Annotated in this window: 43 protein-coding genes and 1 tRNA gene (2 of these 44 only partly in view); 29 read left to right on the forward strand and 15 right to left on the reverse strand. The window is 61.6% G+C overall.

The window, feature by feature from the left end; all coding sequences use genetic code 11:
- Both R3F07_06155 and R3F07_06160 read left to right on the forward strand, forming a co-directional pair.
- Positions 1-1,710 carry the 3' portion of a hypothetical protein gene (locus R3F07_06155; GenBank protein ID MEZ5275942.1) on the forward strand. The gene continues 114 nt to the left of window position 1, outside the view, so only the last 1,710 of its 1,824 coding nucleotides appear in the window; its start codon lies off the left edge, out of view; it ends in the stop codon at positions 1,708-1,710.
- Positions 1,711-1,895: 185 nt separating this feature from the next.
- The gene (locus tag R3F07_06160) at positions 1,896-2,447 is read left to right on the forward strand and encodes a hypothetical protein (GenBank protein MEZ5275943.1); all 552 of its coding nucleotides are present in this window, start codon (positions 1,896-1,898) and stop codon (positions 2,445-2,447) included.
- A gap of 57 nt (positions 2,448-2,504) precedes the next feature.
- On the opposite strand, the gene R3F07_06165 is transcribed toward R3F07_06160, so the two are convergent.
- On the reverse strand, positions 2,505-3,176 hold the full coding sequence (locus tag R3F07_06165; GenBank protein ID MEZ5275944.1) for a class I SAM-dependent methyltransferase: 672 nt from the start codon (positions 3,174-3,176) through the stop codon (positions 2,505-2,507).
- 102 nt (positions 3,177-3,278) lie between these two features.
- Between R3F07_06165 and R3F07_06170 the strand changes: the two genes are divergently transcribed.
- Positions 3,279-4,301: a hypothetical protein gene (locus R3F07_06170; protein MEZ5275945.1), complete on the forward strand. Its 1,023-nt coding sequence runs from the start codon at positions 3,279-3,281 to the stop codon at positions 4,299-4,301.
- 73 nt (positions 4,302-4,374) lie between these two features.
- Here the strand turns inward: R3F07_06170 and R3F07_06175 are convergent, their stop codons facing one another.
- A complete protein-coding gene (locus R3F07_06175) occupies positions 4,375-5,040 on the reverse strand; it encodes a hypothetical protein (GenBank protein MEZ5275946.1) in 666 nt (221 codons plus the stop codon).
- 32 nt (positions 5,041-5,072) lie between these two features.
- On the opposite strand from R3F07_06175, the gene R3F07_06180 reads away from it, so the two are divergent.
- Positions 5,073-5,816, forward strand: a complete 744-nt coding sequence (locus R3F07_06180; protein ID MEZ5275947.1) for a DUF374 domain-containing protein — start codon at positions 5,073-5,075, stop codon at positions 5,814-5,816.
- A gap of 18 nt (positions 5,817-5,834) precedes the next feature.
- Here R3F07_06180 and R3F07_06185 read toward each other — a convergent pair whose 3' ends face one another.
- Positions 5,835-6,254 (reverse strand): hypothetical protein, encoded by a 420-nt coding sequence (locus tag R3F07_06185; GenBank protein MEZ5275948.1) that lies wholly within the window; start codon positions 6,252-6,254, stop codon positions 5,835-5,837.
- A gap of 219 nt (positions 6,255-6,473) precedes the next feature.
- Here R3F07_06185 and R3F07_06190 point away from each other — a divergent pair.
- The 6 genes from R3F07_06190 (at position 6,474) to R3F07_06215 (ending at position 20,208) form a co-directional block, all read left to right on the forward strand.
- A tRNA-Ala gene (locus tag R3F07_06190) sits at positions 6,474-6,546 on the forward strand.
- An 87-nt stretch (positions 6,547-6,633) separates the two neighbouring features.
- Complete coding sequence (locus R3F07_06195) at positions 6,634-7,407, forward strand: class I SAM-dependent methyltransferase (GenBank protein ID MEZ5275949.1); 774 nt, start codon at positions 6,634-6,636, stop codon at positions 7,405-7,407.
- 495 nt (positions 7,408-7,902) lie between these two features.
- Complete coding sequence (locus tag R3F07_06200) at positions 7,903-11,451, forward strand: chitobiase/beta-hexosaminidase C-terminal domain-containing protein (protein ID MEZ5275950.1); 3,549 nt, start codon at positions 7,903-7,905, stop codon at positions 11,449-11,451.
- A gap of 512 nt (positions 11,452-11,963) precedes the next feature.
- Positions 11,964-16,271, forward strand: coding sequence for an Ig domain-containing protein (locus tag R3F07_06205; GenBank protein MEZ5275951.1), 4,308 nt, complete (start codon positions 11,964-11,966; stop codon positions 16,269-16,271).
- Positions 16,272-16,442: 171 nt separating this feature from the next.
- Positions 16,443-18,038: a solute:sodium symporter family transporter gene (locus tag R3F07_06210; GenBank protein MEZ5275952.1), complete on the forward strand. Its 1,596-nt coding sequence runs from the start codon at positions 16,443-16,445 to the stop codon at positions 18,036-18,038.
- A 166-nt stretch (positions 18,039-18,204) separates the two neighbouring features.
- A complete protein-coding gene (locus R3F07_06215; GenBank protein ID MEZ5275953.1) occupies positions 18,205-20,208 on the forward strand; it encodes a peptidylprolyl isomerase in 2,004 nt (667 codons plus the stop codon).
- Between the two features lie 146 nt (positions 20,209-20,354).
- Here R3F07_06215 and R3F07_06220 read toward each other — a convergent pair whose 3' ends face one another.
- Positions 20,355-21,227, reverse strand: a complete 873-nt coding sequence (locus tag R3F07_06220; GenBank protein ID MEZ5275954.1) for a PocR ligand-binding domain-containing protein — start codon at positions 21,225-21,227, stop codon at positions 20,355-20,357.
- Positions 21,228-21,301: 74 nt separating this feature from the next.
- Positions 21,302-21,736, reverse strand: coding sequence for a hypothetical protein (locus R3F07_06225; GenBank protein ID MEZ5275955.1), 435 nt, complete (start codon positions 21,734-21,736; stop codon positions 21,302-21,304).
- Positions 21,737-21,947: 211 nt separating this feature from the next.
- Here R3F07_06225 and R3F07_06230 point away from each other — a divergent pair, with 211 nt between their 5' ends.
- The 7 genes from R3F07_06230 to R3F07_06260 all read left to right on the forward strand — a co-directional run bounded on the left by R3F07_06230 (position 21,948) and on the right by R3F07_06260 (position 31,379).
- Positions 21,948-23,432, forward strand: a complete 1,485-nt coding sequence (locus R3F07_06230; protein ID MEZ5275956.1) for a serine hydrolase — start codon at positions 21,948-21,950, stop codon at positions 23,430-23,432.
- Between the two features lie 94 nt (positions 23,433-23,526).
- Positions 23,527-24,726, forward strand: coding sequence for a DUF455 family protein (locus R3F07_06235; GenBank protein MEZ5275957.1), 1,200 nt, complete (start codon positions 23,527-23,529; stop codon positions 24,724-24,726).
- Positions 24,727-24,880: 154 nt separating this feature from the next.
- Positions 24,881-25,567 carry a hypothetical protein gene (locus R3F07_06240; protein MEZ5275958.1) on the forward strand — a complete coding sequence of 229 codons (687 nt, stop codon included), beginning with the start codon at positions 24,881-24,883 and terminating at the stop codon, positions 25,565-25,567.
- 70 nt (positions 25,568-25,637) lie between these two features.
- Positions 25,638-27,413, forward strand: coding sequence for a uroporphyrinogen decarboxylase family protein (locus R3F07_06245; protein MEZ5275959.1), 1,776 nt, complete (start codon positions 25,638-25,640; stop codon positions 27,411-27,413).
- A 10-nt stretch (positions 27,414-27,423) separates the two neighbouring features.
- Positions 27,424-28,704: a methylenetetrahydrofolate reductase C-terminal domain-containing protein gene (locus R3F07_06250; protein MEZ5275960.1), complete on the forward strand. Its 1,281-nt coding sequence runs from the start codon at positions 27,424-27,426 to the stop codon at positions 28,702-28,704.
- 5 nt (positions 28,705-28,709) lie between these two features.
- Positions 28,710-29,627 carry a dihydropteroate synthase gene (locus R3F07_06255; GenBank protein ID MEZ5275961.1) on the forward strand — a complete coding sequence of 306 codons (918 nt, stop codon included), beginning with the start codon at positions 28,710-28,712 and terminating at the stop codon, positions 29,625-29,627.
- A 36-nt stretch (positions 29,628-29,663) separates the two neighbouring features.
- On the forward strand, positions 29,664-31,379 hold the full coding sequence (locus tag R3F07_06260) for an ASKHA domain-containing protein (protein MEZ5275962.1): 1,716 nt from the start codon (positions 29,664-29,666) through the stop codon (positions 31,377-31,379).
- A gap of 215 nt (positions 31,380-31,594) precedes the next feature.
- Here the strand turns inward: R3F07_06260 and R3F07_06265 are convergent, their stop codons facing one another.
- From R3F07_06265 to R3F07_06285, 5 genes are read right to left on the reverse strand one after another with little or no spacing between them, the layout of a single operon-like run.
- Positions 31,595-34,864, reverse strand: a complete 3,270-nt coding sequence (locus R3F07_06265; GenBank protein MEZ5275963.1) for an efflux RND transporter permease subunit — start codon at positions 34,862-34,864, stop codon at positions 31,595-31,597.
- Positions 34,864-35,889, reverse strand: coding sequence for an efflux RND transporter periplasmic adaptor subunit (locus R3F07_06270; GenBank protein ID MEZ5275964.1), 1,026 nt, complete (start codon positions 35,887-35,889; stop codon positions 34,864-34,866). Before R3F07_06270 ends, R3F07_06265 begins: the two co-directional genes overlap by 1 nt.
- Positions 35,886-37,223 (reverse strand): TolC family protein, encoded by a 1,338-nt coding sequence (locus R3F07_06275; protein ID MEZ5275965.1) that lies wholly within the window; start codon positions 37,221-37,223, stop codon positions 35,886-35,888. The genes R3F07_06270 and R3F07_06275 overlap by 4 nt, the downstream gene beginning before the upstream one ends.
- 32 nt (positions 37,224-37,255) lie before the next feature.
- Positions 37,256-37,411 (reverse strand): DUF6132 family protein, encoded by a 156-nt coding sequence (locus tag R3F07_06280; protein MEZ5275966.1) that lies wholly within the window; start codon positions 37,409-37,411, stop codon positions 37,256-37,258.
- Positions 37,408-37,611, reverse strand: a complete 204-nt coding sequence (locus R3F07_06285) for a DUF2892 domain-containing protein (protein ID MEZ5275967.1) — start codon at positions 37,609-37,611, stop codon at positions 37,408-37,410. Before R3F07_06285 ends, R3F07_06280 begins: the two co-directional genes overlap by 4 nt.
- Positions 37,612-37,697: 86 nt before the next feature.
- Between R3F07_06285 and R3F07_06290 the strand changes: the two genes are divergently transcribed.
- The 4 genes from R3F07_06290 to R3F07_06305 all read left to right on the forward strand — a co-directional run bounded on the left by R3F07_06290 (position 37,698) and on the right by R3F07_06305 (position 41,569).
- Positions 37,698-38,084, forward strand: coding sequence for a metalloregulator ArsR/SmtB family transcription factor (locus tag R3F07_06290; GenBank protein ID MEZ5275968.1), 387 nt, complete (start codon positions 37,698-37,700; stop codon positions 38,082-38,084).
- Positions 38,081-39,778, forward strand: coding sequence for a Na/Pi symporter (locus R3F07_06295; protein ID MEZ5275969.1), 1,698 nt, complete (start codon positions 38,081-38,083; stop codon positions 39,776-39,778). The genes R3F07_06290 and R3F07_06295 overlap by 4 nt, the downstream gene beginning before the upstream one ends.
- 52 nt (positions 39,779-39,830) lie before the next feature.
- The gene (locus R3F07_06300) at positions 39,831-40,319 is read left to right on the forward strand and encodes a hypothetical protein (GenBank protein ID MEZ5275970.1); all 489 of its coding nucleotides are present in this window, start codon (positions 39,831-39,833) and stop codon (positions 40,317-40,319) included.
- Positions 40,320-40,609: 290 nt separating this feature from the next.
- Positions 40,610-41,569 (forward strand): acetylxylan esterase, encoded by a 960-nt coding sequence (locus R3F07_06305; protein ID MEZ5275971.1) that lies wholly within the window; start codon positions 40,610-40,612, stop codon positions 41,567-41,569.
- A gap of 208 nt (positions 41,570-41,777) precedes the next feature.
- On the opposite strand, the gene R3F07_06310 is transcribed toward R3F07_06305, so the two are convergent.
- The gene (locus tag R3F07_06310) at positions 41,778-44,069 is read right to left on the reverse strand and encodes a patatin-like phospholipase family protein (GenBank protein ID MEZ5275972.1); all 2,292 of its coding nucleotides are present in this window, start codon (positions 44,067-44,069) and stop codon (positions 41,778-41,780) included.
- Positions 44,070-44,338: 269 nt separating this feature from the next.
- Between R3F07_06310 and R3F07_06315 the strand changes: the two genes are divergently transcribed.
- Positions 44,339-45,178: a hypothetical protein gene (locus R3F07_06315; protein MEZ5275973.1), complete on the forward strand. Its 840-nt coding sequence runs from the start codon at positions 44,339-44,341 to the stop codon at positions 45,176-45,178.
- A gap of 401 nt (positions 45,179-45,579) precedes the next feature.
- Here the strand turns inward: R3F07_06315 and R3F07_06320 are convergent, their stop codons facing one another.
- Entirely contained in the window at positions 45,580-46,146 is a 567-nt protein-coding gene (locus tag R3F07_06320) for a dihydrofolate reductase (GenBank protein ID MEZ5275974.1), read from the reverse strand.
- 326 nt (positions 46,147-46,472) lie between these two features.
- Here R3F07_06320 and R3F07_06325 point away from each other — a divergent pair, with 326 nt between their 5' ends.
- The 3 genes from R3F07_06325 to R3F07_06335 all read left to right on the forward strand — a co-directional run bounded on the left by R3F07_06325 (position 46,473) and on the right by R3F07_06335 (position 50,160).
- Entirely contained in the window at positions 46,473-47,423 is a 951-nt protein-coding gene (locus tag R3F07_06325; GenBank protein MEZ5275975.1) for a GDP-L-fucose synthase, read from the forward strand.
- 193 nt (positions 47,424-47,616) lie between these two features.
- Positions 47,617-48,760, forward strand: a protein-coding gene (gene prfB / locus R3F07_06330) for a peptide chain release factor 2 (GenBank protein MEZ5275976.1) whose coding sequence is annotated in 2 segments (ribosomal slippage) — positions 47,617-47,688 and positions 47,690-48,760 — 1,143 coding nt in all. Because the reading frame shifts where the segments join, the coding sequence is not laid out codon by codon here.
- 5 nt (positions 48,761-48,765) lie between these two features.
- Positions 48,766-50,160 (forward strand): hypothetical protein, encoded by a 1,395-nt coding sequence (locus R3F07_06335; protein ID MEZ5275977.1) that lies wholly within the window; start codon positions 48,766-48,768, stop codon positions 50,158-50,160.
- Between the two features lie 80 nt (positions 50,161-50,240).
- Here R3F07_06335 and R3F07_06340 read toward each other — a convergent pair whose 3' ends face one another.
- The 3 genes from R3F07_06340 to R3F07_06350 form a co-directional block, all read right to left on the reverse strand.
- On the reverse strand, positions 50,241-50,675 hold the full coding sequence (locus tag R3F07_06340; GenBank protein MEZ5275978.1) for a GNAT family N-acetyltransferase: 435 nt from the start codon (positions 50,673-50,675) through the stop codon (positions 50,241-50,243).
- 234 nt (positions 50,676-50,909) lie between these two features.
- Entirely contained in the window at positions 50,910-51,404 is a 495-nt protein-coding gene (locus R3F07_06345; protein ID MEZ5275979.1) for a response regulator, read from the reverse strand.
- Positions 51,405-51,610: 206 nt separating this feature from the next.
- Positions 51,611-52,051: a CBS domain-containing protein gene (locus R3F07_06350; GenBank protein ID MEZ5275980.1), complete on the reverse strand. Its 441-nt coding sequence runs from the start codon at positions 52,049-52,051 to the stop codon at positions 51,611-51,613.
- A gap of 180 nt (positions 52,052-52,231) precedes the next feature.
- On the opposite strand from R3F07_06350, the gene smc reads away from it, so the two are divergent.
- The 4 genes from smc to zwf all read left to right on the forward strand — a co-directional run.
- Positions 52,232-56,020: a chromosome segregation protein SMC gene (smc, locus tag R3F07_06355; protein MEZ5275981.1), complete on the forward strand. Its 3,789-nt coding sequence runs from the start codon at positions 52,232-52,234 to the stop codon at positions 56,018-56,020.
- Positions 56,021-56,098: 78 nt separating this feature from the next.
- On the forward strand, positions 56,099-56,371 hold the full coding sequence (locus tag R3F07_06360) for a hypothetical protein (protein ID MEZ5275982.1): 273 nt from the start codon (positions 56,099-56,101) through the stop codon (positions 56,369-56,371).
- Positions 56,372-56,400: 29 nt separating this feature from the next.
- Positions 56,401-56,856: a YraN family protein gene (locus tag R3F07_06365; protein ID MEZ5275983.1), complete on the forward strand. Its 456-nt coding sequence runs from the start codon at positions 56,401-56,403 to the stop codon at positions 56,854-56,856.
- 54 nt (positions 56,857-56,910) lie between these two features.
- Positions 56,911-57,671 carry the beginning of a glucose-6-phosphate dehydrogenase gene (zwf, locus tag R3F07_06370; GenBank protein ID MEZ5275984.1) on the forward strand. The gene runs 787 nt beyond the window's last position, so the window shows 761 of its 1,548 coding nt (coding positions 1-761); its start codon is at positions 56,911-56,913; the stop codon falls past the right edge of the window.

Below are 57,671 nucleotides of genomic sequence, written 5' to 3' on the forward strand. Positions count from 1 at the left end.
TGGACGGCCGATAATGTGTATTTCCTGGATGGGTACACATTTGTCCGCACCCCGGAAGGTGCGAGTGAAAAGAGCGTCCTGAACATCGAGGCCGGCACGGTGATCAAGGCCCGTGAGACGGTGAGCGGCGGCGAGGCCTCCGCACTTGTGGTGACCCGGGGGGCCATGATTAATGCGACCGGCACCTCCTCCGCGCCCATCATCTTCACCTCCGAGCTGGATGATCTGGACGGCAGCCTCGGCATTGACGACATCAGCCTGTGGGGTGGCGTGATCATCCTGGGTTCGGCGTCGACCAATTCCCGCGCCGACGGCACGGTGGTGGCTGCGCCGGTCGAGGATCAGATCGAAGGCTTTGCGGTGGAAACCGCGGAGATTCCCCTGATTACTTTCGGCGGAACCGACGATGATGACAATTCCGGCGTCTTCCGCTATGTCAGCATCCGTCACGGTGGTGCCGTTCTCGGGACGGCCAACGAGATCAACGGGCTGTCGATGGGTGGTGTCGGTCGTGGGACCACCATTGAGTACGTCGAGGTTTTCGCCAACAAGGACGACGGCTATGAATGGTTCGGCGGCACGGTCAATGCACGCTACCTGGTGGCCGCATTCGGCAACGACGATTGCTTCGACTTCGACCAGGGGTGGCGGGGCAACGGTCAGTTCTGGTTTGGCATCCAGACCGAGTCCGCTTCGGACAAGGGTGACAAGGGCGGCGAGCACGACGGGGCCACCGCTCCGCTGGACGCCATTCCCCTCGGTTCCACCATGGTCGCCAATGCCACCTACATCGGCATCGGTCCCGGTGGGGCGGAGAACGTCGCGCTGAACATTCGCGACAATGCCGGGGTGAATTACTACAACTCGATCTTCGTCGATTACGCGAAGATGATCGACATCGAGGATGACAACAAGGACCGCTTCGACGCGGGCGAAGTCATGCTGTCCAACAGCGTCTGGTGGAGCCATATCCCGGCCAACAATACCGCGGCCGATTTCAACAACCGGCCGACCGGTGCGGTCGACCCGACGGTTTTCTGGACCGATTCGAACTTCGCCAACCAGATCGCCGACCCAATGCTGGAAGGCATTTCGCGGACCAACGACGGCAACCTCGATCCCCGCCCGAAGGCTGGAAGTCCGGCCCTGACCGGCACGGTCGCCACCCTGCCGGACGACGGGTGGTTTGTGCAGACCAGCTATGCGGGCGCCTTCGCCCCCGGCGGCCCGACCTGGATCCAGGGCTGGACGAAGCTTTCGACCGAAGGCTACCTCAAACAGGCCGCAGCAGCCTCGCCGATCGGCGCGGTCAGCAATATCTCGAACCGGGGCCAGGTCGGCACCGGCGAATCGGTCCAGATCGGCGGTTTTGCGATTCCGGGATCGGCGGGCAAGACCCGGGTCATGGTCCGTGCCGTTGGCCCGGGACTAGAGGATTTCAGCATTGTCGACTTCGTTTCGGACGTGAGCGTCGATCTCTTTGTGGCGGGCGGGGCCAAGATCGCCAGCAACGACAATTGGGATGAGACTCCGGCCAGCAAGGCGGCGGTTGAGGAGGCAGTCCGGAGCTCGGGTGCCTTCCCGCTGGCCCCGGGTGGCCTGGATGCGGCCCTTGTCATCGAACTGGACCCCGGAGTCTACACGGCCATCGCCCGTGGAGTCGGTGGCGAGACCGGTATTGCTCTGGTTGAACTCTACGTACTTCCCTGATCCTCTTTCAGGGTTTAGGACAATAGACAGCCGACGGTCGGGGAAACCCGGCCGTCGGTCTTTTTTTTGGCACTTTTTGTTGATTGGGCCTATCTTTGGAGCTGTCCGGAAGTTATTCTGATGGTCCGGCCACGACAAACTCGAGTTGATCAAAGGTCCCTCACCGCCGTATAATGCCAACAGACATGGGTTTTCGTTCACAGATCAAGGCAATCCTCGCGACCGTCTGGGTGCTGGCCGTTTCCTGGTCCGTGACCGCTCAGGATCTCGGTGCGGATTCTCCGTTCCTTCCGCCAGACGCCGGCCAGCCCGCGCCCGCGCCGGTGGTTCCGGTGACCACCCTGGCCAACCTTGAGTTTTCGGGTGTCATGAGTTTTGGCCGGCAGACCCTGATCAGCGTGCACGATCTGCAATCGGATAAGAGCGTGTGGATTACGGTCGGTGGGGAAGAAGAAGGCATCCGGGTGGTCAACTACGATTCGGAAACCAAGGAAATCACGGTTTTGTCAAGAGGGGTGACGACGCGGCTCAAGTTGCGCGAGTCCCAGCTTGCGAACGGCAAGTGGATCAAACCGCTGCCGACGCTCGAACAGGAGTATGGTCGTCCTCTGACCGTAGAAGAGGAAGAAACCGAGGCCCGCATGCTGGTCAGCGATCTGCTTGAGATTGGGATGAAGGAGCGGGAACGCCAACGGGAACTCCGCAAGCAGGCCGCCGCTGGAAAACGCCCGAACTGATGTGAGCGTTGCGCCGCTCTCGCCAGGAAGAGCCGCCCAACCGCTTCCACCGGTTCGTCAGGCCGGCTTCCGGCCGGTCAGAGTGACCCAGGCACCGCCCCATCGGCGGATCCGGATATCTTCGAATCCCGCCCGTCGGCCGTAGGTCTCCAGTTCGTCGCCGCTTGAGGTCATGCTGATCTGGGCCGGACGTTTGTCGCGCGGAAATCCGGCGCTCTGCTGAAAGACTTCCCACCCGTGGTCGCTCGTGATGTCCACGTTGTCGAAATAGCAGCGGCCGCCCGGCTTGAGGACCCGCATGGCTTCCTCCACGTAGCGGAAACGATCCCATTCGTAGAGGTGCATGAAGACGACGGTGCAGTAGACGAGATCCACGGAGGCATCCGGGATGATCCCCAGGCTGACGTCGTCGAGTTCGCGCAGTTCCACATTGTCGAGGCCCTGCAGGTGATGGCGGGCACAACTGAGCATGCCGGATGAGATGTCGGTGCCAATCCATCGGTGGCAGAGCGGGGAAAGCACCTTGCCGACCCGGCCCATGCCGCATCCGATTTCGAGGATGGTATCGGTCGGTTTCAGACCGACGTACTCCCTCAGAATGTCGCGGGTGACGAGCGCGGACCGATCCCATTCGGAATTGTCGGTATGTCCGGCCACGAAGAAGCGGGCATGCTCCTCATCCGGTGCGAGTGCCTCCCATGTGCCCTTGTAGTCGGAGCGATCCTTCATTCCGCCAATCTCCCGAGGACGGGGGCGGAGGCAATGCAGAAATGGTCGGCGGCGGTTTCCAGGCTTCACATTGCGCGCCGGTTTTCCATGGTTTCAGGCAGGATGAGCGGAACGAAGGCAGTGGTTTCGGCAGGTTCGCCCGGACGATCGGCCGGAAGGCGGGTGCGTGCCGACACCCTGCTTTATGCCGTCATCGTTCAGATCGGTCTCCTGTTGGTGACTGTTTTCATTGTCGTTCTCCGCCCGTCCGCCGCGGTGGATCCCGCTTTTGAGGGGAAACCAACCATTCGAATGCCCCAGCGGGAACTTGAGCATCGGGTCGCCTTGGCTGAGTTCCAGCAGATGGCAGCCAGTCCGATGCAGATCGAGAGATTGTCGACTTCCGCTCTGACTCCGGACGGATTGCCGCCGATGCCGGCGGTTCCCCGCGGGGAGTTTAGTCCCCTTGAGAATGCTTCATTTCTCAACACCGATACGCAGGCTTTGCTGGCCCAGGCGGGCCTGAGCGGGGCGCTTGACGGAATCAAGTCGGCCGCATCGGCGGCGGCCTTTTTCGGGGTGGAGGATCTGGGAGAGCGCATCGTCATCGTGGTCAACACGTCGGCCTCGGTCATGAGAAAAGCCCGCAACAAGGGCTACACGGTCGAGCGGATCCAGCAGGAAGTGATTCGGCTGATCGAGGGGCTGGATCCCGGAACCCGATTCGGATTGATACAGTTCAGCCAGGGGGTTCGGTCGTTTGCCTCCTTTCTGGTTCCGGCCACGGCGGCGAATCGTTCGGCGGCGGCCGGTTGGATCCCGGAGAATTTGCGGGGCAATCCGCCGATAGGGCCGGACCAGGCCTGGTTTGGCCATGAGGCGGCTTTTCAGGCAGCGCTGGCCCTCCAGCCCGATATCCTCTTTTTGGTGACAGACGGGGTGCTCAATCGCCGGACCGGATCGCCGGGGCACTGGTCCTATCCGGAGATTCCTTTTCCGGTCTTTCAGTCGACCCTGGACCGGTTTGAAGGCGAGCTTCCGGAGCCTCCCCGCATCCATGTGATCGGCTTCGAGATGAAGCCGGAAGATGCCGCCCATATGCGAAGTCTGGCCCGCTCCCACGGGGGACAGGTCCGGGAGTTCTAGTGTGGTGTTGCCTTGAACTCTTCCAGATGGAGGTCCGTGCTCCAGCGCGACCGCCCATGCGTCGAGCAACCGTTTACTTTTGTCCGTAGCGCCTCACTGGAAGGTCGCGCAGCGATGGTCCCTGTGGTCCGGTCACCCGGGGCCTCGCCGGTTCCCGGGCTGCATCGGCGAGGGCCTTCTTCCAGACGGCCACTTCGCCCGGAATACCGAAATCGTTGAGTCCGGCGGCGACGGCGCTGACGGCGGGAACGATCACCCGGTGGCGCGGGTCGCCTTCGAAGTCGGGACGGATCGCGCGGACGAGGTGCCAGCAGGCCCAGGATCTCCATCGCTTTATTTCGGAGCCGCGCACCCGATCAGCCAGATGCTGGTAGTGGACCCTGGGGTTTCCGAGAAACCGGTCAGGATCCGCGTGGTGGAGGATCCAGGCGACGGCGGCATAGGGGAGGGGCCAGCTTCTGACTTCGGGTTCGTCGCCGTTGACGGAAGCGAAGAGGGCGCGATCGACCGCGAGGAGGCATCGGGCCGGAGTCGAATACTGCCAGAGATATTGGGCGTATTCGAGGCAGCGGTGATAGAAGACGGAGCCGCGGTCGGATCCGCACTCGTGCAGGTGTTTCCAGTCGAGGGTCCGGTCGGTCAGGGGGAGGCAAGGGCAGGGAGGAGGAGTCATGGCACCGGCCGAGGCATGAAGAGAAGGTCTCCCGGGCAGCGCAATGGTTTTGTGCTTGGTTTCCATCCGCGGTTGACCGAGTCTCCCGGGCAGGACTCATGGCAGACTCTCCTGAACAGGGTGTGGACACTACGGTCTACCAGCCCAAGGGGCTGAGGCGGGCGCTGCTCTGGTGTGTGAGCGTCCTTTATCGCGTCTGGGCGGCGACCATCCGAGTCGAGATCGACGCCCGATCGCTGGCCTGTGCGACCTACCACGAAGAACCCGTGGTCATCATCATGTGGCACAGCACACTCTTCATGGCTCCGATCGCCTACAAGCGATTCAGGACGAAGCGTCCGGTCTTTGCCCTGATCAGTGCCAGTCGCGACGGAGGCGAATTGGCTTATTTTTTCGGCAAGATCGGGATCGGGGCGGTGCGCGGGTCCAGCAGTCGATTTGGACGGGAAGCCTTCGGCAATCTCGTCCGCTGCAGTCTGGAAGGCAACGACATCACGGTGACGCCGGACGGCCCGCGCGGGCCGGCCTACGTCATGAAAGGCGGGGTTGTTCTGGCTGCGCGACGCACGCGTCACCGGGTGCTCCTGAGCGGCATGACTTTCGGGCGGAGCTTCAGGCTGAAAAGCTGGGATCGATTCGTGGTTCCGCTGCCTTTCTCCAAGGTCAAGATGGAAACCGAACTGATCGATCTGGACTCGGTTCCGGCCGGGGCTGAAGGCGTTGCCTACCTCCAGGAGCGGCTCAACCGTCTGACCGGGGAGCGAATCGACCGGGCGTCGGCGGATCACGCCTCCGGCCCGGAGGCGACTCGGGAACATGCCCGATCATCCGGATCGGGATGACCGGGCAGTCCGGGTCAATCAGAAGGACGGTTCGATTTCCGTAATCTGACCGGCATGGGCCGTGTAGTCTTCACCAACGGACCAACTGAGGTCGTTGACGAGGACTTTGAAGGTGAACGGCTTGACCGCCTCCTTCGTGGTCCACGACCACAGCGTATCCTTGACGCAGGCCATGGGCATGCCCTTCTCCCAGCTGAGCCCGGGGCCGTCGCCACGGAGAAAGAGCAGGTTGCCGAAGCCGATGTCGATATGAGCCCGTATGGTGGACACCAGGACGGGCGTTGTGGACGGAGCCAGGCTGGTCGCAGCCGGCGCTTTCTTGGCGGCTGTTGTTTTCCTGGCGGCTGTCTTCTTGACTGTCTTTTTCACCGTCGGTTTGGCGGCTGCCGTTCCCGTTGCCGGTTTGGCGGTCGCTGCGGTGTTGTTCGCTTTTTTCATGGTTTGTTTTCTGTTTTGGTCTGCTTAAGGACGGGTGATGCCGCCTGCGCAGACGCGCCGGCGGACCTCCCGTCGTGTCCGCGTGTGAGCCGGACAGTATGGTCCTATCGGGAACCCGGTCGGGTGACAACAGCAATTTGGGGGCCATTCCCTATTTCATTTTGAGGTTTACTCGGAAGGAGAATCCTCCAACGTGGGCGTTCTCGTTTCGGCGATTGTGGGGCCGTAGCTCAGTTGGAAGAGCGCTTGAATCGCACTCAAGAGGTCGCCAGTTCGATCCTGGTCGGCTCCATTTCCGCAATTCCCCGCAGTGGTCGCGTTCGGGATGGGTCTGATATCCCGGGCTTGAGTAGACCTGCTTAAGGTCGATACTGGAGGTATGCAAACCGTGGTCGGAGGGCGCACCGCACTACCCCGCCAAGGTCCGAACTGGATTGACCGGGCGGTCGATCCGGTGGACGGCCTGGTGCGGACGGTATTGAGTATTGGCGGGGGCGAACTCGAGGAGATGACGGCGATTGCCCCCGGTTTTCCGGGTACTTCCTTCACGGTTTTTGAGGAACGCGGGTTTCTTCCCTGGTTCCGGCGAAAGACTCCTGCCGAGGCCCGCAACCTGCGGATTGTCCGCGGGAATCCCACGCGACTCTCATTCCCGGGTGATACCTTTGACCTGGTCGGGTGCCAGTTTCTCCTGAGCCTGCCTCTTGATCCCGAGCCGATAATCCGTGAAGCGGTTCGGGTCTGTGCGCCCGGAGGGCAGATTCTCCTGCAGGACCTCTCGGGTCCGCCTTCAGAAACCTGGTTTGGGCGTTCCCTGTCTGACCCCGTCCTTTCCGAACTGGACACGGTGCTGCGGGAGTTGAGGTCGGTTCTCTTCTTCGGGGACATGCTGAGCCATGCGCTGGAAAGATCCGGTGTGGACGAGATCCGCGTGTCGGTGCAATCGTGTCCGGGAGGACAAGACTGGGTGAATTCGATCGAACATCGGCTCTGGACGCACAAACTTCACAAAGCCGTTCCCATCGCTCTTTCGCGGGTGGACGACGAACGTCCGGTCGAAGAAATCATCGATGCTTTTCTCGAACGGATGGATCCGGCCGAGGCCGGAAACCAGCCGCTCATGTGCTCGGTTATCGGGCACAAGGCGGAGTGACCGCCGCAGGCGGTGGGTTGACGCCGCCGTGATGCTGCGTTGACCGCATACGGCCTCGAAAGAGGTATTCTTCCGCGCGTCTCGCCGCGTTGCGAAAGCATGCCTGATGCCGGAGGATCGTGGCACTTATAGATCACTCCGGGGTTCGAGAAAAGAGCGGTCATTCATAGCTTTTGGTAGGGAGTTCCGCTCGCCAGAAGCGGAGCAAGAGCGGCATGGTCCAGCAGGACAGCGCAGGTTCCAAGAGACTGCGACCTCCGCCGGTTGAGAGCCGTCGGGAACGCTCCCTCCGTGTTCCGGCCATCATGCCCAGCGTGATTGCCGAGTCCGGGCTGCTCTGCGGCGTCGGTTGGTATCTCGGTCAGCCGATCGGTGACCCGGACTCCCGGGCTGCTGAAACGATTCCGGAACCGCGTGTCGGGGACGGAATTCGCCGGACCCACTTTCCTCATACCCCAAACCACAAGCCAACGTCAGCCCCCTGAGTTACCCGCCATGAAGACACACAGAGCACTACAGGCGATATTCCGCCACGTTTTCTCCACACAAGTACCAGCCCTCACGCGGGCTGCGGTGATCACCGCGGCTCTTTCTTTTGGTCTGGCGAACCTCAGGGCCGAGCAGGCGGCGGCGCCGGTAATCACTCCTGTCCCGACGGCGCAGGAAGAGATCGATGGGTTCAGTCCGCAGCCCCCGGGTTCCGGCAATGCACCCGTCACGGTCACGATGACCTCGGCCACCGAAGGGGCGACCATCAAGTACCTCAAGACGACGAACAACACCGGAGATTTCCTGGTGCTGACCTACGATCCGGACAACAAGCCGCAACTCGTGAATCACGGCACCTACTATATCCGCGCACGGGCGGAGAAGGAAGGGATGGAGCCAAGTGAGATCGTCTCTCAGATGTACATCATCCACGCGCCGGAAATCGAACTTTTTGGATTCATCGGTTTCGGGCAGGTGGCGATCAACACGACGCCGGATCCAAAGGTCTTCAGTGTCAAAAACATTGGAGACATGACCTTGAATATCGGATCAATCGTCATGGAGACGGAGGATCCCGACGCCTGGTCCTATGAATTCGTGGGAAACAAAGAGATGGTCCGGAACGCGACCGCACTGGTCAGGGTGACCTTTTCGCCGACGGAGGTGAAGAGTTATTCAGTCGCTTTCACCATTGAGTCCGATGCGACCTCGGGCGCAAACAAGCGCACGGGATCGGGTACGGGATACGACCCGACGAAGGTGGCCACGCCGAGCATCAGCTTGATCGGCGAAGAGATCCACTATGCGCCGCAGGAAATCTGGCTGCAGTGCGGCACGGCCGGGGCAACGCTTTATTATACATTGGATGGCTCCGACCCGACTGAGGCGTCGAACCCCTATGATCCGGTGAACAAACTTACGCTGACCGATGCGGGCGAGTACACGATCAAGGTCAGGGGCTTCAAGGAGGGATTGACCGCAAGCAATCCGGCGACGGAAACGTTCACGGTGGTCGAGCGGGAGCTCACCGCGACCGACGATTTCTTCTTCGATCCGCCAGTCAAGATCGGTGAGTATCAGGATAGGGCGCTCGTTCTGACCAATGTGGGTTCGCGGCCGATAGAGATCAGCCTGATCGAGATCGACCACGAGGGTTTCAGTGTGCCCGGTTGGACCGGTCCGGTGACGATCCCGGTTGGAGAGATTCGGAATTTCACCGTCCGCTTCGCGCCTCAGGAGATGATCAGCTATTTCGGGACCCTGACCATCTCGACCAACGCGACGGGCGGGAATCTCACGCGTGGGTTGAATGGCAATGCGTTGCCTTCCGATTATGGCGTGGATCCGGCTACAAAAACCATTGGGAGTGATGGGGGCGTTTACAGTGTCTACGTGTCGCTGGGTGGCGAATGGACGGCGAGCGAAAGCCTCGACTGGGTATCGATCGTGGCGACACCGATGCTCAATGATGTCACGGTAACGGTTGCAGAGAACACCACTGGTTCAGCCAGGGAAGGGACGATCACCATTGCGGGAAAGATCCATACGGTCACGCAGCTCGCGGCGGCGATGGAGCAGGTGGTCGCTCCGGTTTTCTCACCGGACCCGGAAACTGGACCCTTCTCCGGAACGGTCAACGCGACCCTTTCATCCGCCACAGTCGGGGCGATCGTTTACTATCACTGGAACCCGGAAGTCCCGAAGGAATCCTGGTATCAGTATGGAACGGGTCTGGTCATCAGTATCAGCCAGACCGGTACCTACTACGCCTACGCGAGCAAGGAAGGCTTTCTGGACAGTGAGACTGTCTCGGCAACCTTCACCATCGAGACGGGCACGGGATCGGTGGCGCCACCGACGATGAATCCCGAGGACGCGGAGACCACCTTCATCGGTCCGGTCGAAGTGACCTTCGCCTCGACGACGGATGGTGCCTCCTTCCGGCATACCCGTTTTGAGTCGGCATCGGCAGAGGAATGGACGGTGGGCGGGTCGACCATGCTCTACTACCCGGGACCGCTCTGGGTGCAGGCTTTCAAGGAGGCCCTGGAGGACAGCGCTGTCGTCTCCTCGGTCTACCGGATCCGGGCGTCCTACTCCGGATCGGTTTCGCTTGGAGAGTTCGGCGTCGCGACCTGGAAACTCTTCCTGGAGGCGGATGGATCCGGTCTCCTCATCGTCGAACCACTGGAGGGCGCTCCGCTGGTATTCGATATCCTGATCGGCGCCGATGGCAGCATTTCCGCAACCCAGAAGGAACTCTCCAAGGGCGAAGGGGAAGAAATGAAGGCCGCCGCTTCCGCGGGCTTCTTGCCTTCGGCTCTCAATCCGGGCGAAATTGAGGCGGATATCGGGCCGGATGGAACGATCACCGGCGAGCTCGGCGGTTTGGGGATCATCGCAGGCACGGTTGATCCGGTCACTGACGAAGGGCGTTCGATCTGCGGATTCTACCAGATCGATCAACTCTATGCAGGATCCGGCCAATGTTATGTTATCGTCGGAACCGACGGCAAGGTCACCATGGTCATCCTCATGCCGGATGGGGTGGATACCTGCGAGGGGTCCGTCGATGCCGGCGGCCACCTCGTGATGACGACGGCGATGGGCGGCGAAGCCGATCTGACGATTGGATCCGATCACAGTCTGGCGCTCACCCTGATGCCGCAGGGCGCGTCCGAGCCGGTGGAATTCGCCGGACTGGGCGCCGGGGCGACGGCATCGAACCGGCTGGTCAATCTCTCGACCCGCGGCTGGGTCGGGACGCAGAGCCAGCGGCTGATCGCCGGATTCGTCATCAAGGGAACGGGCAAGAAGCCGGTCCTGATCCGTGCGATGGGACCGGCCATGAGCGGCTATCTGTCGGGAACCATCGAGGATCCGCAGATCGAGGTGATCCCGCTGGGCTCGACGGTTGCGCTGGAGACCAACGACAACTGGGGAGAAGTGGCGAATCTGCAGGCGCTCATCGATGCGATGACGGTGACGGGGGCCTTTGCCGCGGAAAGCGGGAGCAAGGATGCGATGATCCTGACCGAGCTGGATCCGGGCAACTACACGGCGAAGATCTCCGGGGTGGGGGGCTCGACCGGGGTGTCGATTGTCGAGGTTTACACGGTTGAGGATCTGGATACGCCGGAGGCGCGCCAGGTCAACATCTCGACGCGTGCTTTTGTCGGGACGGGTGGCTCGATCATGATCCTGGGGATGAAGGCGGACGGCAATACGCCGCGCCAGTTCCTGATCCGGGCGGTCGGTCCGTCCCTGAGCCTGGCGCCGTTCAACCTGACCGGCGTGCTGGAGGACCCGCTGGTCCGGGTGGTGCGCAGTTCGGACAGCGTGGTGGTGGCGACCAACGATGACTGGGATGAGCCGGGGACCGGTGATGCGATCCACGCGTTGTCCGAGCAACTGGGCGCCTTCGCACTGCCGCGCGGCAGCAAGGACGCGGTGGTGCTGGTCTCCCTGCCCACCACCACCGGCTTCACCGTGAAGGTGTCGGGCAAGGACGGCGCCACCGGCGTGGCCATCGCGGAGGTCTACGAAGTGCCGTAGGGTGGCGGCTTCGGTTGAGAATGAAATGTGCCGGGCAGACGGGAATGTCTTCGGGAAGACTCCCGAAGCGTGCCATCCGTCTTCGGCCAGCCCGGCTGGATCAAACAAAACGTAGTATGCAACGTAGGGTTTTTCATGTCGAAACAAAACGTAGCATGCTACCGTTGGTTTTTCGACCGACTGCCCTTTTGATGAAGGGCACTGATTTGGAATCCCATGACCAATTCCAGCCGATTTCGGGTCATGAGCTGAGATTATGTGGGGCCCCGAGGATATCGTCGAAGCTTATAACCGACCGATCGGAGTCAAGTTTCCTTGGTCGAGCGGGGACCCTGCCGTTCTATAGGCAAACCCACAATCCTCCCCTCGGCCTCCCTGAGTCTGTCGACTCGAGAGCCTTCGACCACGATTCCGTCCGTTCTCGAACTTCGGGCGGTCTGGTTCGGGAAGCCGTCCGACCTCCGCGCGATCACAGCTGGCCGGTGATCCTGCGCCTGTCCCCCATCCCCGTCATGTTGTCATCCAAATCGATTCGAATCCTGACCCTTTCGATTCTTGCCCTGGGAGCCGCCGGTGCCGCGCAGGCGGCGGTGACCATCGCCGTCGTCGGAAAGGAGAGCTATTTCAACCAGTTGGGTCCCGATCCTGAGGACCTGACCGCCGAAGTGCTGGACCCTGACTATGACAACTACCCCTACGCCGCCTACGCGAGTGTTGTTGTGGATAATCAAAGTGACATATCGGGCGCCTGGGTGCAGCCGGACGGCGGGGCCCCCATCGCTCTGGAGTGGTCAGCCGACGAGAATTCCTACGAAGCGTATCAGGGAGTCGAGAGCAAGGCCGCGCTCGACAGCTTGTTTCCGGCCGGGAATTACCTGATCTGGTACACGCCTGCCGGTGGGGCCGGGGATATATCGAAGACCTTGTCTCTGACCCAGACCTTTCCCGATACTCCATTCATCGAAAACTGGTTTGACCTTCAGCATTACCCGGTCGGCGAGGACGTGACGGTTCGCTGGAATGCCATGAGCGGCGGGGCGGCCGACGACATCATCACGGTCGGAATCAGCAGTCTCCTGAATGGGGACACGGTCTTCGAGTCACCCGTTCATTATTTCGAGCCCGGTGGTCTCGACGGGACGGCGCGCTCCGTGACGATTCCGGCCGGGACCCTTTCCGCGGGGGTCGAATATTTGATGCTTCTCAGTTTTGACAAAGTCGAGACGGTCGACAACGGGGTCACGGTGCCGGGTGTCCTCTTCGGGTCGACCCACTATGTCGAGACGAATACCGTTATCCGTCCGGTGGCGCGTCATCCGAGCACGGTCATCAATTGGGGGATGCTGAGCCGCTGGACGACACACCAGCAGGTTGGCCCGGCGACGGTTGAACCCCTGGAGGGGGATGAAGCCGCCTATATCTATACCGCCATCTGGCTGGAAAATCCCGCCGACTTGACGGCCGCGACGGTCAACGGCTTTGTGCTGACGCAGGAAGAGGAGGGCTGGACCAGTTTTCAAGCGGTCGGTGACGACTTGGATCTGCAGAATTGGCTCTCCAACGGCGAGCATGAACTCAACTACAGCTTTGCCGCGGGAGGTTCGCATTCCACCAATCTGAACCTGACCGGGGGTGTCCTGCCGCCGGTCCAACTGGCCAATTGGAGTGAGCTCCAGGCCGCCGACGCCTCGACGGCCACGCCGATCCGCTGGATGGCGCCCGAGGGTGTGAAGGCCCGCGACGCCTACCTCGTCAAGGTCGAAGATTCCGGGGGCAATGTCCTCTGGGAGTCCGATCTGGATTTCAATTCGGACGCTGGCCTAAACGGAATGGATACATTGGTGGATGTCCCGGCAGGAATCCTCGAGGCCGGCCAGGTTTACAGCGGCTCAATCTCCCGTCTGCAGTTCACGGACATCGACCGGGGTTCCCAGGCGGACACCGTCTTTGTCGCCTTCAACGCGGTGGAGACCCGCTTCACCATCAATACCGGTGCGGTGGTGGTCGATCCGATTGAGCTCGGAGCGGTTGTTCGCGAGCTGTACTACTGGCAGGCCGGACCCGGGAGCCCGGTGTTGAGCACCGACAACTCCGACCAGTTCGGAACCCTGGCCGTCCTCTGGGGAGATTCGGCTGATTTGCTCAGCTCGGCCTCGGTCACCCTGCCTGGCGGTGAAGAGAGGGTGATGGCTTATGATGTTGAGGAAGGTGAGTTCTCCGTGAAGAAAACCAATGACGGTTTCGATGCCATGCTCGCGGATTTCCCGGCTGGAAACTACGTCCTGAAGTATCAGGTATCCGGAGGTGCCCAGGTTGAGATCACCCTGGATTTCGATCAGTCCTTTCCCTCGGCTCCCCAGTTCATCAACTGGGCGGAGGCGCAATCGGTCCTCGCATCGGAGCCTTTCACGATCAAGTGGCTGCCCATTGAGGGCATGACCGACGCGGACGCCATCCAGCTCTACGTTGAAAACGAGAACGGCCCTGTGCTTGAGACGCCGTTGATTTTGCTGGACCCCGACGGCATGGACGGCACGGCCACCTCCTACACTATTCCGGCGGGGACCCTTCAGCCGGGCCGGGCCTATGATGTGAGCCTCGATGCCATTCGACTTGCAGACCGCGACCAGACCACTGTGCCGGGCACCCCCTTCGGCGCGGCCAACGTCGTCTCCACGACATTCAACCTGATCACCACAAGCGGGAACCGGCCGCCGGTCATCGCGACGGAGTCGCTCGGCAGTGCCACCGAGGGCCAGCCTTTTGAAGTCGGGATAGCCGGATCGGACCCGGAGGACGGGGTTGGTGTCACTTTCAGTTCCAATTTCCTTCCGGCTTGGCTCGAACTGACTGACCAGGGGAATGGCAGCGCGATCCTGAGCGGGACGCCAACGGGGTCGAATATCGGCACATTCACCGTCAGGGTCACGGTTGCCGACTCCGGAGGCCTGGTCTCCAGCCGCGACTATGAACTGACTGTCGGTCCTGATCTGACGGATCCCGAAGGACGTGCCCTGGATATCGGATCGATTTCCTGGCAGAGGGACGGCACGGCTCCGTTCGTGGCCCAGATCGCGGAGGTACAGAATGGTGAGAGCGCGCTGATCTCGGGTGCGGTCGGCGACGGCGTCGCCAGTTCGTTGCAGGCCAGTTTCACCGGCCCGCTCAAGCTGTCCTTCTTCTGGAAGGTTTCTTCGGAGGCGGGCAAGGATTTCTTCCGGGTCAGGGTCGACGGGGTGGCCGTGGCCGGGATCAGCGGCGAGCAGAACTGGCGCGAGCAGAGCATTGATGTTCCGGCCGGCCTGCATACCGTGCGTTGGGCCTACGAGAAGGATGGGTCGGGTTCGGGAGGGGCGGATCGCGGTTGGCTTGACCATCTGGTCATTCTGCCTCCGGAGGCGGGTGTCTTCGCGGGAACCTACCTCGGAGAGATCAAGTCGAGCACCGGGACGGTTTCACTCTTTGTCCGGCCCAACAATACCGCGGTATTTCTCGGCTATCATCCGGAGTCGGGCAAGGGTCTGTCGAACTTTGCCTTCGTGCTTTCCGATCTCGGAGAATTCTCCTTCGAGGTGGTGAACCCGGAGGACATGAATGCGAATTACACGGTGACCGGAACGATCAGCGGTGGTGTGGCTACCGGTTCTGTATCGGGACTGGGTTTGAACTTCACCGCCAATCTGATCTCGGGTGGCGGCGAAGTGGTCTCCTACGATGGCTACTACCAGAATGCGCTGACCGCAACCACCTCCGGTCTGGTCTATCTGATCGTCGCGACGGACGGCCAGGCCTACTTCTTTGCGCAGGATCGGGATTACGTCGAGGGCTACATCACCACGATCGACGCATTCGGCAACATTGCCCTGCAGACCTCGAAGGGATTCGACTATGCCCTTCAGGTGGATCCGACGACGGATATCGTGGCGGGAACCTACACGCCCCCGGGCGGTGAGACATCGAGCATCCTCGGCATCCGCGAAGGATCACCGGGCGACGAGCTTCTGGCGAATATCTCCACTCGTGGAAAGGTCCTGACCGGCGGCAAGATCATGATTGCGAGTTTCGTCATCACGGGCACCGGATCGAAGGATCTTCTCATCCGGGCCATCGGTCCGAAGCTCAATGACTTCGGATTGCAGGGCGTTCTCCAGGATCCGGTCATCAATCTGGTGAGGCTGGGTGAGCTGATCCCGATGCGAACCAACGATGACTGGGGTGATGACGGGCAGACGAATCGTATCATCGAGGACTCGATCCGTCTCGGGGCTTTCCCGCTCAATGTCGGCGGGCGAGACTCGGTCATGGCGGTTTCGCTGGAACCCGGTGCCTACACGGCAAAGATCCGGGGCAATGGGTCCTTGACCGGGGTGAGCCTGGTCGAGGTCTATGACGCCGACGATCCGACCGAACGGTTGCCAACCGCCGATGTGGTCAATATCGCCACCCGGGGCGAGGTGGGAACCGGTCCTGATGCGCTGATTGCGGGCTTCGTCGTCTCGGGCGACGTGCCGAAGCGTGTCCTCGTTCGGGGGATCGGACCTCAATTGACCGAGTTCGGGGTGGCGGGTGCGCTCGAAGATCCGCGGATTGACCTGACCAATTCCGACAAGGAGTTGGTCGCGACAAATGACAACTGGGGTGACAATCCCGATGTGGCGGCGGTGAGTGCCGCGATGACTGAAGCGGGTGCTTTTGATCTGCTCGAAGGCAGCAAAGACGCCGCGCTTCTCATCTGGCTGCAACCCGGTGCCTACACGGCCAAGGTGACGGGGATCGATGGCGGCACGGGAGTGGCCCTGATCGAAGTATACGACAACTGAGATCGACCTCTGGCGGCACAACGACTCGGCAAGTGCGGGACAGTTGCTGCGGTTGGTTCGGGTTCTTGACCGGCAACACGGTGATTGGGGTTTGACGGAGGATTGGACCGGAGAATTGACTGATGTCGAGCCCTCCGGTCATCTGGTGGGAATTCGACGCCCCCAGACCCCGTGTTTTCCCTGATTTCGTTCGTCTTCTTCACCGCCCTGGTCGGCCTGGTTTCCTGGCTGAAGACCCGGAAGGATGATCATGCCCACGGGGCGGGTTATTTCCTGGCCGGGAACAGTCTGACCGGTTGGGTGGTGGCGGGTTCGCTCATGTTGACCAACCTGTCGACCGAGCAGATCGTCGGATTGAACGGCGGCGCCTATCTGAACGGGGCCATGGTCATGGCCTGGGAGGTGATCGCGGCGATCGCGCTCGTGGTGATGGCCTTGTATTTTCTTCCCCGATACTGGGCGGGTCGAATCACGACGGTTCCCCAGTTCATCGAGAGGCGCTTCGGCCGGGGGATGCGACAGATCCTCAGTGTTCTCTTCCTCTTCTTCATCACCATCCAGTTCCTGCCCTTTGTCCTTTACTCCGGGGCCCTGGTCATCAACAGCCTCTTCGATGTTCCGGGTTGGCTCGGCCTGTCCGAGGAAACGTCCGTCTGGGTGACCGTCTGGGCGGTGGGCACGATCGGGAGCATCTACGCTGTTTTCGGCGGATTGAGGGCCGTTGCCATTTCCGACACGGTCAACGGCATCGGCCTGCTCATAGGTGGCTTTCTGGTTCCGGTCCTGGGTTTGGCGGCCCTGGGTGGGGGCAATCCCGTGGACGGGTGGGCACGGATTCTTGAGAATCAATCAGGCATGCTGGACCCGATCGGAGCCGCCGGTTCGAACATCCCGGTCGCTACGCTGTTCACCGGAATGATCCTGACCAACGTCTATTACTGGTGTACCAACCAGCAGATTGTCCAACGGACCTTTGGCGCGAAATCCCTGGCCGAGGGCCAGAAGGGCGTATTGATCGCGGCGGTACTGAAACTGCTCGGACCGCTCTACCTCGTGCTTCCCGGAATCATCGCCCTGGAAATGTTCGGGAGTGATCTGGCCCTGCCGGATACGGCCTACCCGCTCCTGGTCGAAGCCGTCCTTCCGGCCTACCTGGCTGGATTCTTCGGGGCAGTTCTCTTCGGGGCCATCCTCAGTTCCTTCAACAGTGCCCTTCACAGTGCCTCGACCCTCTTTGGACTCGATGTCTACAAGACGGTATTTCGCCCGCAGGCTTCCGATGAGGAAACGGTCAGGGCCGGAAAGGTGTTCGGTGGTGTCCTCGCGGTGGTGGCCATGTCTCTGGCTCCCCTGATCGTGCATGCGCCCGAGGGGCTATTCACCCTGATGAAGAAAGTCGGTGCGGTCATCAATATCCCGATTCTGGCGGTTGTCGTCATGGGTGTGGGCACCCGTCGCACCCACGCCAGGGCGGCGCGGATCGGGCTCTTCTCCGGCATGCTCTTCTACGTGGTCTTCAGCTGGGTCCTGGGCAATCGGATCGGTGGGTTTGAGATCCACTGGCTGCATTCGGTGGGGTTGAATTTCGTCTTCATGTGCGGGCTGATGGCCCTCCTGAGCCGGCTCATACCGGCCGGGGAAACAAGCGATGAAGGGGTTCTTCGTCCGGCTGTATCAGGATGGTGGCGGCTGGCAAAGCCGATGTCGGCTGCCCTGATTGTGCTGGTCTTCGCGCTTTATGTCCTGCTGCACCAGTTGGGGAATTGATGACCGCCGCTTCGAAGGCGTTCGATGCCGAAAGGGTGCCGGGAACCGGATGCCGCCTCGGGGGTCGATGTAACCGTCCCGGCCGCCGTTCGTCTTCGAAATTGACCATTGGTCGTATTTTTCTCGTCCCGGATCCCCTGAACCTGTTATCGGCTCTTCTCTCTTCATGCGATTACTCTCCATTTTCACCCTCGCCCTTTGGGGCGGTATTTCCCTGGGCGCCGCGACGCTCAAGCCGGTGGTCACGATGGAACCGGCTGATCTTGATACGGTTCCGGATGCTCCGGACACGGTCATTGATCTGAGGACCATCTTCACCATCGACGGGGTCGACGGACCGATTGTCCGGTATGATACGGTCGTCGGTCAGATCAACGTTGAGCTCTTTGACGTCGATGCGCCGCTTTCAGTGGCGAATTTCTTCAAATATGTGGACCAGAGAAGTTACGACAATTCAATCATCCACCGCCTGGAGCCGGACTTTGTCGTGCAGGGTGGCGGGTACAAGGTTCCCAGTCCGATCACCAGCCTTCCCGCCCCGATCACGGCCTTTGATCCGATTGTGAATGAGGCGGGCTTGCCGAATCTCCGGGGCACTCTGGCGATGGCCCGGACCTCGGAGCTGAACAGCGCGACCAGCGAGTGGTATTTCAATCTCAAGGACAACCCCAACCTCGACAATCCTCTCAGCCCCTACGCCGTCTTTGGCCGGGTTATCGGTAGCAGTATCCTCGTGGTCGACGCCATCGGCAGCATTCAGCCCTATACTTTCGGATTCGAACCTTTCCTTTCGATTCCACTGATCGATCCGGGATCAACCCCGGAAGAAGACGATTTCGTGATTGTGAGATCGATCCGGAGAATCCCGCTTTACCCGACCGAAAACGAGCCGCTTTCGGCGCTGACCTTCACGGCGGACAGCAGCAACCCCAGCCTTGTCTCGGCATCAATTGAAAAGGCCAACCTCCGGCTTGCATTCGGCGAGTCAGGGACCGGGGAAGCCACCATTACGTTGAGGGGTCTCGATGGCGACGGAAACCGGGCGACAACCTCCTTTCTGGTGACCGTTCGGTCCCTTGTGCCCTCCATCACGGGCCAACCGCTGGGCCGCGCGGTGGGTATCGGAGGGGCCACGGCTTTCACGGTCGAGGCCGAAAGTGATGCGGCGCTGTCCTACCAGTGGAGGAAGAACGGTCAGAACATCTCGGGAGCCACGGGCAGCACCCTGAACCTCGTCAACGTGAAGGTTTCGGATGCGGGGGTCTATGAGGTGCTGGTTTCCAATGAACGTGGATCGGTCACGAGCAGCCAAGCCTTTCTCACGGTCACTGCGGACTTTGGTTACCTGACCAATCTCTCGACGCGCTCGGTCACCTCGGTGGAAGCGGGAGGAACCCGGACCACCCCTGGATTCGTCACCGAGGGAAGCGGGTCGATCCAGATCCTGGCCCGGGCGGTGGGTCCGGGATTGGCGGGTTTTGGCGTGGAGAATTTCGTGCCGGATCCGAAGATCCGCCTGAGCCCGCTCAATGATCGTCTGAACATCTTGGCCGAGAACAGCGATTGGGAACTGAATCCTGACCAGGAGGGCCTGAGCGCGGCGAGCACCGCCGCGGGTGCCTTTGCCCTCGAGACCGGCAGCAAGGACGGAGCGGTGGTCGCCGCGCTGGCGAGCAATGCTTATACGGCGAATATCCTGAGTGAGGATGGCACAGTCGGGGTGGTTCTCGGGGAGATCTACCTGGTGAATGATCCTGTGCCGGGAGGTTCCACGCTGGTCAATCTGTCAAACCGGGGGCAGGTCGGCTTGGGTGCGGAGGCCATGATAGGAGGGTTTGTGGTCGACGGTGAAGGACCGGTCAATCTGCTGATCCGGGGCATTGGTCCGTCCCTGACGGGATTTGGCGTCACCGGCGTGCTGGCGGATCCGGTGATCAAAGTCCGGGACAGAGACGGCCAACTCATCGGTTCCAACGATGACTGGGGAGATGCCGGTCTCGGGACCGCTTTGGCGGCCGTTTCGGACTCGGTTGGTGCCTTTCCGCTGGACGAAGGCAGTGCGGATGCGGCCATCCTGCTCGTACTCGATCCTGGGAATTACACGGTGGTTCTTTCGGGCGCGGACGACGGGACCGGGACCGGGCTGGTTGAGATATACCTTGTGCCCTAGGCCGGTGGAGTGAGGCGGACGAACCGGGCCGGTGCGGCAGCCCTGTTTGCAGCCGATGGGCAGGCCCGCCTTCCCATCGGTGGGGTCCTCCGAGGCCAGGCGTCGTGATCCGTCCGCCAATCGGGCAGGTCTGCGTCCGTCCGGTCCTACTTCTTGCCCCTGGTCATCTTGACCCGGAACTGAGACGGGGACTGGCCGGTGATTTTCTTGAAGACCCGGTTGAACTGGGAAAGGGACTGGAATCCGACCTCGAAGGCGACCTCACTGATACGGATATGGGGGTTGAGCAGAAGGCTCTTGGCCTTTTCGACCCGAATCCGGCTCAGGTATTCGGTGAAGGTCAGGCCGGTGGCCCGCTTGAACATCTTGCAGAAGTAGAAGGTGCTCGTGTTGACCGCCTTGGCGACCGATTCGAGCGAAAGGTCCTCCGCCTGGTTGCGATCGATGAAATCGCGGGCCCGCGCGATGAGCGGGGACTCGGTATTGTCCTCTTCGACCAGGATCTGGTTGCTGACCATGCTGAGATGGTCGGCGAAGACCTTGAGCAGGCGCACCATCGACTCATACTGCTCCGATCCGAGAATCTTGCTGGAGAAATAGGCTTCCTCGAGCTGCTTGAGATCCACCTTGACCCCCCAGTCGATCAGTTTGCGCGTCGCGTTGTCGAAGGATTCGGCGGTTGGCTCCCGGGTGAAGACCTGTCCGGTCCGGAGGAACCCGAGCAGTTGATCGCCAAGGCGGATCGGGACCACCGTGTCGCAGAGACCGGCAAAGCAGTTCAGGGTGATCGGCTCCCCGTTGTGCTCGCGGTTGGTCAGGGACTCCTGCATCTCAAGGCAGGCCGCGCAGGTCTTGCTCCGTCCGGCCATCAGGGCACAGAAGGGATTCTCATTCTTGTCGCCGTGAAGAGGCAATCCCCAGGACTGGCTCGGGGTGATTGCCAGGGGAAGACCGGTTGCGCCGCGATAGGCCTTCTGGTAATCGCGGAAAATCCGGGATCGAGAGAGTTTCTCGACCAAAATCTTATTAGCATTCTGCAAGATTTGCAGAACGTAGCAGTCCACAGTCTGACCGCAAGATTGATTCTAGCTCTTCAGTAGCTGTGCTGATACCGACGGGAGTAAGATATCATCTCCCTGTGAATGAGAGCCTTAATCGCGATCTCGACCGCCGCGCAGAGTCGATCCCGCTCCTCTTTCGGAAACCATTTGCAGAAAGACGGATCGCTGGAGATGAAATCGACGAGGACCTCCCGACCGGAAAGGAAGAGTTCCATGTACTGGTCGGCGTTCGGGGGATTCTCCTTGTCGAGCTGATCGACGAATGTGGGACGGGCATAGGGATCCGGCTCAAGCTCGTCGTGCTTGAGCAGGAATATCACCTCGTCGAGGCACCGGAAAATCAATCGGAAAGGGAACTCGCCGTGGTTAGGGAGCTGAAACCCGATATGATCCTTCAGGGCGCGTTTCCACTGGGTGACAAGGCGGAATTTCCTTTTTTGAAGGAAGCGGAGCATCTGCCTTCTCATGCGGACCCATGATGCCCGAAGATGCCCGAATCATCTATGCGGGATTTGTTCATCTTTGCGCACCTGTTGAATGCGCCGTCCCCTTGTCAGGGAACTGAAAACGTCCATTTGTGACGATCGTCGGGGATCTCAGGCGGCTATTTCCAGTTCAGTCTTCCGTAAGGGCAGTTGTGCTCTTGGCTCCGCTGCCTTGAGGTGCTAGGGAGAAGAAATGGATGTTCGATGGGCCTTTGTCCTTCCGTTCGTGCTGCCGATGTCCGATTTCGCCCAAACCGATCCGTTGCCACGCAGTTCTCCCGAAGCCCAGGGGATCTCCCCGGCCGCGATTCTGTCCTTCATCGATCGGGCCGAAGCGGATGTCGATGCGATCCATGGCTTCATGTTGCTGCGGCACGGACATGTGGTGGCGGAAGGGTGGTGGGCCCCCTACGGACCCGAGCGGGTGCATGAGCTGCATTCCCTGAGCAAGAGTTTCACCTCGACCGCGATCGGGTTCGCCGTGGACGAGGGTCTGGTCGATCTCGACCGGACCGTGGTCAGCTTCTTCCCGGACAAGGCGCCGGAAGACGCGGGCGAGCATCTCCTGTCTCTCCGGGTGCGGCAGCTGCTCAACATGACGACGGGACAGGAGGAGAGCGTCGATTTCAACGGCGGTGAGGATTGGATCGCGGCGTTTCTGGCGTCTGATTTTCCTCACAAACCGGGAACGCATTGGGTCTACAACTCCAGCGCGTCCTTCATGCTCTCAGCCATTGTCCAGCAGGTCACGGGGCAGACCGTATTCGACTACCTGACACCGAGATTGTTCGAACCGCTGGGGATCGAAGGTGCCCGCTGGGAGGAGAATCCCCAAGGCATCAACGCGGGTGGCTGGGGTCTCTTTGCCCGGACCCGCGATATTGCCGCTCTGGGGCAGTTCTACCTGCAGAGGGGCGCCTGGCAGGGACGACAACTCCTGTCGCGGACCTGGGTCGAGGAAGCGACCCGGAAGCAGGCCTCCAACGGATGTGAGCCGGAAAGCGATTGGGATCAGGGTTACGGCTACCAGTTCTGGATGTGCCGGCATGGGTTGTACCGGGGAGACGGGGCATTCGGCCAGTTCTGCATCGTCTTTCCCGAGCAGGATGCCGTTCTGGCCATCACCAGCGGAACAGGGGACATGGCCGCAGTCATGAACACGGCCTGGGACACCCTCCTGCCGGCCATGGAAGCTGATGTCCCTCTGGCGGAGGACCGCGCGTTGAATGAGGCACTGAAATCCAGGCTTGCCGGCCTGACACTGCCGGTGCAGTCCGGTGCGGCCACGTCTCCCCTGATGGAGCAGGTTGGCGGCAGGATTTACCGGATCGCAGACAACCCGATGGGTATCACCGGGGCGAGCCTGGTCGACGAGGGTGAGAGTCAGGTGCTTGTCCTGGAGACCTCCTCGGGCCGGCACCGTTTTCCGGCCGGCCATGGATCCTGGCTCGAATCGATTTCGACCTTTTCACCACGTGGCCCCGCGCAGGCCGCGGCAAGTTATGGTTGGCTCGATGAGCAGACCTGGGTGATCACGGGTTACCTGGTTGAAACCGCCTATCGCAATACCGCGGTCCTCCGGTTCGACGGAGATGCGATCGAGATCGCGATGGAGCAGAATGTCGGCTTCGGGGACGAAGGCTTTCCCCTGCTGACCGGGAGAATGGCGGCCGAGTGAGGGGAATCCGTCCACGCTGTTTCCCGATTGTGATTCGTTTTTTTCCACTTACGCCAAGACGCCATCCGGACTGAGAGGTAGACTGGTGTCCACCATGACACTGCTCTTCAGCAAAGATGTGACACCCGGGTTTGCCATCCACGCCACGGCGGAACGCTTGCGCAATTACCTCGCGGTCGAAAAGGCCTGCGTGCGGATCAATGCCGGCTGGTTTCTCGAGATCCGTCCCTATGAACAGAAGTACCGACTGGCCTACAGTCTCCACGGCCACTCGGAACACGCCAGCTGGCTGATCGCACGGCTGGAGGAGATGCGGGGAGGAAAGGCCAACGCGTCGGTCCGCCCGGATCTGCGCCGGTTGCTCGACGAGGTGCTGCATGCCCCGGACGGAAATGCTTTTCTGCGGGCGTTCTTCGGGGTCCTGAAGCGGGCATTGCTCAATCAGTATCGCGACGATCTGGAGCGGATGGATCCTTCAGCCAATGCCAACGAGATCCGGATACTGGAGCGTATTGTGGCTGATCTGCAGCGGGAAATGGACTGGTTTGACCGCCTGGAATTGGAGGGTCAGACCTGTCCCTGGGCGGAATATGTCCGATCACTTCTCACTTCGATCGGGGGGATCCATGGAGAGGCGACCGAACGGGACGATCCTCTCGCAAGGCCGCATGCCGGGATCTTCCGGCGGCCCGGGACCATCCTCTTCGACGATCGGATTCGGCACGAAAGGCTGGTTCCCTACGATGAACGGTCCGGTTATTCGCCGCGGGAGGCCACCATCGAGCAGTTCAAGGTCTTCTTCAACGAGATGTATGCGGCGGCCCTGCTCGCCAGCGTTCTGTTCGACGCCGCCGGCGACGATCTCCCGTGGGAGTTTTTCGCGGATTTCAGCCGACACTTCTGGGACGAAGCGCGGCATTCGGAATTCGGTGCCATCCGCCTGAAGGAACTGGGCACGGAGCCCGACCGATGCGATCCGGTTCTTTTTGAGCAGTCGGAAGCGCTGCCGATCCTTCACCGGGTGACCTACCTGACCCGAGGTCTTGAGGCGTATTTCATGCCGCGAAAACCGAAGCGCTTCAAGGAATATGAAGCCAACGGCGACTTCCGCAGCCAGCTCTTTGCGGACCAGGATTGGTCGGACGAGATCAACCACGTCCGGTATGGTTCGAAGTGGACGGATTACCTGCTGGAGGACGACAGCCGTGAAATCGCCGATGTCCTCGACGAGGTGAAGGCGCATCTGTCGAAGATCCGTGGACAAACGGTGGCGGATATCCAGGCGCCGTTCTGAGTCGTCGGCGCCTTGGAGTCCCGGTTCCGGTTGATTTCCCCCGATCGAACGATTCGGCGTTTCCGGATTGTCCAATTCCGATTTCCGGTTTGGCCAAGACGTCATTGTCGGTGAATGCTAGCATGGTGGCGGCTCTCTCTTTCGCCTGCGTCCCATGCCCCTTTATCCAGCTGAAACCGTATTCTTTCCGCCCGACCTCACGGAAGAGCAGATGTTGCGGAGCATGGGTATCGGCAAGCCGGACGGGGTGAAGCCCCGCCTTCTGCGCCATGTTGCCGATACCATCCCCGTGGTGGCCGCTCGAGCCCGACCGGGTTTGCTCTGGCGGAGTGGATCGGTCGATGCTTTCAGGGAGGTTTTTCCTTCGTCCATCCGGCTCAATCGCTACCTGGCGACAGCGGATCACGTGACCGTTCTGGTGGGTTCTGCCGGTCGAGAGATGGAGGCCCTCATCACGGAGGAGCCCGACCCGATGCGCAAGTATGTGTTGGGGGTGGCATCGACGGCCCTGGCGCGTCGCGCCCTCCGGGTGGCGGAGACGCTTCTTGGTGAACGGTTCCCGAATTGCATTGTGGGAAGGCCGCTCTCGCCCGGCAACGACGGACTTCCCCTGGCCCTGCAGGGGCCACTCCTCAAGTGCCTTCCCATTGATCGATTGGGCCTGGTTTATGACGAAGCGGCGATGGTGATGGTGCCGCTGGCCAGTGTCTCGGCCCTGATCGGACTTGGATCCTATATCCGAAACAGTGACGAAGGATGCCCGACCTGTCCGTCAGCGGACTGCGTCGTGCGCCTGGCTCCGCGTCTGCCGGCCGGAGAACCGGTTCCGGCCCTGGCCTGAGAGGCTGTCCTGAAGGTGACGGGATGTTACGGTTGAACAGGTGGTTAGCGATTCTCCCCAGCTTATTGTGATGAACTCCTACGAATTGATGAACAAGGTCCTCGGAATGGAAAAGGGAGACCGCATCCCTTTCTGCCCGGCCATATACGAACACAAGGGTTTTCTCATCGGAAAGACTCCCTCGGAGATCTGCCGCAGCGCCGAACTTCTGGTTGAAGGACTCGAAGCGGAATACCATCGCTATCGACCGGATTTCCTGACTGTCGGAATCGATGTCTACAACGTCGAGGCCGAGGCTCTCGGCTGCAAGATCGTCTATTTTGACGACTCAACGGATGTGCCGGGAGTCGAGGAATACCCGATCAAGCAACCATCGGACATCGACAAACTCGCCCTGCCGGATCCGACCCGGGACGGGCGCATGCCTCTCTACCTTGAGGCGGCCAGGGAGATCCAGAAGAGACTCGGGGACAAAATCCGGATTCGCGGGGCCCTGACCGGACCCTTCTCGCTGGCTTCGGAATTGATCGGGGCGGAGAACTTCATTGTTCTGACCATGCAGAACCCGCAGTACACGGTGCGACTGATGGAGTTCACGGCCCGGGTGGCCGCAGAGTTCGGCAAGGCCTTCATCGCCCTGGGGATCGACCCGATCATCTTCGACTCCCGCGCCATGCCGCCGCTCTGTTCACCGGAAATCTTCCAGGACATCGTCTCGAAGGTCTACAAGCGCATCCTCATCCCCGAATTGAAAAAGGCGGGGGCGCAGCATATCCCGCTGATCATCGGTGGAGACACCACTCCGATCCTCGATGCGATCATCGATACGGGAGCGACCCAGATCCTCTGCGACTTCGAGGGGGATATCGAGCTGTTCAAGGAAAAGGCGATCAAGCACAAGCTGCCCATGCGGGTGAATGTGGATCCGCGGCTGCTTCATCTCGGACCGATAGACAAAATCCAGGATTTCACCATGAATATCCTGAACAAGTGCTGGGATCATCCCGGTTTCATCCTCGGGACGGGAGTGGCGGCCTACGATTGCCCGCCTGAGCACATCGATGCCGTTCGCGAATGCCTGGACAAGGACTATAAGGACTGGACGCCGCCAAGGGCACTTTTTCAGCAGAAAAAGGTGGAGACGGAGGCCATCGTGGCCGAAGTGGAACCCGGCTATCCGGACGATCTTGAACCCGTCCTTCGGGAATTGGCCGAGGCAATCGAGGAAGGCGAGGAGGAGGATGTGCCGGATCTGGTCAATGAGGCATTGGGCGACGGCATCCCACCCGGCGAGATCGTCAATCGCTCGATGATTCCCGCCATGGATGTGATCGGTTACCGGTTCGCCCAGAAGGAACTCTACGTCCCTGAAATGCTGATCGGTGCCCGGGCCATGGCGGAGGGGCTGAAGATTCTCCGCCCGCTCATCGCCAAGACCGGAGCCAAGCCGGTCGGCCGGGTTCTGCTGGGCACGGTTAAGGGCGATATCCACGACATCGGAAAGAACCTCGTCGGCATGATGCTGGAAGGCGCCGGCTTCGAGATCATCGATCTGGGAGTCAACGTCCCGGTCGAGCGCTTCATCGACGCGGTCAGGGAGCACGAGATCAACATCCTGGGAATGTCGGCCCTGCTGACCACCACAATGAACTACATGGGCCGGGTCGTCGAGGGACTGAAGGAGGCCGGCCTGCGCGACCGGGTCAAGGTCCTCGTTGGCGGTGCGCCCATCAATCAACGATTCTGCGATCGGATTGAGGCCGACTACTTCGGCGAATCAGCCGCCGACGGGGTCGTCGTGGCCAAGCAGGCCCAGGCGGATCTGAAGGCGGCGGGCATTCTCTGAGTGAGATGACATGATTTACGAAGCGGAAAAGTGGCTGAAAGAGAAACTCTTCGGGTGTCATACCTGCGGGCAGTGCATCCTCACCCACACCAAGCTGATCTGTCCGATGAATTGCCCGAAGGGGCTGCGGAACGGACCGTGCGGGGGGACGCTTGACGGAAAATGCGAGGTCATTCCCGAGATCGAATGTGTCTGGACCCGGATCGAGGTGAAGAAGGGTGGCCGCAAGCCGCGGATCCACCTGCCTCCCGATCCTGAACTTCTGAATACGGCCAGCTATGTCAATCTGGTCACGGGCCGGGATCGTGAAACCCGGCTGCCCCACGGCTTTGCCGACACCCGGCATCTTGAGCCCGATTCCCGGCTCTCGCGCAAACTGGCGACGGGCGAGTTCGTGGTGACCTTTGAGGTCGCCTCGCCCCGGACAGTCAAGGGTCTCGACCGGGTGGAACGGACCATGGCGCGTTTCGGTTCATTCGTTGATGCGGTCAATACCACCACCAATGCCGGCGGGGTTCCTTCCCTCCATTCCACCGAGACCGGCAAGATCGTCCTGGCCCATGGCGTCGAGTCGATCATCCAATTCTGCGGCCGCGACCACGACAGGGAGGACTTTCTGAGGGAATTGGAAAAGGCGATCGGGATGGGTTATCGCAACTTCCTGCTGCTGACCGGCGATTGGCTTCCGCAGACCGAGCGAAAAGTCTCCCAGCAGACCTGGTTCCCCATGGACAGCTCGCAGATGGTCCATTTCGCCAACCAGCGACTCGAGGATTTCGGCCGGCGCCTCGGGACGATTCCCCTGCTCGGGGTGGCGGCGAATCCGTTTTCCGCTCCGATGAACATCAGCGTGGACCGGCTGGCATTCAAACGGCATGCCGGGGGACGTTTCTGTCAGACCCAGGCCATCACCCATGTGCCAACCTTTGCGGAATGGTATCGCCAGGTCCGTCGCGGGCGGGAAGACGCACTCAGGATGACGATTCCCTCAATTCCGCTGGTTGGGAGCCGCAAGGCGTTTGAGGTGCTCTGCCATCTGCCCGGTGTCTACGTGGACCGGTCGCTCCACCGGATCGTCGAAGAGGAGGACTTCCCGGCGAAAGCCCTGGAATGGGCCTTCGGAATCGCCGACGGAGTCATTGAGTGCGGAGCGGCCGGGGTTCATGTCATGAATTTCGGGATGCCGCCCGATTTGATCGAAGTGTTTCTGAGGGAGATCCGATCGCGCGCGGTCGCCGCCCGCGGCCGGGGAGCGCCATCGACATCTCCGGCGAACCCCCTTTCCCCCTGAACGTCATGAGTGAAGAAAAAGTCCCCACCACCATCGTCTCCTCAAAATCGCACCGCGTGCGGATCGCCCCCAATCGGAAGACGGTGGTCATCGGCGAGCGCTGCAATACGCTCGGGTCGCGCCTGATCCGCAATGCGGTGGCCAAGGGGCAGTGGCAGGTCGTGGTCGACCGGGCGGTTGACCAGTTCGAGGCCGGGGCGGGCGTGATCGACGTGAATATGATGGGAATCGAAGCGATTCCCGAGAAGGTGCTTCTGCCGCTGGCGGTGACGGCGATCCGCTCGAAGATCGATTGCCCGCTCTGCCTCGAATTCGGGGATCCGGAGGCCCTTGATCTTGCCCTGGGCAAGGCGGAAGGTCGCTGCCTGATCAATTCGATTTCCGGCGAGAAGGAGAAGCTCGAACAGGTCCTGCCGATCGCCAGAAAGCACGGCGCGGCCATGATCGCGATGACCGCCGACGACGATGGGATTCCCTACACCCCGGAGGGACGGCTGAAGTGCGCGTTCAAGATTCTGAAGGCGGGGGAGGCCTTTGGCTTCACCATTGACGATTTCGTCTTTGACTGCATCGCGATCGGCCTGGCCACCGATGTGGGCGCGGGTCGTTGCACGATGGATACAATCCGGCTGGTCCGCAGGGAGCTCAACGCGAACATCACACTGGGTGCCTCCAACGTCAGCTTCGGGATGCCCAAGCGCAAGGTGATCGACGCCAATTACCTGGCGGTGGCGATCACCTGCGGGATGAACGCTCCCATCACCGACATCACCCACGACGGGCTGCGCTGGTCGATTTTGACCGCGGACGTGATCAACGGAACCGATCGCCTCGGGATGAAATTCCTGAAGGAAGCTCGCCGTGAGAAGCGGGAAATGCAGGAGGCCGGCAGTGTTGCCGGCGGCGGGGTGGTCGAGGGATGAAGCAACCCTGCTCCGTGCCGGTTTCCTCCCGCTGAAATGCACCAGATCACGATCGAGGAAACGACCGGGCTGGCCACCTGGCTGCGCGGACAGAATATCCCGCTGAAGATGTCCTGCGGCGGGCACGGGTCCTGCAAGACCTGCCGGGTCATCCTCGACGGAAATCCCGTCCTGGCCTGCCAGACCGAGGTGGCGGCGGGATCCTACGATCTGACCGTGCCGGAGTCGGCCGCCTCGAGCGGGAGCATCCAGATCGACCTCGGAACAATCGATGAAGTGCTGCCCTGTCGCCATCCGCGCTGGACGACCTTCGGACTCGAGGTTCCGCGGGCCGAGGATCATCCCCAGCGTTCCAATCGGCAGCGGCTGGAGTCAGTCCTGCCGGCGGGCTTGCGCCTCGATCCGTTCTTTTTCCGGGGGCTGGGCAGCGGCGAAATGGAGGGTCACCTTGAGGTCGGTTGCTTCGACGGACGGATCTGCTATCCCCTGAAGGAAGGTGGTCGCCGGCCGTTCGCCATCGCAGTTGATCTGGGCACAACCACCCTGGCGGCGGCCCTGATTGACCTGACGGAACGGCGGATCGTGGCGAGTCTGGGGCGCCTCAACGGCCAATATGCGTATGCCGAGGATCTGGTGGCACGGATCGCCTTCTGTCGGAGCCGGGAATTGATCGGGGAAATGCAGGACCTGGTTCTTGGAAAGACCATGATTCCCTTGATCCGGGAGCTCCTAAAGGGTTCCGGCGTCTCCGGTGAAGAGGTTCTGACCACCGTGGTCTCGGGCAATGCCCCGATGATTCATCTCCTGCTCGGAGAGGATCCGACCGGGATGGGGGGCTGGCCGTTCAACGGAGTTGATTTCGCGCCGCCGCCGCGGCCGGCGACGGCCTATCGGCTGCCCGGCGGTCAGCTCGAGTTCACGCCTTCCCAGAGTGCTTATCTGGGCGGCGACATCATCAGCGGCCTTCTGTTGACCGACTTTGAGTCGGCTGAGGAAGGAACCCTGTTCATCGACCTCGGAACCAACGCCGAAATGGCGCTGAAGGCCAATGGCCGGCTCTACTGCACGGCGGTTCCGGCCGGGCCGTCCTTTGAAGGCGGGGGCTTTCCCTGCGGGATCAGCGCGATCCCCGGAGCGATTGACGAGGTCAGCGACCGGGACGGGGAACTGACCTTCACCACGATCGGCGGTCAACCGGCGGTCGGCATCTGCGGCTCGGGCATCATTTCCTACGTCGCCTCCGCCTATCGAGCCGGGCTTCTTCGCAAGAAAGGGCGCTACGCGAAACGGGATCCGAGAGTCGAGGTGGTCGAGCTGCTCGGGGAGCAGGAAAAGGTGGTCCGGCTGACGGACGAGATCTATGTCTCCGAAACCGACATCAGCAATTTCCTCCAAGCCAAGGCGGCCGTTTTTGCCGGGCTCTTCACGCTCTGCCGGATGGCCGGGCTCGATGTCTTCGAGTTGAGGAAGATCTGCATCGCCGGGAATTTCGGAAGGCGTATCCGAATTCACGATATTATGGACATCGGAATCATCCCACCCCTTCCGGTCGACCGGGTCGAGGTGGTGGGAAACACTTCGCTCAAGGGCGCGGTCCACACCGCGATCGATGCGACCGCCCAGGACCGGATGGCGGCCCTGGTTTCGCGTCTCAGTTTCGTGGAGCTCAATGCCCAGCCGACCTTTCAGGACGACTTCATCAACGCCCTCTTCATCCCGCACCTGAAGATGGAGTGGGGCGGCGGCCGCTAGAAGGGCTCGTGCAGCTGCCATCTCTGCTGGAGATGCGGTGTGTGTGACGATTCAACTGCAGATCGGACGTGGGGGCGTGGCCCGATGCGCAGACCAGGGGGACGCCTCCACCCAGGATCGGACCGAACGTGCAGGCAAGCCCCGGGCCCGGCATGGACCAGGGTCCAGGCCTTACCGTGATCGAACCGGTTGCCGCAGCGGCGCTGTGTCAGACATCATCCCTCAATCGCGGCCTCCGCCTTTTTGCGGTGGGTCATGTAATAGAGCAGCGGCACGGCCAGTGGACTGATGACGAGGGAAGCGATGGCGCCGAAGAGCAGTGAGATGGCCAGTCCCTGGAAGATGGGATCGGCGAGGATGACCAGGGCGCCGATGGCGACGGCGAGGGCGGTCAGCATCATGGGCCGGAAGCGGACGGCACCCGATTCGACCACAGCCTGCTCGAGCGGGAGGCCGTGGCTCATCCGCAGCTCGATGAAATCGACGAGGATGATGGAGTTTCGCACCACGATCCCGGCGCCGGCCATGAAACCGATCATGGAGGTGGCGGTGAAAAAGGCGCCCATAGCCCAGTGCGCCGGCAGAATGCCGATGAGGGAGAAGGGGATGACCGTCATGACAATGATGGGCGTGGCGTAGTTCTTGAACCAGCCGACCATGAGCATGTAGATCAGGATGAGGACGGCGGCGAAGGCGAGTCCGAGATCCCGGAAGACCTCGATGGTGACCTGCCATTCACCGTCCCATTTCATGGAAGGTTCCAGATCGGAGAACGGCATGGAGGCGTTGTAGATGCGGACCGGGCCGTCGCTGCCTCCGAAATCGGAGGCATTCAGCTTCTTCAACTCCCGGTTCATCGCCAGGATGGCGTAGACCGGACTCTCAATCGCTCCGGCCACATCGGCGGTGACGTAGGTGACCGGCATGAGGTTCTTGTGATAGATGTTCCGCTCGCTCAGGGTCTCCTCGATCCGGACCAGTTCGCCCAATTGGACGAGGGGTGCGCCGGGCATCATCTCGGAGCGGACCTGAAGGGCGAGAAGGTCCTGGGTGCGGGCGCGGAGCGACCGCGGAAGCTCAAAGACGATATTGACGTCCTCTCGGGCCTGCACGTCGTGGAGGAGGTCGACCGACGCGCCGTGCAGGGCGATCTGGACAGTCCGGGTGATGGTGGCCTCGGAGATGCCGTGGAGAGCCGCCTTTTCCTTGTCGATAAGGAGGATGATCTTGCTCTGCTGATCCTCGATGTAGGTGTCGACATCGACGACACCCTCGGTGCCTTCGAAGATCCCGCGGACCCGCTCCGCCAGTTCTTCCCGGGACGCGGTGTCCGGACCATAGATTTCGGCCACCAAGGTCTGAAGGACGGGAGGTCCCGGAGGCACCTCGGCCACCGCGACGGCACCGCCGTGTTCCCTGGCGATGGCGGCCAGGGCCGGGCGTATCCGCTTGGCGAGGTCATGGCTCTTGGCATCACGTTCGTGCTTCGGATGGAAATTGACCTGGATATCGGCCACGTTGGCCCCGCTGCGCATGAAGTAATGGCGGACGAGACCGTTAAAGTTGAAGGGAGAAGCGGTCCCGACATAGATCTGGTAGTCGCGGACCTCCGGCTCCTTCCGGAGGGAGTCGGCCATCAGGCCGGCCACGTGGGCGGTCTGTTCGGTGGTGGTGCCCTCCGGCATGTTGAGGATGACCTGGAACTCCGACTTGTTGTCGAAGGGCAGCATCTTGACCTTGACCCCGCCGATGCCGACCAGGGCCATCGAGCCGACCAGGAGGAACGCAACCGCGGCGAGAAAGCTCCAGCGCAGGACGGTGTTGCGCAGGAGGGGATCCATGAAGCGATGGTAGGTCCGGGTGAAGAGATTGTCGGGAGCGTGGTCGCAATCGTCGATCGCCTCGACGAATTCCGGCATTTCGCAGGCCTCCGGCGGCGTGTGGCCCTTGAGCATCTTGAGGGCGGCCCAGGGGGTTACGGAGAAAGCGATGAGCAGGGAGAAGATCATGGCGGCGCTCGAACCCAGAGGGATCGGGCGCATGTAGGGACCCATCATGCCGCCGACGAAGGCCATCGGGAGGACGGCCGCGATGACCGCCCAGGTGGCCAGGATGGTTGGGTTGCCGACCTCGTCGACCGCCTCGACCGCGATTTCGCGGACGGACTTGCCTCGGCTGGCCGCAAGACCGAGGTGGCGGACGATATTCTCGACCACCACGATGGCGTCGTCGACCAGGATACCGATGGAAAAGATGAGGGCGAAGAGGGTGATCCGGTTCAGCGTGTATCCATAAAGGTAAAACACAAGGAGGGTGAGGGCGAGGGTGGTCGGGATGGCGAGGACCACGACGATCGACTCACGCCAGCCGAGAAAGGCGAGAATGAGCAGGGCCACGCCGAAGATGGCGATGGCCATGTGGAGGAGGAGCTCGTTGGACTTCTCGCTGGCGGTGTTGCCGTAATCGCGGGTCACGGTGATCTCAATCTCATCCGGGATGAACTGCGGACGCAGGCTTTCCACCTTCTCCATGACCTGGGTGACCACATCGACGGCGTTGGCACCGGGTCGCTTGGCCACACTCAAGGTGACGGCGGCCTCCTCGGTGCCGGCCGCACCTTTCCCGAACAGGACATATTGCGAGAGTTCCTCGGGTCCGTCCGTGATGGTGGCGACATCCCGCAGATAGACCGGCTTGCCCTGGGTCACCCCGACCACGACCGATCCGACATCGTGGGCATCGGTCAGGTATGACCCGGTCTGGAGGAGGATCTCATTATTGGCGTAGGATTGCCGGCCGGCAAATGTCTGGGCGTTGGCCTGTTGGAGAACGGGAATGATGCCGCCCGGCGAGAGATTGCGGGAGGCGAGCCGGAGGGGGTCAAGCTGGACCCGGACCTGGCGGCGGGCCCCGCCGATCACGGTGGTCTCGGCCACTTCCTGGATTCCTTTGATCGCATCGTCGACCTGGACGGCGATCCGTCGAAGCATGAAATGGTCGTAGGTCTTGCTGTGGAAGGTCAGGGCGAGGATGGGAACGTCGTCGATTGTCCGGGGCTTGATCAGCGGCATGCTGACCCCGTGCGGAATCCGGTCGAAGTTGGTCTGAAGCTTCTGGTTCAACTTGACCAGACTGGTCTCAAGGTCCTCACCGACCTTGAAGCGAACGATGGTCAGGCTGGCACCGGGCATGGCGGTGGAGTAGAGGTACTCGACCCCGGCCATTTCCCAGAGGAGTTTCTCCATCGGGCGGGTCACCCGGTTTTCGACCTCGGCGGCGGTGGCGCCGGGCATGGCCACCATGACGTCGATCATGGGCACCTTGATCTGGGGTTCTTCCTCACGGGGGAGCAGGAGGACGGCCATCGCCCCGAGGAGGACCGAGGCGATGATCGCGATCGGTGTGAGCTTCGAATCGACAAAGACGGCGGCCATCCGGCCTGCGAATCCGTGGTGCGCGGGAGAGGGATTGGGATCCGATTTCATCAAAGGATTTCCAAGGGTTGTCCGTCGACGAGTCCGGCGGGAGGATTGACGACAATGATGTCCCCGTTGCCCAGGCCGGAGAGGATCTCCACCCGGTCGCCGTAGGAGGCACCGGACTTGACGATGCGCAGGTCGGCGCGATTCCCTTCGACCACGTAGACGCGCTCAATCTGGCCGAAATAGGAAACAGCGGATGTCGGGACGAGGATGGCTTCGATCTGGCGGCCCGGAAGCCGGACCCGGGCAAACTGGCCGGAACGCACCGGGGTGTTGGCCGGGACGGTCACCTTGGCATGGAAGGTTCGGGAAACCGGGTCGGCGGCCGGAGCCAATTCCTTGATCCGGGCGAGGCCGGTCCATTCACCACCCGGCATGACCACTTCGACTTCAGTGCCGACCACGACCGTCTGGGCAAGCATCTCCGGGATGTCGATCTCGACTTGGAGACGGTCGGGATTCTCGATTTCGACGAGGGGCAGTCCGGGGCTGGCGAGGTCGCCTTCATTGACCAGTTTGCGGGTGATGACGCCGTCAAAGGGCGCATTGATCCGGGTATAGCTGAGCATGGTCTCGGCTTCGCTGACTGCAGCCTGCATGATGCGAACGCGGTTTTCGAGCCCGCTGACCGTTTCGGAGGTGCTGGCGCCCTTGGTCAGAAGTTCGCGTTCGCGGGCGAGGTCGCGACTGGCCTGATCAAGTTGTGCCTGGGCCTGGAGGACCTTGGCGGAGATTTCCCCGGCCAGGATGCTGACGAGGAGGTCACCCCGGGAGACGCGCTGACCGAGGGAGACCGGGAGGCTGTCGATGGTCCCGATGACCTTGGCGGCAATCATCGCCCGGTCGACCGGACGGATGGTTCCGGGTATCTCCTCACGGCCGCGCACCGTCTGGATCTCAACCGTGGTGGTGTTGACCTGGATGGTGGGCAGGTCGGGTAGGGCGTCCGACTCGTGAGCCGGACGGTGGCAGGCGGAGGCCGCGAAGATGAAGACGACGGCGGAGGAAGTCAGGATGGTGCGTTTCATTTGGTGGAAGAATTGGAGAATTGCTCGAGTCCGTAAGCGCGGCGCAGCTGGGCGACTGCGACGCGTTCGTCCGCCACGGCGATGGCCCGGCGCATGCGGGCCTCGGTCAGGCGGGTTTCGATATTGATGAGATCCGACGAAAGGATGACGCCCTGTTCAAACCGGGCCCGGCTGAGCACGGCACTTTCCTCGGCCTGTTCGATCACCTTGGCGGTGACGTCGAGGCGCTGGCGGGCCTGGGAGAGGGCGAGTCGGGCCTGCTCAACCTGCAGGCTTACTCCGAGGGTCATCTTGCGCAGGCCTTCCCGGGCTTCATTGAACTGGGCTTCAGCTTCTTCGATCTTGCCGCGGGTCCTGGCCCCGTCGAAGACGTTGAGGTTGACGGCGACTCCCGCCATCCAGGAATCGCCGGTTCCGTCCAGGCGCCAGCCGTGGTCGAGCTGGTAGGTGCCGAAGGCGTTGACGGTCGGCATCCTTTCGCCCTTGACCATGCGGACCTGGGCTTCGGCCGCCTCGGTTCGCGCCTGCATGGCCCGAAGGTCGGAGCGCATTTCCGGATCGACCGCGACCGGGGGCACCAGGCGCCTGGTCGAGGGATCGTCCGCGGCGAGGGTCACCCCTTGGTTGGACTGAAGGCCGAGGAGGTTGAGGAAAACGCGTTCGGCCAGATCGCGCTGGTGCTGGAAGGCGAGCAGGTTTTCCCGGGTCTGGGCAAGCTGGACTTCCAGATTGAGGACTTCCGTCTTGAGAAAAGTGCCGGCTTCGAACTTGAGGCGGGCCACTTTCAGATTCTCTTCGAAAGCCGCGACCGCGCTCTGGGTTGACGCCACCACCTCGCGGGCCTTGATGATGTTGAAATAGGCGTTGACCACTTCAAAGGCGAGTTGGTCGCGAGTCGACTGATTGTCATACTCGGAGGCTTTCAGTCCCGCCTCTGCGGCGGTCTTTCCCGCGGCGCGTTGGCCCCCGCTGTAGAGGTTGTAGCCGACCCGGCCGGTCACGTTGAGATTGTCGACCTGTCCGGGATTGTTGAAATCGATTGCGGGACTGAAGACACCCTGGTTGAGAATGGCTCCGAAAGCCATCATCGGCGTGTTCGTCTGCATATACGATGCCTCCAATCCCACCTGTGGGTAGTAACCGGAGTTGGCCTGGCGGACCATGGCCTCGGCCGAGCGGATGCGGTGACCCGCGATCCTGCTGTCCGGGCTTTGCTCCAGAGCAAAAGCCACGGCTCTATCCAGTGTCCAGACCTCGCCCTGGGCTCCTGCCGCTGTGGCTAGGGTGGCCACTGCGAGGAGAGTGATGACGGTGTGTCGAATGATCGTTTGCATGGGATGATTAAGGCGGTTTCGAGAGCTGCCGCTCAGCGCGCGGCCAGGAGATAGCCGAGGAGCGCTCCGTAGAGGGCTCCCGCCCACCACCTGCTGGTCAGCAGGCAGGCACCGGTGCGGCATCGGCCGAAGTAACCGATGAGGCCGCCAATGACGGCGCCGATAAGGATGGGTGGAACAGTGTTCACGCCAGTGGCGGGTTGTTGCCGACCCCGAGTCTGCGCAGAATCAGGGCCGCCGGGCAGAAACCGGTGAAGGCGGACTGGATGAGGTTGAGCCCGACAAAGGCGGCGAGAGCCAGCCACCAGGGGTGGACGAGGCTGGCCAGCGTGATGCTGATCAGGACGAAGGTTCCGGCAAGGATCCGGATGGCGTTTTCGATGGTCATGGATGGTGATGGAGGCGGATGGGTCTTTTTGCTTGTTTTGAGGGGATAAGCTTGCATTCCTATATGAGTCCCTACAAAACTACTATATGAGTAAGCAATCATTTAATAGAGAATCGTCAAGCCCTTTTTCACCCCAGGCGATCGGTCGTCCGGCCACCATGCCGCCCGATGCGTTTCTCCAGCTGGTGGCGGACCGGTTCAAGCTCCTCAGTGAACCGATGCGGCTGCGTCTGATCCATGCCCTGATTGAAGGAGAAGCCACGGTTTCCAGCCTTGTCGAGCGGATTGGAGCCACCCAGGCCAATGTCTCGCGGCACCTTCAGACCCTGGCCCAGGCGGGAATTCTCGGTCGTCGCAAGGAAGGATTGCATGTCTACTATCGAATTGAGGATCCGTCCATCCTGGAATTGTGTGAACATGTGTGCGGCGGGCTTCGGCGGCAAAGCCAGGCCCGGGCCCAGTTGTTCACATGACGTGGATTGGGGTCTTCAATCTGGTCGGTGGGCTCGTCCTGTTTCTGCTCGGGCTGCGTCTGATGACCGAAGGTCTTCGGCAGGCGGCCGGAGACCGGATACGGTTATGGCTTGAGCGATCCACCCGCAACGCCCTGTCCGCGGTCGGGTTGGGGACCGGATTGGGGTTTGTCGCACACAGCAGTGCGGCCACCGTGATGACGGTCGGTTTCTTGAATGCCGGGCTCCTCACCCTGGCCGCGGCGTTCCCCCTCATGATGGGGGCGAACCTCGGGACGACGTTCTCGATGCAGTTGATCTCGTTCAAACTGGCCGACTATGCCCTGGTCGCGGTGGCCAGTGGTGGGCTCGTCTACCTCGTTCGCCGGCCCGGAGTGGCCCGTGCAGCCGGACAGGCCGTGCTGGGATTCGGGCTGATATTCCTGGGCATGAAGTTGATGGGAGACTCGGTGACCCCCTACCGGGAGGCGCTGGCCCCGGTCCTCGCGAAGATCGACGGGACGACTGCCCTTGGCATGCTCGGGGGGATCGCCCTGGCCACCCTGGTGACGGCGGCCGTGCAGAGTTCCGGGGCGGTCATCGGGACGGTCTTTGTCCTGATCGGGGTGGGGGCCATCACGCGGATCGAATCGGCGGTTCCGATCGTCCTTGGTGCGCATATCGGAACCTGCATCACGGCTCTGCTCGCGACTCTGGGCGCGGGGATCGAGGCTCGTCGGGGAGCCTATGCCAACTTCGGATTCAACGTGGGGACCTCGTTTCTGGCCGCCGCGGTCTCCGGATATCTGATACTTGCAGTGGAGGCGACCTCCGCGGATCTCGTCCGGCAGACGGCAAATTTCCATACCCTCGTCATGTTGCTGGGTATTGCCGTCCATCTGCCGCTGCGCCAGCCCATGCTCAGCCTGCTCCGCCGGATGACGCCCTCGTCCGGGCCCGAGCGTCCCGGGAGTTACCTTGATCAGCGGCTCCTCAAAACCCCGGAGGACGCATTGGCGGCGACTATGCTCGAATTGGGACGGGCGACCTCGATCGTCCTGGAGAGCCTGCAGGCTGTTGAAGTGATGTCCCTGGGCTCGAGTCGGACCCAACGACAGCGGGTCAGGCTCAATGAAGCCGCCATCGATGAAATCAAGATTTCGCTCCAGGCCTACCTGCAGCAACTCAGCCGGGATTACCTTTCTCAGCGCCAGGCTTTGATGGTGCAGGCGCTGAATCGTGCGATGGTGGAACTCGAACGGATCGGCGACCATCTCGAAAGCCTTCATCGGCTCGGTGATCGGCGGGAACGGGATCTTCCCGACGGTTTTGACGCCGACACCCGATCCAAGCAATCGCAGCTCTTCGCGATGGTGCGCTCGATGCTGGTCGATCTTGCCGCGACCTTCAATCCGGACCTCTCCAGCTACGATGAGGTTTCCTGGCGGGTGCTTGAGAAACGCAGGGATTTCATGCGCCTTTCCGCTCCGATCAGAGGGTCGGTCAATGAGCGGGTGGTGCATCATGAGCTTCCCCCCATGGTCGGCCTGCTCTTTTCAGAGTTTTCGGCCGGAATGGAGCGGATCGGCCGCCATTGCGCGGTCATCGCCGGAGAGATGCGCCAACCGTTTTTCAGGCTGAAACCTTCCAAGCGGGGGCTTCCGGTCCGGCATAAGGAGCCGAAACCAACAACGGAAGAATCCGAAGTCGACTGAGGTCTTCGCGATTTTGCTTTGCGCCTTCTCCCGCAGACGATTGGATCAGCCCGTGTTCAAGCTTACCCTGTTTACCGGTGCCCTCTGGGGGTGCCTGATTGTGCTGACGGCACGGGCGGAGACCTCGATGAGTACGCTGCAATCGCTTCCCGCCGTCGGGTTGGAACTGGCTCCACTTCCGGCCGAGGCCGGAGCCTTCGCCCTGGTCGAGAAGGATATTCTCGACCGTCTGCGCCGGGTTCTCGAAGCCCGGAATGTCACCCTGATCGGTCCGGAACACGTGGTGGACGAGCCCGGACGCCCGGTCCTTGAGGTGACCCTTCAATTGGCGAAAGTCCGCGGGCCCAGTTACCTCTACACCATTGATCTGGAGTTGCGGGAAACAGTCGTGCCGGTCCGGGGACTGAAGTCCCTGGTGGAACTCGACGCCGTCACCTGGAAACGGAAGACCGCGGGGATCGCCAATCGGGGAGACACCATTCTCGAGGCGATGGACCGGATGGCTGACGACTTTGCCACTGAATACCAGCGGGAGAATTGAGGGTTTATTCAATCCGCCCATTGCAGCGGGCGTTGCCCTTCCGGGAAGGTGGGGAATGGACACGACAGGAACGAAAGTTGACGAACGGATGGGACCGGCCCCATTCCCTTCCATCCCTTCTCCACTTCTTGAGAGTTCCTGAACCGTCGGGGCATCCAACCCGCTCCGGGCCCGTCCTCACTAATGCGTTCTTGTCTCGGAACGGGATTTTCATTCGACTTCGCTGACAAGGGGGGGCCGGACGTCCGGGAACTCCCTCGATCCAGCCCATTCGCTCCTTCTGCGCCACCATGCCACTGATTGACAAACCACTCCCCGAATTGAAGACCTATCTCGGCCGCAATCCCAGGCCGGCCGATTTTGATGATTATTGGGAGAGGGCGTTGGCCGAGCTCGATGCCACCGACCCGGAAATGGAGTTGCGCCCATCTGATTTCCAGGTGCCCGGGGCCGAGTGTTTCCACCTTTTCTTCAACGGGGTGGGCGGTGCCCGCATCCACGCCAAGTACCTGCGCCCGACCGGCCGGGTCGAGCCGCATCCAGCCGTGCTCCAGTTTCATGGCTACACCCACCACAGCGGGGATTGGTCGGACAAGCTGAACTACGTCAGTCTCGGCTACTCGGTGGCCGCGCTCGACTGCCGCGGACAGGGCGGCTGGTCGGAAGATCCCGGAGGGGTCAAGGGCAACACCCACAACGGCCATATCATCCGCGGACTCGACGATTGCCCGGACAAGCTGCTTTTTCGTCAGATCTATCTGGATACGGCCATGCTTGCCCGGGTGGTCATGAACCTGCCCGAAGTCGACGAGACCCGGGTCGGCGCGACCGGTGGATCGCAGGGCGGCGGACTGACTTTGGCCTGCGTCTCGCTTGAGCCCCGGATCAAGCGGGCGGCCCCGGTCTTTCCCTTTCTCTGCGATTACCAGCGGGTCTGGGAGATGGACCTGGCCAAGGCGGCCTATGCGGAGCTGAAGACCTTCTTCCGGCACTTTGATCCCCGGCACGAGCGGGAGGAGGAGATTTTCACCCGCCTCGGCTACATCGACTGCCAACACCTTGCCCCGCGAATCAGATCGGAAATCCTTTTCGCCACCGGCCTGATGGATGAAATCTGCCCGGCATCGACCCAGTTCGCCGCCTACAACCGGATCACCTCGAAGAAGAACATGATCATCTACCCGGATTTCGGCCACGAAGGCCTCCCGGACATGAACGACTCGATCTTCGACTTCATGGTCGGATTGTGAGGTGCCCGTCAGGGCTCCGATTGCAGGAGCGCGATCGAACCGGGCGGGCCTAATGACGGGTCTCGTCCGCTGCCGCCGTTCGGCGGTCGATCGCGATTGCGTCCATCCTGGCACCGATCCTGCCGAACTTCGGCTGAGGCCATTCCCGTTCTTCACAACGGCCAAACAAACCGTAGCATAGGGGCCCTTGGGGTAAGGGCTCCTTTGCTTACGGCAGGACCCGGCCGAGGGTGAAGTAGATGGTCGGGGAATGTCCCTCGGCGATGCCCACCGCCAGGTGGACCGGGCCGAGGGGCGTGCTGGCGGCGAGGAAGGCGCTGCCGGCGAAGATCCAGTCCGCGGGCAGGTAGCGGTTGCTTTCTTCCCAGACGTTTCCGGCCTCGACCGAACCGCCGATGAATACGCCGTCGTTGGCTTCGCCTCCGCCCAGTCGTTTGCGGACGACAATGGCTCCGACAAAGGCGTTGGACCCGTAGAGTTCATCGGTCGGCACGCCCGACAGATTGAAGAGTCCTCCGACCCGGAAGGGAAGGCGGGCGACGATGGCTTCCTGATCCAGGGTGTAGTCCACCGCCAGGCGGGGCTGGATGACGAAACTGCCGAAGGGGAAGGGGGTCGTCATCTGCAGGCTGCCGGTGGTGGTTCCGTACTGGCCTGTTTCGTGGTTGATCGAACCGTTCAGATAGTAGCCGTGCCGGGGAAAAAAGGCATCGTCGAGCTGGTCCAGGGTCAGGGACGTGTAGATGCGGTCGGTCGTGTAGTTGATCAACTGGTCACCGAGATCCACCACTTCAATTTCTCCGTCCGGTCCGATGACAATGATGGCGGGTGCCTGGATGTCGGTATTGCGGACGGATCCGCTCTCCACTCCGACCCGGAACTCCCCGTAGGTTCCGATGCGCAGGCCTCCCGCGAGGCCCCCAAAGAAGGTCTGGCGTTCGAAGGTGACCTGCTGGGGTCGGACGTCCGGGTTCAGTGAACTGAAATCGACCAGGTAGGCTTCGGGTGTTCTGAGGAACTCACCCCGGGGCGCGAGGAAGAAGGTTCCGGTGTAGTCCACCGGCTGGAAGAATTCAGCGTCAAGCCGGTCGACCGTTCCCATCGACATCTGTATGGGTATCTCCGCCCCGAGGCGGTTCAGCTGAGTGAACCGCAGGGAGGCCCGCACATTGATCTCACTGGATCCATCGAGATTGCTCTCGAGACCGATACCGAAAAGCAGGAAGTTCGGGCCCCATGGTTTGGGTTCAGTGCGGACGACGAGAACCTTGCCTTCGGGCCGGTCCTCGATCCGGTAGTCCACGCTCTTGAAGTAGCCCAGGTCATGAACCCGGCCGAGGCTGTACTCCAGTTCATCCGGATCGAGCGGTTCCCCCGTCCGTATGTTCAGGCGTTTGCGCACGGCCGCCTCAGCCACGCGGTCGTTCCCTTCAACCTCGATGGCCGCGATGACGGGTGCATTGCGCGGCAGGCTTCGGCGGGATCGTTCACCTGCGGCATAGAGCTCCGGTGGCAGAGTCAGGGTGGCCAGTGCATCGCGGAATTCCTCGCTCTCAGCGTAACCGAGGGCGGCGATATCGAGAGCATCAGGGAACGAGGAGGATTCGTAGCCGGGGAGTTTCAGCCGGACGAGGACGTCGTTCGAATCGAGCGTCTCGATTTGTTCCAGGGTATCCCTCTGGGACAGGATTGAGATGAGCTGCTCCGCCATCGCGATCGGACTCGTCAGTTGGTCTGCCGGCAGCAGTTCGGGCCTCACGTCGACGGCGATGATCACGTCGGCCCCCATGTCGCGGACGACGCTGATCGGCAGGTTGCGGGAGGCGAATCCGTCGATGAGAACCCGGCCATCGACGGTGTGGGGCGCAAAAACCCCGGGTACCGCCATGCTTGCGCGCATCGCGTCGGCCAGCGAGCCGTGATCGATGACGACCATTGCTCCGGTCTCCACATCGGTGGCCACGGCACGGAACGGAACCGGGAGGCTGTCGAAGGAACTGCGAGGTCCGACGAAACCTGTCAGATCCCGCAGAGCCACCAGCAGGTTCTGACCGGATATGAAGGCATTGGGCACTTTCAGTCCGGACTTGTCGATGCCGAACTCGGCCCAGCGGGGTGTATCCAGTTCTTCCGCTTTGGCCCGATAGCCGCGTTCCTGGCGGGGCAGGGAATCGCTGAGAAGCCGCTCCCAATCGGTCTGCTTCAGCCATTCCAGCATTTCGTCCGAGGTATAGCCCGCGCAGTAGAGTCCGCCGACGATTGAGCCCATACTGGTCCCGGCCACGTAGTCGACCTCGATATTCAATTCCTCAAGCATGCGGATCACGCCGACATGGCCGATCCCGCGGGCGCCCCCGCCGGCCAGAACCAGGCCGATCCGGGGCCGGTTTTGGTCACGTCCTGCGGGGGCGTCTTCAGGAGCGGCGGCAAGCGTTGGGGGGAGGCAGCCGAGGAGAGCGGTCGTGAAGAAGAGGGCAAGAACGCGTCGAGGGGTCTGCATGATGCCGGCGGTGGTGGATGAACACTTCGGATTCGAGTGCGGGGTTGCTGGCTGGGAATTGTCGAGCATGGAGGGCCTTCAATGTCGGGTGGGAATGGGTGATACCCCAATCCGGATTTCGAGGATTCAGGAGAAGCCGCTCAGTCCCGAATGGCAAGCGTCCGCCGCTTGCCGGGATGTCGCCCGATTCCCGATCACGGATGCCTGGTCGGAGTTGGGTCCGGGAAGTCCCCGCTGGACATTTTCGGACGAGCCGGTTGCAATGGGGCATGTTTCCCCGCTCGGTGATCGGAGGGTTGTCGGTTTCCCGCCTCATGATCGGCACGAACTGGTTCATGGGGTACTCCCATACCAGCAAGGCGAAGGACAAGCAGATCGTCGAAACAATGACTTCCGGCAGGATTGCCGACGTGATCGAGGTCTTCATGCGGGCCGGAGTCGACACCCTCTATGGGGTTACGCCGGTGCCGAAGATCACGGATGCGATCGCGGAGGCGGAGCAGCGGACGGGACGCAAATGCCTGACCGTTTCCATTCCGACTCTCCCGCTGGACGACTCGGCCGAAAGTCTGGATCAGGCAGAGAGGACCTTGGATCAACTTGCCGGAATGGGTGTGGCCATCTGCATGCCCCACCAGGCGACGACGGACGCTTTTGTGAACCGCCGGACGCGTTCGCTGGCCGGGATCGAACCCTACCTGAAGATGATCCGAGACCGGGGGATGATTCCCGGTCTCTCCACCCATATGCCCGAGACACCGATCTATGCCGACGCGACCGGGCTCGACGTGGAGACCTACATCCAGATCTACAATGCGGCGGGCTTCCTGATGCAGATCGAAATCGACTGGGTGCAGCGCATGATCTGGAATTCCAAGAAGCCGGTCATCACGATCAAGCCGCTGGCGGCGGGCAAGCTGCCGCCCCTGGTCGGCCTTGCCTTTTCCTGGAGCACGATTCGCGAGCAGGACATGGTCTGCATCGGCACGAATTCCCCGGACGAAGCGGCGGAAGTCATTGAGTTGTCCCTTTCGATCCTCGAGCACCGTGTGCCGCGGATGGAGCTTCAGGAAACCCGGAGCAAGGCTTCCCTGCGTCAGTCGCGGTAGCCGGTCCTGGCCGGCGAAGGCAGGGCGAGGCGCCCCTGACGCGCCGCAAGAGCTCAGTCGCACTGCCTCCAGTGCAGCGCGATTGATGAAAGTGACCGTTTTCTCCGGGCATAGGCGCTCGTGTGAGAACACGACCCATGGTCGGGCATCCAATGGAAGGCGGTCCACTGGTGCGACAGGCTCACCACCCCCGAGTCCACCGAAGGGCCGGGCCGCCGCACAGCCCGCCCCGGCACAGGAACACAGGAACGGGGGCTCAGCGCCGTTGCTACAAATCAGCCGTCGAATCCGGATCTGGCCACTTCGCCAGGTCGATGTGCCACTCGCCAGCCGGAGGACGCCAACAATCGCTCGTACCCTACCCGGCGAATCACAACCAGGGCCCGTTTGCCCGAGAGCGTCTAGTTCCGCCGGTATTTCAGGAGGACGGTGGAAGCATCAAGGTTTTCGACGCTCTCAAACTGAAATCGGGTTTCGACCTCGCGGTCGACGAGGCGTCGGCCGGAGCCAAAGATGACCGGTTCAAAAGTAAGCCAAAGTCGGTCGACCAGGTTGGCGGCGAGGAAGAGGCGATTGATCGAAGAACCGCCGAGAATGACGCAATTCGTCTTTCCGCGCCGGGTGAGATCTGCGACTGTTTCGGCGGGTGGTCTGTCGGTGAATTCCAGTCTTTCGGGGTGCCATTCCTTGGTCCAGTTCTCCGGATGCCGGGTCATGACGATCCTGAGCCGGCGGGAGGGTTTCTCAACTGCCGCCAGGACAGCGGAACGAGCCGCGTCAAAGGTGTTTCGCCCCATGATGGAGGCGTCAAAACCCTCAAGGGCCGAACGAAACCAGGCTTGGTCGGCCTTGGAGGCGAAACCGACACCGGGCTGGTTTCCCTTCGTCAGGCAGCCGTCGAGCGAGAGCACGGCGACGAGGGTGATCTGAATGGATCTGAGGCGGGTCTTTTCGGGTGCGGCGGACATGGTCAACTTCAGGAGCAACGGGATGCGTTCGTCATGCCGGTGCGCGGAGAGCCGCTGCCTGCGCGGCGGGCGAAGCGATCGGCCCTCTGATTGATTGAATTGTGATTGGGCAGACCTCTGTGTTCCGAAGGAAAACGGTGGTCGGGTCCATTGATGGCTCTGGTCAATGTTGCAGATCTGGCCGGGTCCAGCAATAGCCATCCACGGTTGTGGGTTCAAGTATGGGTTGAACCGGCCGAGTGAAGACACGGGTTCCGGATGCTTTCATGGCGACGATTTTGCCTCGCACCGGGACAGAATCGTTTCTTTATGGCTGGGAAAAGGGCATGAAAAAAGATGACTCCATCCTGGTGGCGGGTCATCGCGGAATGGTGGGTTCGGCCCTCGTCCGCGATCTGCGCGGACGTGGCTATACCAACCTCCTGCTTCCCTCGCGGGAGGAGCTCGACCTTTCGCGCCAGGAGGCGGTCGAGCATTTCTTCGAGCGGAAGCGACCGACGGTGGTGGTAATGGCGGCGGCCAGGGTGGGCGGCATCCATGCCAACAACGCCTACAGCGGTGAGTTCATCTATGAGAACCTCATCATTGCGACCCAGTTGGTCGAGGCGGCCCGGCGTTTCGGAACGACACGCTTTCTCTTTCTTGGAAGTTCCTGCATCTATCCGAAGCATGCGCCGCAGCCCATGCCGGAGGACTGTCTGCTGGCCGGCCCGCTTGAACCGACCAATGAGGCCTATGCCGTGGCCAAGATCGCCGGGCTCAAACTCTGCCAGCACTACCGGCGTCAATACGGGGTGCTCTTCCATTCCCTCATGCCGACCAATCTTTACGGGCCGGGCGACAATTACCATCCGGAGAACTCCCATGTCCTTCCCGCCCTCATCCGGCGGTTTCATGAAGCCCGGCTGAAAGGGGCGGAGGAAGTGGTGGTCTGGGGGAGCGGCAAGGTCAGTCGGGAGTTCCTCCACGTCGACGATCTGGCGGACGCCTGCCACTTCATGCTGCAGGTCGAGGATCCGCCGGATTGGGTCAACGTCGGCACGGGCGTCGACCTGACCATTCGCCAACTGGCGGAGATGGTTCAGGAAGTGGTCGGATTCGAGGGCAGGCTTGTCTTCGACGCCTCCAAGCCGGACGGGACGCCGAAGAAACAGCTCGATGTTTCGCGGATCAACGCCCTGGGTTGGTCGGCCCGGACAACGCTGCGGGACGGATTGAAATCCACCTACGCCGCTTACCTGAAGGACTTGGGAGCGGGGATGGTTCGGACCGGTTGAGGTGGGGGGCGAAGAGACTTCCCGCTTCAAGACGGTGGTTGACCGGGGCAGAAAGCCTCTCCTGCGATGAAGGGAGCCGGAAGGGCGGCGTCGACCAAGGTCGAGCCCCCCGCTCTACAATTCTGAACCTTTTCCTTGCGGAGGGTCGGGGGTTGTTGTTCCTTTCGGGCTTTTCCAATCAACCCTTACCAAGATGATCAATCCCGAGATCCACACCCAGATCGAAGAACTAATCCGGAGAGCCGGTTATATGTGGAGGTATCTTTGACGTCCCGACCAAACAACGGAAAATAGAAGAGCTGGAGACCCGGATGAGCCAGCCCGGCTTCTGGGATTCCCAGCAGGCCGCCCAGAAAGTCATGGCGGAGGCGAATCGGCTCAAGCGGATGGTCGAGGGACTGACGGCCTACCGTGGCAAGGTCGACGATGTCAAAGTGATGGCCGAGCTGCTGGACGAGGCCGGGGTCGACGAGAACTCGGCGGATGCGAACGAGCTTGCCGAATCGGTGGACCGTCTGAAGACGGAGATCGACGAGCTCGAGGTCCGCAGTTTTCTGAATGGACCGCACGATTCGTCCGACGCTTACCTGAGCATCCACGCCGGCGCAGGTGGAACCGAGTCGTGCGATTGGGCGGACATGCTTTTGCGCATGTACCTGCGTTGGGCCGAGCGGCGGGGATTCGAAGTGGCGATCGATGATCTCCAGCCGGGCGATGAGGCCGGAATCACCCGGGCGACCATCTCGATCCGGGGAGAGAACGCCTATGGCTTCGCCAAGGCGGAACGTGGGGTGCACCGCCTGGTCCGAATCAGTCCCTTCGACTCGAACAAACGCCGCCACACTTCGTTCTGCGCGGTCGATGTCGTGGCGGAAATCGAGGACGATGTGGAGGTGGAGATCAATGAGGAGGATTTGCGGGTCGATACCTATCGCTCCAGCGGCAAGGGTGGGCAGCACGTCAATAAAACAGACTCGGCGGTGCGCCTGACGCATTTCCCGACCGGACTCGTGGTGGCCTGCCAGAACGAGCGCTCCCAGACCAAGAACAAGGCGACCGCGATGAAGATCCTGAAGGCCCGCATTTTCGAGAAACTGCAGGACGAGAAGCGGTCGGAGATGGAGAAGTATTACGGCGAGAAAGGTGAGATCGGGTGGGGCAGCCAGATCCGCAGCTATGTCTTTCAGCCTTATCAGTTGGTCAAGGATTTGAGGACCGGGACCGAAACCGGCAACGTCCAGGCGGTCATGGACGGAGATCTCGACCGGTTCGTCGTTGCCTGGCTTCGGGCAGGTTGCCCGCGCAACCGCAACAAGGACATCCAGGTCGAGGATTAGGAGCGATGCCGGGATTCGATGCACTGACGGAGGCTTTTGCCAGGCAGGAGCTCTTCGAGGACAAGACGTGGCAGTTGTCTCCCTCGGCCTTCGCCCTGACGGATTCGCAGTTGGGGGAGATCGAGGCCATCGGAGCGGCCTGCGCCGACTTTCACCGGGCCCTCGAAATCCTCTATCTGAAGAGCGCCACCGGGAAAAACCTGCTGCGTAATCGTCCGCTGGAAGCCTCCTGGGTGGCGGATTACCTCGACCGGGGAAAGCCGGACTGGCTGGTTGACCACGCACGGTCGAAATCGCGCCGGGGCACGTTCCCGACCGTCCTTCGTCCCGATCTGCTCCTGACCGATGATGGATTTGCCCTGACCGAGTTGGACTCGGTGCCCGGCGGGATTGGGTTGACCGCCTTTCTTTGTGATCTCTACCGGGGAGAGGAAGCGATCGTCGGAGGCAGCGAGCCCATCCTTCTCAATTTCCATGCGAGCCTGGCGGGCCTTCGGCCCGAACTGACCAATCCGGTCATCGCGATTGTCGTCAGTGAGGAAGCGGCAACCTATCGCCCGGAGATGGTCTGGCTGGCGGGCCGCCTGCAGGAGCGCGGTTTCCGGGTACACTGCCTTGCGCCGGAGGAACTGTTCCCGCTGGGCGGAACCCTCTGTTTCGATCACGGGGGCACGCCGGAGAAGATCGATATCATCTATCGGTTTTTCGAGCTCTTTGACCTGGAGAATATCCAGGGTCGCGAGTTCATCATCGAAGCCCTGGAGACCGGTGAAGTGGCGGTGGCTCCGCCGCTTCGGCCGTTTCAGGAAGAGAAGCTTTCCCTGGCGCTTTTCCACCATCATCGGCTCCGTGACTTCTGGGCGGAGACTCTCTCCAAGCGGAGCCGGAAGCTCCTGAGTCAGATTATCCCCAGATCCTGGATACTCGATCCGGCCCCGGTGCCTCCGGGCGGGGTCCTCGACGGTCCGATGGTCGGGGGCTTCCCGTTGAGGGACTGGCAGGAACTGGCGGGTGCCTCCCAGAAGGAGCGCGATCTGATCGTGAAACGCTCGGGTTTTCATGAGACCGCCTGGGGCGCCCGCAGTGTGGTTCTGGGCAGCGATGTTTCGAAGGAGGAGTGGGGTGCGGCATTGGCCGAGGCGCTGGTCGGAGCTCCGGGTGGACTTCATATCCTGCAGGAATACCGCAAGCCGAAACGGGCGCGGCATCCGGTATTTGATCGGGATGGACAGACCAGAGAGGTCGAGGGCCGGGTGCGCCTGTGTCCCTATTATTTCGCGATCGGCGAAGAGACCCGATTGAGTGGAATCCTGGCGACATTCTGTCCGCCGGACAAAAAAATCATCCACGGCATGCAGGATGCGGCCCTGGTGCCGTGCCGTCGGACGGTTGGCGGGTAAGGCAGGGGTGGCCCCTCCGGTTGCCCGGGAATCCGTCTTTCCGTCGGGTTTGCGATGGAGGCTTGGCTTGCGCGCGGGCCCTAGAGAGTCAGGTCCATATGGACGTGTGGGATGCCGGCATCGTCAAAGGGGGGCGAGCCGTCCTTGCGGAATCCGAGTTTCTCGTAGAAAGGGACGGCCTGGGTCTGGGAGTGGAGGAAGACGGCGCTCCTGCCGTCATCCCGGGCGCACTGGATCAGTGTCTCGACCAATTGACGACCGATCCCCTTTCCCCTCCATCTCTTCAGCACAGCGATTCGACCGATCTGCCCGTTGTCGAGGAGTCGGGCGGTTCCGATCGGCTCGCCCGTGCTCAGGACGGCAAGCACGTGACGGACAGTCGGGTCCAGGCCATCGATCTCCAATTCGATCGGGACGCCTTGTTCGACGACGAAAACCTCGGTCCTGACCTGGCGGATGGACTCGGCATCGAGTTCCCAGTTTGCCCTTCGAATCGCGACCGTTTCGTGCTGCATGACGACGATTGATGGACGAAGAAACGTCCGATGGAAAGTCGTTTGATCGGGCGGGGAATCCGAATGGTCCCGGCGCGGGAGGTCATCACGAAGAATCGTGAGCACCGGTGTCGGGGCAGTCTCCGGCCGCGCATCCTCAGCGGTTCGCCTGAAGGAGCCGGGGCGATCAGAACGGACGGATGCGGAAATGCCTCCGATCCGGCAATTCGGGCCCGATTCGATTGCCTTGCGGAATCAGTCCCGGGTCGATTCGGCGAGTTGCTTTCTGAAGGGCCAGCGCAACCAGCTCTTCCGGCTGCCGGATTCCGCCTGAGCGGGAACAGCGCCGACCGGTTCGGATTCGGGAGGAACTTCCGGTTCGGCCTTGACCATGATGTTGGGAGGACGGGTGAGGGCACGCAGGACCGTGCTGTAAAGGAGTGGCTTGGTAAAGTAGTGGATGTGTTCCTGACGCAACAGGGCGATGTCGTCCTCGTTCAGACAACCGGAGACGATGGCGACCTTCAATCTCGGGTTCTGACGGCGGGCCTCGATAACAAACTTGACGCCCTGACCGTCCGGCAGGCGGTGATCGGCGATGATCACGTCGATGGAGTCCGGGTGTTCATCCATGAAACGACGGGCCTGTTCCACTCCGAGCATGGAATGCACCTGGTGTCCCATCGCCCGAAGTTGCTCTGAAGCCACTTCGTTCAGTTCCCATTCGTCTTCTAGGAATAGAATTCGCATCCGTTATCTCCCTGTTCAATACCGGTCAACAGGGTCTCTATACGGCAGAATTTCGCAGAAAATTACCCATTCCTGACCACAGACTGCGATTTTCCTGCTCCGCGTGGAAGTTGGACCGCGCCTGCGGGTAGAGGTTCAACGCCTCGAAGGGTCCTCGAATCGAGACAGAATGTCACTCCGGTTAATCGGAGGGACCGGGCCGGTCGTCAGCTCGGGTAGGAACCGGTGATATAATGCCAGAGGTTCTGGGCCTCGTCCTTGTGGGTGGCGACCAGCCAGCGGGTGATATCGCCGATCGACACGAGACCGATCAGTTTTCCTTGGTCGACCACCGGCAGGTGACGGTGTCGCTTCTCCGTGATGGTGGTCATGGCGTCGTCAATTGAGAGGTCGGGATGGACGGTTTCGACCGGGGCGGTCATGACCTCCGAAACGGGGGTGGTCACGGGCCGACCGCGGGCGACGACGCGTTGGAGGACATCGCGCTCGGTGAAGATGCCGACGGGCGCCTCGCCTTCCATGACGACGACGCAGCCGACTTTGTGGTCATTCATTTCCCGGACGGCCACTTCCACGGTGGCGGATGATTGCACGATGAACAACTGCGGCCCTTTCTGGGCCAGGAGAGTGGAGATGGTGAGTTTCATGGGTAGCTTGGGGGTATGCGGGTTGTGAGATTAGGGTGGGCGGAGATCAGGGCAATGCAAAATCCCGGGGGCGGAGACGGGTCGGCGCGGACGGTGCGCTGGCATGCGGTCGGACTCTTCCCCGCCTCGTTCGCTTTTTCAGTTGATTGAGGCCGGAGGGGCCCTTCAAATGCGCCCCTTATGCACCTCCGAGCCATCCGATTGAACGGCTTCAAGAGCTTCGCGGACCAAACCGAGCTTCGGTTTGAACGCGGGGTGACGGCCGTCGTCGGCCCCAATGGTTGCGGGAAGAGCAATATCGCCGACGCCATCCGGTGGGTTCTTGGCGAGCAGAGCGCGAAGGCGCTTCGAGGGGGCAAGATGCACGACGTCATCTTCTCGGGAACCGATTCGCGCAAGCCGCTGCCCATCTGCGAGGTATCGCTTCTCCTGACGGAATGCGAAACCGAGTTGGGCAGCGAGTATCACGAGATCGAGATCACCCGGCGGGTTTCCCGGGACGGCGGCAGCGATTATCTGTTGAACGGCCGTTCGTGCCGGCTGAAGGATATCCAGCGCCTCTTCATGGACACGGGGATTGGCCGGACCTCCTACTCGATCATGGCCCAGGGGCAGATCGATCAGATCCTTTCATCCAAACCGGAGGAACGGCGGGTCGTTTTTGAGGAAGCGGCGGGGATCACCAAGTACAAGAGTCAGCGTCGCGAGGCCCTCAATAAACTGGCGCTGGTCGATGCGAACCTCAGCAGGATTACGGATGTGATCGGAGAGGTCTCCCGGCAGATCGGGAGCCTGCGGCGACAGGCCTCGAAGGCCGTCCGCTACAAGAAGCTGAGCCACCGGCGTCGGCATCTTGAGCTGGCCCATGGCAACTTCGTCTGGCGTGAGCTGCAGTCCTCGGTCCACAAGCTGGAAGACCAGGCGTCCGGGTCCGATGGCTCGATCCGGCAGATGCAGGAAGAGCTGGAGCAGAAGAATCTCGCCCTGGCCGGGCGCAAGGGTGAGCGCCAGAACCTCAACGAGCGCATTCAGGAAGCCCAGCAGGGCGTTTTCGATCTCCGTTCGAAGCGTGAACAGGCACTCAACCAGGCCCATCTTTCGGAAGTCCGGCGAGCCGGCCTGCTCGAGCGGATTGACCAGGCCCGTCAGGATCTGGTCGGAATTGAAGAGCAACTGACCGAGTTGGCCGGCAGGGTCGATTCCGGGGTCCAGGACCGACAGTTCCAGCTCGATCTGGTCGGGACTTTTGACACGACATTCCGGGACCGCAGCGAAAAGCTCGATGCCGTTGAGAGGGCACTGGGCGCGGCGGAAAAGGACCTGCAGGAGCGCAAGCTCAGGCTGCTTGAGGCGGACAGCAGCCTGGTCCGTCTGCGCAATGAAGCGGCCAACCTCGAAGTCGACCTCAAGACGACCGAGCACCGGATCGCCCGTCTGGGTGAGGACCGGGCGGAGGCATCGACCGCCGCGGATGAAGCCGCCGGCAAGCTGGCCGATTTTGAATCCCGGCTGGATGCGGCCCGGCAGGCCCGGGAATTGCTGAAGGAATCGATTGAAAAGGCGCGGGAAGGGGCGGCGGAAGCCCTCGCGGATTTTCGCGGTATCCAGACCGAGATCCAGGGGCTCGACCGGCAGATCGCCCAGAAGACGGCCCGGCAGAAACTCCTGCAGCAGCTGCATGATCGTCTGGAAGGATTTGGCGAAGGTTCCAAGGCCCTGCTTCAGGGAAGGCTCAAGGGGGCTTTTGAGGGTCAATCCTTCACTGCAGTGACCGACGGCTTCAAGGTGAACCGCCGTCACAGCCGGGCGGTCGAAACGCTGCTCGGCTCGGCTCTCGAGGCGGTCGCGGTGGCCGACGAAGCCGTCGCGGGGGCTGTCCTGCGGGAGTTGAATGAGCGCAAGATCGGGTCGGGAGTGGTCCGTTTTCCGGTCGCCGAGCGGGCGTTGCCGGAATCCGCAGCTGTGCCGATTCCGGAGGGACTCCGCCCGGCCGGCGAGCTGATCACCTGCGCGGAAAGCGAGAACGGCACCCATCCGGTTGCCGCCTTGCTTGCCCCCTGTTATGTGGCCGAGAGTCTTGAAGGATTCCTTTCCTGGTGGAAGGAGAATCCAGGATTCCCGTTCCTGCTCGTCGCGACGATCAAGGGCGAGTTGATCGACCGGCGGGGACTCGTCCACGGGGGATTCAGGAAGGAGAACTCGGGCGGCATCCTCGAGCGCGAGGTCGAATTGCGGGAGACGACTGAAGAGATCGCCGCAGATGGGGCGCGCCTCGAATCCCTGCGGGCGGAAGCCGCCAAGCGCGGTGAGGCCCTGGAAGCCGCCGAGAAGGCGGTGGAACAGCGTCGGCAGGAGCAGTCCGAGGCGGTTCAGGAGACGGCCCGACTGGAGACCGAAACACGGAACGCGGCCCGTTCGCTGGACGAATTGAAGGCCCGGGTCGAAAGGCTTGACCGCGAACAGGCGGGCCTGGAGGAAAACCGGACCCGCGCAGCCGGGCGTCTCGCCGCCAACCGACAAAAGCTGTCCGAAGCCGAAGCGGCATCGGCGCAGGTGCGCGGGGGTATCGAGAAAGTGGAGTCACAGATCGCCGAGTTTCGCGAGGAACGCGACCGGCGGCGGGAGGAGCACGCCCAGGCTCGGTTTGAGCTGGCCGAAAAGAAGCAGAAGCTCGACCTGACTCTGCGGGGGCTGAGCGAGATGGGGCAGCGCCGGGCCACTCTGGAGGAGTTGAAGAAGAGCCGGGAACGCGAGATCGACAGTTGGGGGGAACAGTGCGAAGGCCTGGCGGCCGAGCACCAGGAAGAGCTGAACCGCGCCGAGTCCCTTGCGGTCACGGTGGCCACGGCCCAGGAGTCGGTTACCTCGATCAAGGGCAGGCTGCTGGCGGTGGAGGAGGCGGTCAGCCTGCTGGAGAAGGAACAGGCCTATCTTCGTGAACAGGTCGATGGCACCCGCGAGGGCCTCAACCAGGTCCAGATCCGTCTCGCGAAGGAGCAATCGCAGATCACCTTTCTGCTCGAGGAAATGATCCGGGAACATCAGACCGACCTGAAACTGGTCGACTGGCGATTTGAGCTCTGGCTGGCCGGACGGCAGCCGGAGGGAATCCGCCGGATCGACGACCCGGAGGATGACGCCCGGTCCCGGGAAGCCGAGGGGAATGGCGATGCCGGGGGCGGCGACGATTCGGATGTTCCGGACGAGGCCGTGGTGGAGGATCGGAAGGCACAGCCGACGACTGAGGAGCTGGCCGCGTTTGATACGGTCGACTGGTCGGCGGTCAAGGCCGAGTGCGAAGCTCTGCGTGGGCGTCTGAACGCGATGGGACCGGTCAATCTGGTCGCGATCGAGGAATACAGCGAGTTGAAGCAGCGCCACGAGTTTCTCGAAAACCAGAGCCGGGATCTGGTGCGTTCAAAAGAACAATTGCTTGAGGCGATCGACGAGATCAACCGGACCTCGCAGGAGCAGTTCACGGCGACCTTTGAACAGATCCGGACGAATTTCGCGGAGACCTTCAAGATCCTCTTCGGGGGAGGGCGTTCCGGGCTGGAACTGGTCGCCTCCGACGACCCCCTTGAATCGGGGATCGAGATCGTGGCGCAGCCGCCGGGAACGCGGTTGCAGAATGTGTCCCTGCTTTCGGGAGGGCAGAGGACGATGACAGCGGTCGCTCTCCTCTTTGCCATCTACATGGTCAAGCCCAGTCCTTTCTGCGTTCTTGACGAGCTCGATGCTCCGCTCGACGAATCGAATATCGGCCGCTTTACCACGCTGCTGCGGCAGTTCACGGACAGTTCCCAGTTCATCATCATCACCCACAACAAGCGGACGATCGCGGCCGCTCAGGCCATTTACGGGATCACGATGGAGGAGAAAGGGGTCTCCAAGGTGGTTTCGATGCGATTCCACACCGAGCACCACGAATCGGAAATGGCCAAGCTGGCGGTGGCTGCGGCGGATTGACCCCGTTGGATCGCCTCCCCTGACGCGATAGCCTCTTACGGGTTGTTTTTGGGACCGGGAGTCAGTTAACGTGGCCGGATGTCAATTGAGCGTCTGATCGTGGATGGCCTCGGCTGGTCGGGAGCCATCATTCTGGTCGTGGCCTATTTTCTGGTTTCGCACGGAAAATGGCCGGGCGATTCAGTCAAGTACAACGTCTTTTCCATCGTGGCCAGTCTGCTGGTGGGCCTGAACGCGCTCTATCATGGTGCCATTCCCTCGGTCGGTCTCAACCTGATCTGGATGTTGATCGGCGTGAATGCCCTTCGGCTGCTGCGGTCACGGCGCAGGGCGGAAGCGGGCACGGATTGAACTTTCCATCTCCCGGTCAGCAGCCCACCATGCAGCCGATGTTCGAGCGGTTGTGGAATCTCACGAAGCGGGGTCGGTCCCCCGATGTCCCGGCCGAGGTCTCTGCCGCGACCACCGGCTCAGCGGGCGAACGGGCCGCGGCGGATCATCTCGTTCGGGTGAAAGGGATGCATGTCCTGGCCCGGAACTGGCGGGAAGGAAAGGACGAGATCGACCTGGTGTGCCGGGACGGGGAGATCCTCGTTTTTGTCGAGGTGAAGACCCGGCGGGCCGGCGCGCGGGTCCCGGGCTATTTCACGGTCAACGGACGCAAGAAGAAGGCGTTGTTGCGGGCGATTCGCGCCTACCGAGCCCGGGTCTCGCCGAAGCCGGCCTCCGTTCGCTTCGATGTGGTCGAAGTCGAATCGACCGACGGGGAGCCCGGCCAGATCCGGCATTTTGAAAATGTTTCTCTTTTCTCCAAAGCGTTTGCCAGATCCCGATGAGGGATCGAGAGTGCAGACCTGTTGGATAAAACGACCGTCTGCAAATATCAGCCTATGGTGGACAAGGAAAACAAGCGTCATCCCTTTCTTGAGGGCTTGAGCAAGCACCGGGGGGCACCGCCCACCGTCATGGTCATCTTCGGGGCCTCCGGCGACTTGACCGCGAGGAAGCTGATTCCGGCCATTTACAACCTGGCCTACGACGGGCTTCTACCGGCCGATTTCCGGTTGATCGGTTTTGGCCGCAAGCCGATACCTGACGAGGATTTCCGGAAGATCTCGCGGGAGGCGGTCGAGGAATTCTCGCGCCGGGAGATCGACGACGCCATCTGGGCGCGGGTGGAGGAGGGCACCTTTTACCGGTCCGGGGGTTACGATGAAACCGCCGCCTTCGATCAATTGCGCAAGGATATTGAGGGCATGGAACAGCAGATCGGCCGCGATCTCCAGAGCCTCTTTTACGTCTCGACGCCGCCGACGGTCTTCGAGCCGATCATCGAGAATCTGGGACAGGCCGGCCTGGCGGCCCGGCACCTTGGATCCCCCCAGGCGTCCAAGGTGGTCATTGAGAAGCCGTTCGGTCGGGATCTGGAGTCGGCCCGCCACCTCAACAAGGTGATCTCAGGTGTGTTTCGGGAAGATCAGGTCTACCGGATTGACCACTATCTGGGCAAGGAGACGGTCCAGGACCTCCTGGTCCAGCGTTTTGCCAATGCGATTTTCGAACCCCTGATGAACCGTCGTTACGTGGACTGCGTGCAGATCACCGTGGCGGAGGATCTGGGGGTGGGTTCACGCGGGGGCTACTACGAGGG

The organism is Opitutaceae bacterium, assembly GCA_041395105.1.
GTDB lineage: Bacteria > Verrucomicrobiota > Verrucomicrobiia > Opitutales > Opitutaceae > B12-G4.

What these genes read in the sequence shown, in the direction of transcription:
- R3F07_06160 (MEZ5275943.1), top strand. Translation starts at nt 1,896, where the DNA reads ATGGGTTTTCGTTCACAGATCAAGGCAATCCTCGCGACCGTCTGGGTG.
- R3F07_06165 (MEZ5275944.1), bottom strand. Translation starts at nt 3,176, where the DNA reads ATGAAGGATCGCTCCGACTACAAGGGCACATGGGAGGCACTCGCACCG.
- R3F07_06170 (MEZ5275945.1), top strand. Translation starts at nt 3,279, where the DNA reads ATGAGCGGAACGAAGGCAGTGGTTTCGGCAGGTTCGCCCGGACGATCG.
- R3F07_06175 (MEZ5275946.1), bottom strand. Translation starts at nt 5,040, where the DNA reads ATGGAAACCAAGCACAAAACCATTGCGCTGCCCGGGAGACCTTCTCTT.
- R3F07_06180 (MEZ5275947.1), top strand. Translation starts at nt 5,073, where the DNA reads ATGGCAGACTCTCCTGAACAGGGTGTGGACACTACGGTCTACCAGCCC.
- R3F07_06185 (MEZ5275948.1), bottom strand. Translation starts at nt 6,254, where the DNA reads ATGAAAAAAGCGAACAACACCGCAGCGACCGCCAAACCGGCAACGGGA.
- R3F07_06195 (MEZ5275949.1), top strand. Translation starts at nt 6,634, where the DNA reads ATGCAAACCGTGGTCGGAGGGCGCACCGCACTACCCCGCCAAGGTCCG.
- R3F07_06200 (MEZ5275950.1), top strand. Translation starts at nt 7,903, where the DNA reads ATGAAGACACACAGAGCACTACAGGCGATATTCCGCCACGTTTTCTCC.
- R3F07_06205 (MEZ5275951.1), top strand. Translation starts at nt 11,964, where the DNA reads ATGTTGTCATCCAAATCGATTCGAATCCTGACCCTTTCGATTCTTGCC.
- R3F07_06215 (MEZ5275953.1), top strand. Translation starts at nt 18,205, where the DNA reads ATGCGATTACTCTCCATTTTCACCCTCGCCCTTTGGGGCGGTATTTCC.
- R3F07_06225 (MEZ5275955.1), bottom strand. Translation starts at nt 21,736, where the DNA reads ATGAGAAGGCAGATGCTCCGCTTCCTTCAAAAAAGGAAATTCCGCCTT.
- R3F07_06230 (MEZ5275956.1), top strand. Translation starts at nt 21,948, where the DNA reads ATGGATGTTCGATGGGCCTTTGTCCTTCCGTTCGTGCTGCCGATGTCC.
- R3F07_06235 (MEZ5275957.1), top strand. Translation starts at nt 23,527, where the DNA reads ATGACACTGCTCTTCAGCAAAGATGTGACACCCGGGTTTGCCATCCAC.
- R3F07_06240 (MEZ5275958.1), top strand. Translation starts at nt 24,881, where the DNA reads ATGCCCCTTTATCCAGCTGAAACCGTATTCTTTCCGCCCGACCTCACG.
- R3F07_06245 (MEZ5275959.1), top strand. Translation starts at nt 25,638, where the DNA reads ATGAACTCCTACGAATTGATGAACAAGGTCCTCGGAATGGAAAAGGGA.
- R3F07_06250 (MEZ5275960.1), top strand. Translation starts at nt 27,424, where the DNA reads ATGATTTACGAAGCGGAAAAGTGGCTGAAAGAGAAACTCTTCGGGTGT.
- R3F07_06255 (MEZ5275961.1), top strand. Translation starts at nt 28,710, where the DNA reads ATGAGTGAAGAAAAAGTCCCCACCACCATCGTCTCCTCAAAATCGCAC.
- R3F07_06260 (MEZ5275962.1), top strand. Translation starts at nt 29,664, where the DNA reads ATGCACCAGATCACGATCGAGGAAACGACCGGGCTGGCCACCTGGCTG.
- R3F07_06265 (MEZ5275963.1), bottom strand. Translation starts at nt 34,864, where the DNA reads ATGAAATCGGATCCCAATCCCTCTCCCGCGCACCACGGATTCGCAGGC.
- R3F07_06270 (MEZ5275964.1), bottom strand. Translation starts at nt 35,889, where the DNA reads ATGAAACGCACCATCCTGACTTCCTCCGCCGTCGTCTTCATCTTCGCG.
- R3F07_06275 (MEZ5275965.1), bottom strand. Translation starts at nt 37,223, where the DNA reads ATGCAAACGATCATTCGACACACCGTCATCACTCTCCTCGCAGTGGCC.
- R3F07_06285 (MEZ5275967.1), bottom strand. Translation starts at nt 37,611, where the DNA reads ATGACCATCGAAAACGCCATCCGGATCCTTGCCGGAACCTTCGTCCTG.
- R3F07_06290 (MEZ5275968.1), top strand. Translation starts at nt 37,698, where the DNA reads ATGAGTAAGCAATCATTTAATAGAGAATCGTCAAGCCCTTTTTCACCC.
- R3F07_06295 (MEZ5275969.1), top strand. Translation starts at nt 38,081, where the DNA reads ATGACGTGGATTGGGGTCTTCAATCTGGTCGGTGGGCTCGTCCTGTTT.
- R3F07_06305 (MEZ5275971.1), top strand. Translation starts at nt 40,610, where the DNA reads ATGCCACTGATTGACAAACCACTCCCCGAATTGAAGACCTATCTCGGC.
- R3F07_06310 (MEZ5275972.1), bottom strand. Translation starts at nt 44,069, where the DNA reads ATGCAGACCCCTCGACGCGTTCTTGCCCTCTTCTTCACGACCGCTCTC.
- R3F07_06315 (MEZ5275973.1), top strand. Translation starts at nt 44,339, where the DNA reads ATGTTTCCCCGCTCGGTGATCGGAGGGTTGTCGGTTTCCCGCCTCATG.
- R3F07_06320 (MEZ5275974.1), bottom strand. Translation starts at nt 46,146, where the DNA reads ATGTCCGCCGCACCCGAAAAGACCCGCCTCAGATCCATTCAGATCACC.
- R3F07_06325 (MEZ5275975.1), top strand. Translation starts at nt 46,473, where the DNA reads ATGAAAAAAGATGACTCCATCCTGGTGGCGGGTCATCGCGGAATGGTG.
- R3F07_06335 (MEZ5275977.1), top strand. Translation starts at nt 48,766, where the DNA reads ATGCCGGGATTCGATGCACTGACGGAGGCTTTTGCCAGGCAGGAGCTC.
- R3F07_06340 (MEZ5275978.1), bottom strand. Translation starts at nt 50,675, where the DNA reads ATGCAGCACGAAACGGTCGCGATTCGAAGGGCAAACTGGGAACTCGAT.
- R3F07_06345 (MEZ5275979.1), bottom strand. Translation starts at nt 51,404, where the DNA reads ATGCGAATTCTATTCCTAGAAGACGAATGGGAACTGAACGAAGTGGCT.
- R3F07_06350 (MEZ5275980.1), bottom strand. Translation starts at nt 52,051, where the DNA reads ATGAAACTCACCATCTCCACTCTCCTGGCCCAGAAAGGGCCGCAGTTG.
- smc (MEZ5275981.1), top strand. Translation starts at nt 52,232, where the DNA reads ATGCACCTCCGAGCCATCCGATTGAACGGCTTCAAGAGCTTCGCGGAC.
- R3F07_06360 (MEZ5275982.1), top strand. Translation starts at nt 56,099, where the DNA reads ATGTCAATTGAGCGTCTGATCGTGGATGGCCTCGGCTGGTCGGGAGCC.
- R3F07_06365 (MEZ5275983.1), top strand. Translation starts at nt 56,401, where the DNA reads ATGCAGCCGATGTTCGAGCGGTTGTGGAATCTCACGAAGCGGGGTCGG.